A 57671-nucleotide genomic window follows, 5' to 3' on the forward strand; every position below is an offset into this window, starting at 1 on the left:
CATCTATGTTAGTTACAGCTGATTGTTGTTCTGGATTTAGCAGTGAGAGATAATCGTTCATCGTAGCCCTATAGATTATAACTTCGTAAAGTTAAACCTATGATTGAAATATTGTAAAGGTTTTATTGAATAGAACAGTTAAAGAATGCTTCACTCAAGTACTACATATTTAAACGTAGGTTTTACATCTATTTTGTTTTAGTAGTTTCAGGTGTATGTCGAGTAACAACAACTTGATTTGAGGTATTGGCACCAGAACTTCTGCTTGTTGGGTGGATAAGTGGAGTTTGGAATGGCTTATATGTACGGTTTAGTTCCTTCATTTCTATTTCTTCAACTTCAACAAGGGGTTTTTCTTTTGGGGTATAGCGATTATGCGTTGCAGGTCGTTCAGTGAGATTTTCATATGTTTCTTTCAACCAAGTTCCGATATCATACATAAATCCATACGCTTTTTCTTTAAATTCTCTCAATGATCTACTGAAACTTGCTAGTGTGTTATTAAAGTAAATTGTCATATAGTCTCTTGTGGTGTATTGATAACTTTCTCCATCTAGTCTGCTACTTTGTGCGTTATACCAATTCTCATTACTAGTGAATCAAATAAGCGGCATTGCAGAGTTTTTTAATTGTGGAGTGAGAAAGAGAGGTAATAAATTTGCACAAAGCGCTCTCAAGCAAAGCAATTGTGTCGTAGATTTTGTTACGCAAAATGTTCTGTTTTATATATAACCAAAACCTCTCAACAGGATTGAGGTCAGGTGAGTATGGTGGTAGGTATATAATGTCGATATTTTTAGGTGCTTTTAAATTTTTTGACTTATGCCAACTAGCACAATCCATGATAAGAAATGCCTCCCTTGTTCCTAAATATTGTGACATCTGCTCAAGGAATATATTCATACAATCAGTATTGACGTTTGAGCTAGAACTTTCTCCATTTCTGGGATTAACTGCACTATAGAGATAAAAATTTTGCCTACCTAGTTTTACCTTAACCTGTGTCCTAATGCCTTTTTTAAACCACCCGTGTCCAATCTTTGAATGTGTGCCAAACCGCGATTCATCCAAGAAAAATAGCTCTTTTTCAGGATACATGACAATAGTTTCATTAAGATTTTTTTTTAAATTCCTCTTGTTTACTTTTATCTTGTCCGTTATGCACTGGTCTTGGTGTGATATATGAGAATTTCATTCTTTGCATATTACGGTGTACTGTAGATTTGCTGATATTCAAACCAAACTTTTCTTGAATTCTTATTTTCATTTCTTTTATAGTAATATTGGGGTTTTCCTCTATCCACACCTCAACTTGTTCACGTTGACTTTGATTCAATATAGTTTTTCTACGGCGTTGAGGCGGAGCAAATAATTTTTCTTCTCTGCCAAATTTTAGGTGCTTTATCCATGCAGTAAGTGCCTTTCTTGAAATGCAGCATATCTTTGCTACGGCTGTTATACTGTGCTTTTTTGCTGCAATTACAGCATTTAGTTTTTTTGCAACATATGCGTTATTTCTTACTTTCTTCAGCATTTCTTTTGCTGATCCCACCACTTTTTCATCCAATAATTTTGATCTTAATGCCATTTAAACCTCGCTACTTTACTTACTTCAGTATGGCTTTTTTTCTATTATTGTCTATCCGTTACTTGTGTAGCGGGAATTGGTATAAGCAGTCGTAACTTTTGGAAGGGATTTTGGCCATTGAGACGTGATGTCAAAAATATCGACAACATTCTTTTCACGAACCTTTCCCCACATTCTGACCAGGTGAAAAAGCTGTTTTTACGATAGCCGTCTAATTTGCCGTTCTGCAAGGTTGTTGGTTGACTTCAGGCTTTCGTAAAAAATTCCACATCATATCCTCAGCCTTAACATCTTAGTGGCCATTCTCGTCATTTCATGAAAAAACCCTTCTTTCGCATTAGTTGTGTAGCATTTTTTAATATCTATAATAGTGCAGCACTGCCTTACGTATTGCCAATCCGAATTCTACTTGCTGTAAAATAACACAATCTGCTACATCACTGCTAATCTCAATCCCTCTGTTTATTGGCCCTGGGTGCATAACAATCGCATCTGGTTTTGCGTATGATAGCTTTTGTGAATCAAGTCCATACAAATAAAAATATTCTTTCTCTGAAGAACTATTATTCATGCGCTCTTTCTGCAATCTCAAAAGCATAATTACGTCAGCATCCTTTATACCTTCAATTAATGAATAATGGACTGAATCTACTTCAGGAAAATGCTTACAAATCAAAGTTGGTGGTGCGACCAAGTTTATCTCTGCTCCAAACATTTTTAGCAATCTTATATTTGATCTTGCAACTCTACTGTGCAGAATATCTCCACATATCACAACTTTGAGGTCCTTTATTTGCTTTTTGTGATTGCTGATTACAAGATAGTCTGCAAGAGCTTGAGTTGGATGTTCACTACTTCCATCGCCTGCATTGATTAGCGAGCAGTTAACATACTTTGCCAGTGTATTAATGATACCACTACTTTTATGCCTGATTATTATGTAATCAGGATTCATTGCATTTAATGTTTTGATCATGTCTTTTAGATCTTCTCCCTTGTTAATAGAAGAAGATCTTATTGGCAAAGTTACAACATTTGCTCCAAGGCTTTTTGCTGCTATTTCAAAAGACGCAAGTGTACGCGTTGAATCTTCAAAGAATAAATTTATTACTGTCTTATTTTCCAAGATATGACTATTTGCAACTTCTTTTTTAAGGTACTGGTTGGCCAACTTAGTTATATTTTCTACATCATCGACTGTAAGGTCTGAGATGTTTAACAAATTTCTTCTCTTGTTCATAGTTTCCTTTTCAACTACTTGAACCTATTCTACTTTCTTATTACCTTTTTTCAATAGACTTCTTGTGCAGCAATTGTTTTGGTGAAAGAACGGAAAAAGATAGTAAAGTCAAAATTAAGTTAGAAGGAAGAAAAAGTTCAGCGAGTCAAGAGTAAGGTATATTAGCATAAATCTTTCATCCCAATGTTTAGTGGCGCTGGGGATTACTTCCACTTACACTCATCCGCTATCATAACAGCCTCAAAAAGATGCTTCTCAAGTTCACTTAGAGGCAAATCACTTTGTGAATAATTTCCCCAAGATTTTAGTATATCGGAAGTTTCAACGCCTTCAATAATAGGATATTCTTGGTTTTTTTTAGCGTATAACTCTTGAGCCTGCTTGCTTACTAAAAATTCCAATAAGACTATAGCATTTTCCCTGTTTTTTGCGTTTTTTGTTACTGCTGCACCACTGATGTTTACCATTACACCGTGATCGTTGCGATTAGGAAAAAAAGCCCCTAGCTTGTCTGCAACATTCTTTTTATTTTCTGATGAAAGAATTCTCGCAAAGTAGTAGCTGTTTACTATTGCAACATCTCCCTCACCGGCTGCTACGGCGTAAATTTGATCAGTATCACCACCACTTGGTTTTCTTGCCATATTGCTCACAATTCCGCTTACCCATTCTTTCGTCTTTTCAAAACCATTATTTGCAATCATAAAAGCAATTAACGATCTGTTATATGGACTTGTAGAAGAACGCACTAATATTTTTCCTTTCCATTTTTCATTTGCTAAATCTTCATAAGTACTTAAGTCCTTAGGGTCTACTGACTCTTTATTGTAAACCAATATCCTAGCTCTTTTTGTAAGACCAAACCAATAATCTTCACTGTCTCTAAATCTTGCAGGTATAACACTTTTTAAAACCTCTGAATCTACTTGAGATAAAAGGCCTCTTTTTTTTGCTAGAATTAAGTTGATTGCATCAGCAGTCAAAAATAAGTCAGCTTCACCACCGTTTTCTATTCGTGAAAGTAGCTGAGAATAATCATCAATGATGTAACGTACTTTAATGCCTGTATTTTTCGTGAATTCATCAAACAAAGTACGTACTAATTCTTCTTTGCGCGATGAATAAACATTTACCACTTGTGAGTCATTAGTTCCGTCGTTTCTGTATAAATAAGTAATAACTATCAATATAATTGCTATTAAGGATGTGAATATAAAGGCTTTTTTCATATTGGATAAAAAATAACTTCTTTCAGTTAAAGTTACCAAGATGGTACAACTTTAGCAAGTGTAAAGTTCGTTAGATAAATCATAAAAACTTCCTTGACAAGCTTCGCCAGCCCCCTTATTATAACACTGAAGCTATTTATTTATTTTCGCAATCTCTGCAGTGGATTAATGACAAAAAACTTAATGTATTTGGCGTAAATCATGCTTAATTTTTTGCACTATGTGCACCTTATGTCTTTATAAAATTTCTAGGTTTTTACCTAATATAAGCTGAAATGCGCTATTTAAAACATTAAAAAACGCCAACTTAAAAAATGGATAGTGAATAACTAGCTACCCTAGGGTTTCTTTTGCCTTTTTTTCTGTTTAGTAAATTGTATCCGTTCAGCGGAGTGGTAGAATAAGGTAGACAAAGTGATCTAAAAAGATAATCATAGAGCAAAAGTGAGGTAATGTGGTAAACCTTTTAGAACTTTGCAAAAATTTACAGCAAAAAATAGAAAAACTGAAAGCAGAGATAGAAAACTTAAAAGCAGAAAATAAAGCTTTAAAGATAGAGAACGCTGAATTAAAGGAAAGGCTCGGTTTAAATTCAAAAAACTCATCCCTGCCCAGCTCAAAAGAGCTATACAAAATAAAAAAGGACAAGCCAAAAAGCGAAAGGAATGTTGGCGATCAGGTTGGGCATAAAGGAAATTTTCATGCTACAATGGAAGCGGATAAAGTAGTAAAAATAGAGTTGCCTAATATTTGCGAATGCGGAGGAGAGCTTATAATATGCGAAAAACCTTATGTTCACCAAAAAGTTGATCTTCCGGAAATTAGGCCTTATGTAGTAATTGGAACATGGTCGTTGTCGGAGATGCAGAAAAAGAAAAAGTAGCAAGTTACCAGAAGGTGTTACGCCAGATACATTTGGTCCAAGGGTTAAGTCTATAATTGCAGCACTCAGCGGATTTTACAAAAACTCAAAGCGTGAAGTGGCTAGTATCATAAATGACATTTTTAATTTGAACATAAGTGTTGGCAGCATATCAAATCTTACTATTACCCACAAATATGAGGTTCGTGAGCAAGTCGCCATCCTTCTGCTAAATCAAAGAGACGTTTATATCCTTTCCAAAGAGTAATTGGTCCTGGTTTTGGGTCATTTTTTCTTGCTAAATGGCCTCCAAGTTCATGAAACAGCTTCTTTTATGTTGGGAACTACACTTGGACATGGTTTTCTGTGTATTTTAACGTATAAAACTTTCCATTCCTCTTCAGCTAATAAGGTAGTACATGGTAATGTTGGGTTAGCTCTTGCAATTGATGTAATAAAGAAGATCCTCCAAGCAATAATACTCACAACTGTTAGATATCTCATTAGTCTTTCTGCTATTCCAAGCCTACATTCTTCAACTTTGAGACCGGATTTAAAATTTTATGTAATATCTCTATTTTCCATCTAAGGCAATACCAACTAATTTTTTCAACAGCTTCATCGAAAGTATTAACTGAAAGATTCGTTAATAGCATCCATTCTAGCGGTTTTTTTTTAAGGGAAGGGAAGTTTTCTCAACAACATAAACTGCATAAAGTGGTAATTTAGGTAGTTCTTCCGTCTTATGCCTAATATTATTCTTAGATGGATTCATCATAAACTTTCCAAATCTAACTTCCAAACGTGCTGTTCTTTTTGGCTTATTATCTTTTACAGGAACTTCAACTTCTACCGTACCTGCACAATGAGAGGATTTAATAAATGCCCATAACTTCTGCTCACCTTTTTCAGGATATCGAGATTTTCTATTTACTTCTCTATCTCTGCATGCTCTAACTAGCACTGCCGAATTAAGATTATGTGCAAGCTCAAAAAAGTCATATATATCTGCTTCTCTATCGCATACAGTTATAGTCTCAGTTTGAGTTGGATCAATAATATTATTTGTTTTTCTTAAAGTTTCCAACCACTTTACGCTTTCTTTATCTTCAATGCGATCGCTCTTTTTTTTAAGGTTCTCAGTTTCTTCAGGTCTTGAATAAACTTTTTGATCTAGTATCCCTAGTACCAAACCTTCTATACTAACGGCAAGAGCTGTATGCATTATAATACCTTTTGCAGTATCATAACTGGACAAATTTGCTAATCCGCTTGTTTTTTTATGGTTATTATATACAATGTAACTGGTATCTTGAATGACAAGAACCCTCTTGTGAGCTTTTGTTCTCTCAACCGTCTTATTAATATGTGTAGCTAAAATATCACTTTCTTTTACATTCTCATTTTGAAAAAAACGGTATGCTGCTTTTGCTTCTGACCAACTTCCGCATGCCTCATTAATTGAGCTTTCAGGTAAACTTATCAAACTATCAGCAATCTTTACTAATCGGTCAGTTAATCTTTTATCTCCAAGTACAGCATCTCCAAATTCATTTTTAGCCCATTCATTACTCTCGTTTGCCATTTTTATACCCTCAGTATTTGCAAACTTTAATATTGTAATATTTTACTTTTTAGTCCATTTATATTTGTGGGTAATAGTAAGATAAATAATAGTGCAAATTTTTCTATGATATGCGGTAGTGGTGTATATGTAAGATCAATTGCTCGTGATCTTGGAATTGCATTAAATTGTTTTGGACACATTACAAAATTAAGAAGAACTATGGTAGGTGACTTTAGAGAAAATGAATCAGTGACAATTGAGCAACTTACTAAAAAAAACACAACAACTTACTCTCCGATGTCATCCCAGTGCTTGACACTGGGATCCAGATATACAAATACTTACAAATCATGTAATGGACAAAAGATTCTAGGAGCATATGTCAAAAACAATGTTCGTGATGAAATAGGCTGGATCCCAGTGTCAGCTACTTGGATGACAGAGGGGGGTGGGATGACAGAAGATGATGGAGTGACAGGGAGTAATACAAAAAGTTTCGTCATCCCCATTGAATCGGCTTTAAAATCGATGTTCAAAGTTGAAATTTCCCTAGAAGATGCGGGGAAAATCAGAAAAGGTCAGGAAGTTGTATTAAATAACTTGCGTAATTTAAAGAATCATGATATTTGTTGTACGGTGGTGGGTAGTGTACCTATTGCAATCTGCAGTTTTATTTATGGTTGTGTGAAACCTATTCGTGTTTTTAATATTTAAAATGAGGTTTAGATGTCGATAACATCCGAAAAGAAAAAGAGTTTGATAAATATATATGCAATTAAAGAAGATGATACAGGCTCATCTTTTGTACAATGTGCAATTTTGACCGAGAGGATCAGTAACTTAACTGAGCATTTTAAAGTGCACAAGCATGACCATCACTCTAAGCGTGGTTTACTTATATTGATAGGTAGAAGACGCAAGCACTTAAATTATATAAAGCGTAAATTTGGTAATGAAGCCTATCAGGAATTAATAGAGAAGTTAGGCATTAGAAAATAATCGAGGAATTTAATATGTTTAAAATTATAAAAAAATCTATAGAGTGGGGTGGTCGTGCCTTATCTTTAGAAACAGGAAAAATAGCACGCCAAGCTCATGGTTCAGTAGTTGTAAATTACGGTGATACTTCTGTTTTAGTAACTGTTGTACGTAAAAAGAAGGAAGAAAGCGTTGATTTCCTACCTTTAAATGTGCAGTTTATCGCAAAAAGCTATGCCATGGGTAAGATCCCTGGCGGGTTTTTTAAAAGAGAAGGCAAGCCATCTGATAGAGAAACTTTAATCTCAAGAGTAATAGATAGAAGTATAAGACCACTATTCCCAGAAGGATTTCATGATGAAATTAGTGTGGTGTGCAATCTATTAACTTATGATACAGTCAATCCTCCTGAAGTGCCAGCATTGATTGGTGCTGTTGCAGCTCTTGCAATTTCTGGTGTTCCCTTTCACTTTACTATAGCTGGAGTGATGGTTGGTTGTGATGAAAATAATAACTATATACTCAACCCTTCTGTTCAAGAGATGAAAGCAAGCAGCTTGGATCTGTTTTTGTCTGGTGATGAAAATTCAATTTTAATGGTTGAATCAGAAGTGAAAGAGCTCTCTGAAGAAAATGTTTTTAATGCAATAAAATTTGGCCATGAACACCTTAAGCCTGTCATTAAGCTCATAAAAGAGTTTGCTGATACAATTGGCAATAAACCTGAGAGCTTTGCCCCTATTGATGCATCAGATATAACACAAGAGCTCGAAAAATACGGTAAAGATTTTGAAAAAGCATATTCGCAAACAGTAAAACAAGAGCGAGTTCAAGCTCTAGAAGCGATCAGAGAGAATATATTGAATACTCTTAAAGAAACTGGAAAAGACGAAAAGTTAATTACGTGTGCAGTAAAAAACTTTGAAAGATCTTTAGTACGTGAAATAATTAGGAAGAAAAGTGTAAGGATAGACGGTCGTAAGCATGATGAGATACGTCAGATAGAAGTTGAAGTTGATATTCTGTCCAAAACTCACGGTTCTGCACTATTTACAAGAGGCAATACTCAGGCACTGGTTGTTACTGCTCTTGGCACCACTCAAGATGAGCAAATTGTGGATGATATTGAAGGGGATAGACGTGAGCATTTCATGTTGCATTATAACTTTCCCTCATTTGCTGTTGGAGAAACTTCTGCTGCGCGTGCACCAGGAAGAAGAGAAATCGGTCATGGCAAACTTGCTTGGAAAGCAATTCATCCTGTTTTACCCGATAAGTCTGAATTTCCTTATACAATAAGAGTAGTGTCCGAAATTTTGGAGTCTGATGGTTCTTCTTCTATGGCAACAGTTTGTGGGACTTCTCTTGCTTTAATGGATACGGGTGTGCCAATAAAGGCCCCTGTTGCTGGAATTGCTATGGGTCTCATCAAAGATAAAGACGAGTATGTAATACTTTCCGATATACTTGGTGATGAGGATTATCTTGGTGATATGGACTTTAAAGTAGCAGGAACTAGTGAAGGGGTTACGGCGCTACAAATGGACATGAAAATTTCTGGTATAAGCTTTGAAATTGTTGAAAAATCTTTAGAACAGGCAAAAGCTGGAAGATTACATATTTTAGAAAAAATGAATGCAGTGATTTCAGAACACAGTGATGATGTTAAAGACCATGCACCAAGGATGTTATCATTTTACATAGATAAAGACAAAATTTCTGCTGCTATAGGTTCTAAGGGGAAAAATATACGCAGTGTGTGTGAAAGAAGTAATGCAAAAATTGAAATAGGAGATGATGGTAAAGTTTCTGTTTTTGCTACGAGTGGCACTGAAGCTGAAATTGCAAAGAGTATGATGATTGATTCAATAACAGAACTAGAACAAGGTTCTATAGTTGATGTCAAGGTTGTAAGAATAGAGAAGTCTATTGTAGAGCTTGAATTTCTTAATGGCAGAAAAGGAAAAATGCACATAAGTGAAGTAGCTAATGAACATATAGATTCTATAGAGAGCGTACTTAAACAAGATGATACTTTCAAAGCACTAGTAATTGACTTCGAAAAAGGTGGGTGTCCAAAGTTGTCAAGACGTCGGGTTGATCAAGAGACGGGAGAGTTTTTTGAAGGTGAGCTTTACAACGAGGAAAGGAAAGATGGTCCAAATGACAGGGATAATTATTACAATAATTCATTTAGTAGAAAACCTGGAGGAAGTCACCATAAGAGGCCTCCTCGTCCTCGTTCTGGTTTCAGCAACAGAAATAGGCCGAAATTTGGTAATAATGATTCATCATCAGGTTTTTATTAAGAGTAAACTTCTTGCGTTACCTCTCGTCATTCCAGTGCTTGACACTGGAATGACACCCTTTCTGGTGAAGGTTGTTCTCAAATCACAATGTTAGTACAATTGTGGTGTTAGCTATAGCTAACCCAAGGTATCCGTTCAGGGGAGCGGCAAAATAAGGTAGACAAAGCAAGATAATAAAGATAATCATAGAGCAAAAGTGAGGTAATGTGGTAAACCTTTTAGAACTCTGCAAAAATTTACAGCAAAAAATAGAAAAGTTGGAAGGGAGGATAGAAGAGTTAGAGGCAGAAAATAAGGCCTTGAGGATTGAGAACGCTGAGTTGAAAGAGAGGCTTGGTTTAAACTCGAAAAATTCATCTCTACCGAGCTCTAAAGAATTGTACAAAACAAAAAAGGACAAGCCAAAAAGCGAAAGGAATGTTGGCGATCAGGTTGGGCATAAAGGAAATTTTCATGCCACAATGGAAGCGGATAAAGTAGTAAAAATAGAGTTGCCTAATATTTGCGAATGCGGAGGAGAGCTTGTAATATGCGAAAAACCTTATGTTCACCAAAAAGTTGATCTTCCGGAAATTAGGCCTTATGTAGTAATTGGAACATGGTCGTTGTTGGAGATGCAGAAAAAGAAAAAGTAGCAAGTTACCAGAAGGTGTTACGCCAGATACATTTGGTCCAAGGGTTAAGTCTATAATTGCAGCACTCAGCGGATTTTACAAAAACTCAAAGCGTGAAGTGGCTAGTATCATAAATGACATTTTTAATTTGAACATAAGTGTTGGCAGCATATCAAATAGTGAACACAGAGTTGCATTAAAATGCGAAAAAACATATGAGCAAATCGAACAAGAAATAAGCAGAAGTGAGGTTTTGCATATCGATGAAACCAGTCACTATAACAAAGGAAAACTTGGCTGGTGTTGGATGTTTGCAAGCAATACGGCAAGTTTTGTAAAATTGACAGAATCAAGAGGAATGAAGGTTTTGCAAGACAGCACATTTTGCAATCGCAATAGTTTGATAGTAATACCAATTCCCGCTACACAAGTAACGGATAGACAATAATAGAAAAAAAGCCATACTGAAGTAAGTATAGCATTTCTCATAATAGTCCGAACAGGTCATAGGAAGGCAGAATCAACAGCACGACGAAAGGATTCGAATAGAGGAATGTTTTTCCTGGCTCTGTTTTTTATAGCAAACCAATGATGCTCAATTTTGTTGAAATCTGGAGAATAAGGCGGCAGATACAAAATTTCTGCACCAACCCCTTTAGCAAGCTCGATAATCTTATCAGACTTATGAAAAGTAGCATTGTCAAGAATGACAGTCTGTCCAGGTTCCAAGATCGGTGTCAAAAATTGCTCAAACCATCCATTAAAAACATCCATATTACAGTGGCCTTCAAAGGTTAACGGAACAACTATCTTTCTTCCACTTAAGGCTGCAACCATACTGATTCGTTGAGTTTTCTTTCCAGATTTTAAGGCATAAAACCGCTGTCCTTTCTGGCAATATCCGTAGGGGTAGTCTTCGGTGTTATCAATGCCAGACTCATCTATATACACTAAGTTTTTAGGTTCTTTTGTCGCTATAATTTTCAAAAATTCAGCACGTTTTTCTTCGTTTCTTTCCTTGTATCCATATGTCTTTTTTTGCGCGTAAATCCAATTTTTTTAAGGGCTCGATAGATCGTTTGGATACTAACGTTGTTCCAAAGTTTAGCCATTTCCGATAGAGTCTTTCCTCCGTGTTCTCTGGCAAATTTGGCAAAGGTATCCCAGTCGGTAATTTTGTGATTGTAACCCCCATTTCCAAGTTTTTTTGATTGAAAGTCTCCTGTTTCTTTTCTTCTTTGCTGCCACTCCCATAAAGTAGTTCGTCCAATCTTAAATCTTGCTGCCACTGTTTCTCTGCTTTCTCCTTCGTCTAGCGCTTCCATTCCTTTTTTTCTTAAATCATAACTATATGCTGCTGGCATTCAACCTCCTTATCATCATCTATCCTTATCCTATCACATCCGGACTTTTATGGAAAGAGCTATACTTATATAAAAACCAAAGAAGGATGGCTATATTTGGCAACAATAATCGATCTATATTCACGCATGGTAGTTGGCTGGTCAATGAGCAGTTCAATAAATAAACAATTGGTTATGGACTCTTTATTAATGGCCGTTAACAAGCGTAAACCTGCCAAAAATCTACTATTACATAGTGATCAAGGTTCACAATATACTTCGCAAGGTTATCAATATCTCTTATCCATAAAAAACATAGATGAGTCATAAAGGTTGTTGTTACGACAATTCTGTTGTGGAAAGCTTCTTCAGTTCTCTAAAAAGGGAGTTACCAATAGACACCTCTCGGCACTCTAAACAGCATATCAAAACTGCTATATTTGAATATATAGAAATTTTTTATAACAAACAACGTAGACACTCCACTATTAACTATTGCATTCCTGAGCATTTTGATTCATCATTCTCTTTGTGAAAAACATTCCAAACTTTCTCTCCACTTTTTCTGGGTAAGGTCAAAAAAAACGCCGATATTTTAGTACATAGTAAATAGCCAACTACCACGGGGCTTCTTTTGCCTTTTTTTTTATTTGGTAGATTTCTTAATGTTTATGGCTAAACGACAATCGTCATCCCGCTACGTGTTAGCGGGATCTAGAGATACCGCGAATGAATCGCGGTATGACGGTCTGCGGCGGTATGACGTAGGGCTGCACTAGCTATATCATGCATTTTATTAACCGACACTATAAACAACATCCTTACAATTATGAGATTGAACCACAACTTGCTCAAGCGTTAAGCTGCTGCGTTTAGCGTCTTTACCGTGGTTTTCCCCAAGAACATTTGTTCTTTCGTGTTTTATTTCTTCAATGAATTTCTTGTTAACGCTTTCAGGGTCAATCTTTTCCTGCGAATATATAAGATTAGTGCAATTTGTTTTTCTATAATAATGTATGCCAAAACCCACAATGAGTAATGCAAGTATACCAGAACCTATAAGTAATGATAATCCTATGTTATTAGTCAAAGGGTTTTGGTAAAATTTTTGTACACCATTAACACCATGTGTTGCAAGTAGCCCTATAGGAAACGCTATATTTGCAGCAACTACACCAGTAAATAATGCAGTAAATATTGGTCTGTCGTTAATTACTGATTTTATTTTATTAGTTCTAGTAATTACTGTTTCGTCAATGTTAGTGAAGCCTTGTTTAGCTTCCCAAGCATTAAGTACAAAATTTGAATGAGTGCCATTGCTATATTCCAGTCTTACAGATTTTATAGCTTTATCTTTTGGCTGGTGCTCCAACACCTCAGCTAAAATTTTATCCGCATCTTTTTTTTGAATGGAATGTTCTTCAGTATCTATAAATTGCCTTGTTGCAAAAAATATTGGACCAATTGCAAGCAATGCAGCAAGTGCGATAACTGGTATAGTGATATATTTTGGGCTGTTTGTAAAAAATGCAATAAATTTTGCTTTATCTTGTAAATATAATAAAGCTGCAGATATACTGAGTATAATAGCACTTGCACCAAAAATTATAAAACCCTTCTGCTGCATGGCATACTTTGCTCTTGGCAAGAATCTGTTTGTTTTTTTATTTGTTGTGCTACCTATATCAGAATTTAGTGACAAAGACTCTTCAGAGTCATCTTTGCTTTTATACGATGGTAAAGTATTTGAAGACGCACCTAAATCATCTTTTGAGTTTTGACCACCTATTCCACTGTCTAAACTCTTTTTCGAAGATTTTGTATTTGGTTCTATAGCTGCATAAATATGTTCTTCTGATCCATTACCAGATAATCCTCCTAAACCTAAACTTGCTGTTTGTGATACCCAATCATGAGTCTCACCTTTTGTTTCTTCTAGGGAAGGAGGTAGTACTTCAGTACTAAGACCAAACAAATTTTTGTCTTCTTTGTCTTGTAAACCTGGAGCTTTTGGCAAAATCGGTGGTGCTCCATCACCATCTTTTTGTCGATTTACAGATGCATAAGTAGGATCCACTTCCTCATCATCTGATTCTTCATGTGACATTCCCTGCACACGTGGTACTACATTCAGTACACTTGAGATAGCATTTCCTGCTTCTTCAGGCGATGGTGGATCTTTTAGTGTTATCTTGCTATTGTCACCTGTTTGTTCGTAAGAAGTTAATTTTACTGTTGATTTTTCGACTGACCCATGCATATTCACTCCAAAGTTAATTACTATGCTGCATTGATTACGCTATAGTTATTAAGATGTAGTAAATACCAATTTACAGATAATGTATCTGTTTAGCAGAGTGGCAAAATAAGGTAGACGAGAAAAGACAACTATAGGAACAAATGGGTGTCATCCCAGTGCCCAGACACTGGGATCCAGAAAATTTGATTGTGTACTATACAACATTTTCGATCAAAAGCTGGATTCCAGTGTCAAGCACTGGAATGACATCACAGGGGCACTGGAATTTTTGTTTCAATATTTGTACATTAGCCATGTATCTGAACAGATACATTATTAGTATAGAAATTGTCTATCAAAGATCCTTTCATTCAGAGGGTAATCTTTGTCAAAAAGCAAAGTTATTGTGTTTTCGTGGTCTTTTTGTATTTTTATCTGTGATATATTATGAAACTCCTTGTAATCTGATACTACAAGTGCTGGACGGTTTTTTGTGTCGTTAATGTCAATTTGTACGATTGTATCGTTTGATATTAACGCTCCATTCCAATGCCTTGGGTAATAGCTATTGATAGAAGTGAGTGCAAGTAAATTTGAATTTAGCGGCAAGATTGGGCCACCGGCAGAGAAGTTGTATGCAGTGCTGCCTGTGGGGGTAGATAATATTACTCCGTCCCCTCTAAATTTTTCTACTTTTAGCTTATCATTAATAGTAATATTCATCTCTACTATTTGGTTCGCTTTTCTAAAAACGTATACTTCGTTTACTGCTATGTAATGATATCTCTTGCCACTTGTGTCTGTTGCTTCCATTTTTAGCAAAGTTAACTGAGTTGAAGTTGCATGCTCTATATGATCAATTAAATCTTCACTGCAGCTAAAGCATTTATTCATCAAAAACCCAACATTGCCAGTGTTTATCCCATACACATGCATGTTTTTATTTTCTATGACGTAATTGTGCAAAGTGCGTAGCATAAAGCCATCACCGCCAACAACTATCAATAGATCGATTTCGGACTTATTTTCTTCTGTTATATTGATAAAATTAAGTTTCTTTAATAGTTTAGATACTTCCTGCGATTTTGGTGATGGAGAAGCAACATAGCCTATATTTTTGTATTTATGCATGCTTCAGTAAACTCTCTAAAACTTAAAGAGGAGGAAAATTAGAAAATGCTTCCATATTTATCGTTAAACTTAGCTAATTTGCTAGTTTTACTTGCTAACCCGCTTGTCAAACTTCCAGTCCATGCAGGGTGAGTAAGAGGATCTCTATCAAGTTTTACCCTATCTCCCTCCTTTCCATAAGTGGAACGAGTTTCAAACTCTTGACCGTCTGTCATAACTATAATAATTTTATGATAATTCATTGTTGTTTATAAACTTTTAGTCAGTTAACATTCTAGTGAACTTAATTCACTAAGTCAATCATTATTCTAAAATATTGACAAAAAATAAATAAAATGTTATCCTTAATAAGGAATAAGTAATAATTATCATGATTTTCGTTTTCCCTGGTCAGGGCTCTCAGTTTGTAGGAATGGGAAAGAGCTTATATAGTGAGTTTTCCGTTGCAAGACAAGTATTTAATGAAGTAGATAGCATATTGGATAGAAAGCTGTCTCATTTAATCTTCAACGGTCCTATTGAAGAATTAACCATTACAGAAAACGCTCAGCCAGCTATAATGGCAGTATCAATTGCAATGCTACGTGTTATGGAGCATGTGTTTGGCAAATCTCTTTTCACTGATCACAATGTTAAATATGTTTGTGGGCATTCAGTTGGCGAATATACAGCGCTGTGTGCTGCAGGAGCGTTAACGCTTGAGTCTGCAATCAAGCTGCTGAAAGTTCGCAGCGAAGCAATGCATGAAGCTTCACTGAAATGTAAAGGCGGAATGGTTGCGTTGCTTGGAGCAGAGATAAATGAAGTGGAAGATATATTGAAATCAGTTCAAATTGACGGAATTTGTGAAATTGCAAACGATAACGGTGGCGGACAAGTGGTTATAAGTGGCACTAGAGAAGCTCTTGAAATGTTACCCGATTTATTCAAAAACTCGAGTGTGAGGAAACTAATTAAATTACAGGTTAGTGGGCCTTTTCATTCATCTCTTATGAAACCTGCTGATGAAAAAGTTTTGGAGTTTTTGAAGGGTATTAAAATAACCCGTCCTATAGTTCCTTTGATATCAAATGTTACAGCTAAAGAGGAGAGTGATCCCAAAGTTATAAAAACTTTACTCGCCAAGCAAGTTGTAAGCAGAGTGAAATGGAGAGAAATGGTTTTGTATATGTCAAGCTGTGGCATTAACAAATTTGTTGAAATTGGCTCTAATAAAGTTTTATCTAATTTGGTCAAAAGAATTGACCAATCTATCAGTACAAAAAATATAGATAGTATTGGTGATATTGACAGCTTCTTTAATGAATCATTAGTACTAACAGCGAAAAATTTAAAAGTTGGATTAAGTTAAAACACATCTATTTGATGTCATTCCGGTGCATAACGCTGCCTAGCTGGAATGACAGAGGGTAATGCAAGAAATCAACGAACTGCCTGTCATTTCATCCGGTTTCTTAATTCCAAGTAGCTGTAAAATAGTAGGGGCAATGTCAGATAACCTTCCGTCTCTTAGTTTTAGATTATTGCAAGACACAATAAATGGCACTTTATTTAGAGTGTGTGCTGTATGAGGTGTATTATTTTCTTCATCGAACATACATTCCACATTACCATGGTCTGCAGTGACAATTAACGCGGTGTTGCTTGACTTTTTAACAGCACTCAGCACTTTTGCAAGACAATCATCTACAGCTAGCACAGCTTTCTCGGCTGCTTTTATATTACCTGTATGCCCTACCATATCAGGATTAGCGTAATTTACAACTATCAGTGCGAATTCTTGGGAGTGAATTTTTTCTACAAGCTTTTCTGTGAGCTCGAAGGCTGACATTTCGGGCTGCAAATCGTAAGTTTGAACTTTTGGTGAGGGAATGAGTATTCTTTCTTCACCAGAGAAAGGTTCTTCTTTTCCACAATTGAAAAAGAAAGTCACATGAGCGTATTTCTCGGTTTCGGCGATACGTAATTGTCGTAATTTATTGTCTTCTATTGTTTGTCCTAGAGTATCAGCGAAAGAAGTAGGAGGAAAAATATAAGGAATTTTGAGATCTTCTTTATACTTCATCATACTTAAAATTGAAGAGAATTTTGCTACCTTAGCGTAATCTGTTTTGCCAAGCAAAATACTTGCTAATTGTATCATTCGATCAGCACGAAAGTTAGCCAACAGCACTCCATCTTCTGGTTTTATACCTTGATAGTCACCTATTACTGCGGGCCTAATAAACTCATCAGTTATGTTATTTTGATAATTTTCATCAATCAACGATACTGCATTATCATGACAAGGTGCCTTTGCAAATGCGATAGCCTCATAAGCTTCGATTGTTCTCTTCCACCTGTTGTCACGGTCCATAGCATAGTAACGCCCAGAAACAGTAGCAATTCTTGTGTCATTTCCCTTTATACTCTTTGTAAATTCTTGAATGCATTTTTTTCCTGAATTTGGCAATGTGTCTCTGCCATCTAAAAATGCATGTATCACCACTTTTATTCCATGCTGTGATATTTTATTTGCTAAAGTTGAAATATGCTTTTGATGCGAATGAACACCACCATCGGACACCAATCCCATTATATGGCATACTCCGTTCTTACTTTTTAGATCATTAATAAAACTTTGTAGATTTACATTGTTTTCTATTGTTCCAATCTCTTGATTAATGCGCTGAAGGCTTTGTATTACCACTCTACCACTGCCAATATTCATATGGCCAACTTCTGAGTTACCTATTTGACCACCAGGTAACCCCACATCAGTTCCACAGGCGGATAAACTGCATTTTGGATAATTAGAGCTAATATATTGCCAACAGGGTGGATTTGCGTTGCTAATAGCATTGTATTTACTGTTTTCTACTCCATTTCCCCAGCCATCTAGTATACATAAAACGACTGATTTAATGCCCATATAAAATCAACACTAAAATTCAACAGAGAAGAGCTCCCCGGGCCGGATTCGAACCAGCGACCAATTGGTTAACAGCCAACTGCTCTACCACTGAGCTACCGAGGAATAAACTGGTTTCAATTTATCATATTGAGCGCTGATTGTAAACGGTTTTTGTATACAATTATGATCAAAGCAATGTTAAATGCGCGAAAAAGTGTACATTGACATGAGATACAAGCCTAATGAAAAAAGCTACGAATGCCGGTGAAAAACATGGCAATTTTATTTTCATTTGCAGCTTTTATCACATCTTGATCTTTCAGCGAGCCGCCGGGCTGAATTATAGCTGTAATTCCATATTTTGCACTTTCTACTATGCTATCTGGGAATGGAAAAAATGCATCTGAAGCAAGCACTGCACCTTTACATTTTTCACCTGCTTTTTTCACTGCAATGTTCACACTATCTATTCTGCTTGTTTGCCCTGCGCCGATGCCAATAGCACAACCATCTTTTGCTATAACTATTGCGTTGGATTTCACATGCTTACATATTTTCCAGGCAAAAATAAGATCTTTTTTTTCTCTTTCTGTTGTAGTGCATTCTGTTACTTGTTCTGCTTTTATCTTGTGATCATTATTTTCTTGCACCAAAAACCCGCCAACAACGTTTTTAATTTGGTATTTTACATTTTGTTGGAAAGATTTATGAATAATCACTCTTAAATTTTTCTTTCTTTGTAAAATTTTTAGCGCCTCATTGTTTACTGATGGTGCTATCACAACTTCCAAAAATATCTCGTTTAATTTTTCTGCTAGCTTTAAATCTATCTCCCGATTTAAGGCAACTATACCACCAAAACTGCTTACTTCATCACATGATAGAGCCTTTTCATATGCCTCCAAAGCATTATTACTAACAGCAGCGCCACATGGGTTATTGTGCTTTATTATCACTGCTGCAGGCTCTTCGAATTCAGAAGTTATGTTAAGTGCGGACTCTATATCTACTATATTATTATAACTCAACTCTTTTCCATGTATTTTTTCCAGCGGATATTTGGTGAATTGATTGCTATAAAATGCAGCTTTTTGATGAGGATTTTCACCATACCTGAGTTCTTGTACTTTATGCCCGTACAGAGCAAAAAACTCTGGCAACTCATTATTTTTACTCTGTGATAAAAACCAACTGTGAATATTAGAATCATAGTGTGCAGTGAGAGCAAATGCTTTTGTTGCTAAATGTTTTCTATATTCCAATGTTGTTTCATTGTTATTTTTTATCATCTCAGCTTTTAGTGCTTCATAGTCTTGAATGCTAGAAATGACTGGAGTAAAATGAAAATTTTTTGCTGCAGCTCTAATTAACGCCACTCCGCCGATATCAATTTGTTCTATAATTTGCTCTTCATTTGAGCCGCTACTTACTGTCTCCCAAAATGGGTATAGGTTAGTTATAAGCAGCTCTATTGGCTCAATACCTAGATTTTGTATTTCCGTTTTGTGTTTTTCTCTATTGCAAAGTATTCCTCCATGAATTTTAGGGTGTAAAGTTTTTACTCTACCACCCAGTATCTCTGGAAATTGTGTGTAATCTGAGACCTCTTGTGTTTTTATTCCTGCACTAGATAGCGTTTTATAAGTATTTCCCGTTGAAAGAATTTCTATTTGTTGCTGCATTAAAAACGATGCAAGATCAATTATATTCGTTTTATCGTATACTGATATTAAAGCTCTTTTTATTTTCATTTTTATATGGAAAGTTTTTTAAAATTATATCTAAGAAAAAGGAATTTGTCTATATATAGCTACTACGTCATACCGCTACGGTATCCACAACTGTACGAACATTGTGATACAAGAGACCAAGAAAGATGTCATCCCAGTGCCCAGACACTGGGATCCAGAAAACTTCACTTTAAATGAGCACACCAGGTGGCTGTACAATAGAAACTGGATTCCAGTGTCAAGCACTGGAATGACACCATCTACTACTCAAATTACCTGCAAATTGCAATGTTCGTACACCAAAACGCGGTATCTTGTTGTAGATTCCGCTAACAAGCAGCGGAATACCAAATTGTAGAAGTTGCTTTAGCCCTCCTAACCTTTCCTTCAAAGCAGTCTATTCTATAAATTTTTTTACCATGCTTGATTTCAAACCACGAATAAAATCTTCAATACTACAAGGATTTCTTCCTTCCATTTGTACAACTTTAGGAATTAAAATGCCACCTTTTAAACTTATGTGCATATTATCGTTAACAATCTCACCTTGTTCTGAAGCGAAAGCTTCAAAGTCAGCATCAAGTATCCTGATACGTTTATTCTCTATCTTGATAAACGTTTTTGGGTAAAACGCTTTAACCTTTCTATAAGCAACTTCACAGGCATCACTTGCATAAATTTTATAGTCTTCCACTTTGTCAGCGTAACATGCATCGTTATCGTTCTGTTTTAAGGGAAGCTGTTTTTCAATTTCGTTTAGCACTTTCAGCAGTAAATCACTGCCTAGCTTAGATAATTTATCATGCAATGTCTTGTAATTATCGTTCTTTTCGATAAGAAATTTTTCCTGTTTTAAAATAGGGCCGGAATCTAATCCTTCATCCAATTGCATAATGCTAACCCCGGTTTCTTGATCTCCTGCTAAAATTGTGTGCTGTATCGGGGCTGCACCACGCCACCTTGGTAGTAATGAAGGATGAATATTAATACAACCATATTTTGGAATATTCAAAATTTCTCTTGGAAGTATCAATCCATACGCGGCAACAACCGCAACGTCTGGCTTGAAATTTCTAAATTTTTCTTGCTCTGCCGAGAACTTTAGAGAGATAGAAGTACATACCTCTATGTTACTTTCTTCAGCGATAACATGTACTGGAGATTTCATTGGCTTCTGTCCACGCCCCGAAGGTTTTGGAGCCTTGGTGTATACTGCCACCACTTCGCTCTTTGATTTCAGTAACAAGCTCAGAGAATTAACAGCAAATCCTGGTGATCCCATGAAAATAATTCTCATGGTGTTTTTGCTTTAAGAATTCTCCGCTAATTTACCACTTACAGTTTCTACTAATTTGGCAAAATCATCCTTATAACTAACTGCCATCTCAGCAAGAATTTTTCTATTTAAATCAATGCCGGCAAGTGTAAGACCATGCATAAACCTACCATAAGTAAGCCCATACTCTCTTGCTGCTGCATTAATACGTATTATCCATAAGCTACGGAAATCGCGTTTACGGGTTCTTCTGTCTCTGTAAGCATATTGCAGTGCTTTTTCAACTCTCTGTAATGCAATTCTATAACAGCTTTTTGCACGTCCTCTATAACCCTTTGCTAGTTTCAATATTTTTTTATGACGAGCGTGAGTAGTGACTCCACGTTTTACCCGAGCCATTTTATTTTACCTCCATTTTGTTAAATACCGTAAGGCATATGAAGCTTAACTATACGCGAGTCAGATTTACCAAGAATCGTTGTACCGCGCTGATTACGAATATTAGATTTACTTCTCTTTACCATGCCATGCCTTTTGCCTGACTGAGTAGAAATAACTTTACCCTTAGCTGTAAGGTGAAAGCGCTTTTTCACAGAAGATTTGGTTTTTAATTTTATTTTCTTCATATTCCAAATAAATTTACAAGCACTACTATTGAGTTCTTTAATAGTAATTAAGCATTAGTATAAATAATTTTATTAAAGAATCAAATTAAAATTGTATATTAAAGGAGTTTAAAAGTAATTACGCCCAATATGTGTGTTATACCTTCTTTATTCCCAAGTGGCAACAATACTTGCCTCATTTTAACACTTTCACTTTCTTCCTCTTCATTGATCGGGCATTTACTCTCTATTACAGTATCAAGTTTATCAATAACTGCATCTATTTTATATAGTCGCAAAAATGGTGCATCAATTGCATACTTATTATCAATGCACGTCTTTTTCTCAAAACCATAGAATTCAACAGCCTTTTCTCCTGCATTTTCACAAATATAACCTTGATCCTTGACTTCAATGACAAAACAATGCTGCCATGATTCCATTATTTCTGCAGTGTCTATTTCATGCCTTTCTGGCCAATCTCTGTCTGATCCTTTTATGTCATTCCAGTGTTGAGTCACCACATTTGCTATTCTTTTTTCTTTGCCTACATAAATTTCCATTCCAATTTCCACATATAAAACACAGATATGAGGTAAATTTATCGTGAATATATTGATTTTTTCTTACCACAAGGTGCATGTCACTAGAAGTTCTGAGATCTAGAGAGTGGTATTGATTTTATTTCCATTACAACTTATTATTTATAGATAACCTCAATAAAAACGATGAAGCTAAACGAAATCAGAGAAAGATTTATAAAATTTTTTGTAAATAATGACCACGAGCAGGTTTCTTCTTCTCCTTTGATTCCAGAACATGACCCAACGCTCATGTTCACAAATGCTGGTATGGTGCAGTTTAAAAATATTTTTACTGGTGCTCAAAAAACTGAAATGAAACGTGCTGTCTCAAGTCAAAAGTGCCTAAGAGCAGGCGGTAAACACAATGATCTGGAAAATGTTGGCTATACAACTCGGCATCACACATTTTTTGAAATGCTCGGAAATTTTAGCTTCGGTGATTACTTTAAGGAAACTGCGATAGAATTTGCGTGGGAATTTATCACTAAAGAGTTATCTCTTGATAAAAACAGACTATCCATAACCGTCTACCATACTGATGATGAGGCGTACGAGATTTGGCGTAAGATAAGTGGCTTTTCAAGTGATAAAATCATAAGAATTACAACGGATGATAACTTTTGGAGTATGGGAAGCACTGGTCCATGCGGTCCATGTTCTGAAATTTTTTATGACCATGGGAGTCCTAATTTACAAGAGGGCGATAGAATTGTTGAAATCTGGAATCTGGTATTCATGGAGTTTAACAAAGATGAAGAAGGTAATTTACACAAATTGCCAAAAAAATGCATCGATACTGGAATGGGCCTTGAAAGAATAGCGGCTGTTATGCAAAACGTCCATGATAACTATGATATTGATCTATTTTCTGCTCTGATAAGTAAATCACAAGAGTACTGTGGAAGAACGGAAAATAAAATAGCGCATAAGATCATAGCAGATCATCTTCGCGCGGCTGCATTTCTCATCGCAGAAGGAGTGCTTCCTGGAAATGAGGGCAGGAATTACGTATTACGCAGATTAATTAGGAGAGCCACACGTTATATTCACCTGCTTGGATATAATGATTCCCTACTCCATCGTATTTTTCCAGTGTTGATAGATAGCACGAGTTCGGCTTATATGGGAGCTGAATTAGTCAGAGCTAAAAGCTTAATAGAAACGACGTTAAAATCAGAGGAAGAAAACTTTAAAGACACTTTGATGAAAGGTATCAATCTCCTGGAGAAATTCACTACAGATTTAAAATCGGGCGATACTTTGCCTGGAGAATCAGCGTTTAAGCTATATGACACCTACGGATTTCCTTTGGATATTACACTTGATATTTTAAAAGAGAAAAAAATAAATTTTGACCAGAAGGGTTTTGATGATGCAATGGGAGAACAAAAAGAGAGAGCACGTGCTAAATGGGCTGGATCTGGTGAAAAATCTGTTGAGCAAGTATGGTTTGATTTGATCAATAAATTTGGCAAAACAAAATTTGTTGGTTATGAGTTCAATGAAGTAAGTGATGCGAAAATACTAGCTATAGTTTCCTCTAAAAATGAAGTAATTGATTCTGCAAAGGAGGGAGAAAAGATAACCATTATACTTGATAAAACACCTTTTTATGGCGAGTCAGGTGGACAAGTGGGAGATACTGGCAGTCTGATCAAACCTGGTAGAAGTATTATTATAGTCGAGAATCCCAATAAGGTTAATGACCTATATTTGCACAGATGCATAGTTAAATCTGGCTCAATGTGTAAAGGTGACACAGTTACAGCAAGCATAGATAAGGAAAGAAGGCAAGCCTTAAGAAGAAATCATTCAGCTATACACCTTTTGCACTTTGTATTGAGAAAAATCTTGGGTGATCATGTCACTCAAAAAGGTTCCCTAGTTGCACCGGATAAGTTACGATTTGACTTTAGTCATAACACTCAAGTTACTCAGGATCAGCTATTCTTAGTAGAAGATATGGTAAACTCTCTAATCAGAGAAAACCTTTCTACGTCTACAAAAATTCAGAGCATGAATCAGGCAATAGACGAAGGAGCTATGGCGTTATTCGGTGAAAAATATGGCAACCAAGTAAGAGTAGTGAAGATTGGAGATTCAAGGGAACTGTGTGGTGGCACACACGTTGAACATACTGGAGAAATTGGTTTGTTTAAGATAGTAACAGAGAGTTCTGTTGCTTTTGGAGTGAGGAGAATTGAAGCTTTAACTGGTCAGGAAGCAATCAATTATGTACGTGATAATGAAATTAACTTAAAAAAAGTTGCAGAATTCGTAAAAGCGCCAGTGAGTGAAATAACAAGCAGATTAAGTATTTTAAGTCAAGAACATAAAAAATCCGAAACCAAAATAAAAAACCTATATAAAAAGCTTGTGAGTGCAGAGAATATAAAGAGCACCGAAATAAATGGAATAAATTTTATAAGCCACACTTTCACTGATATTCCAGCAAATGTAATAAGAGAGTTTGTTTTGCAGCAACAAAAACCAAAAACGGTAATAGCTTTTACGGCAACAGAAAAAGATAAAACAGTCTTGATTATTAAAGTAAGTAAAGACTTAATCAATAAGATTAGCGCAAAAGAACTAATATCCATAGCAGTTAAAAAGAACTGTGGTGGGAATGCTGAACTTGCACAAACAGGCTGTGATAGCAATAAAATAGATGATGCCATTACAGCCATTTATAGCAAAATAACAGCTTCTAAGCACTCTACGTCATACCACCACGAACCGTCATACCGCCGCGGCGCTAACAAGCAGCGGGATACTTAACCATCGTCTACACCGTCATACCGCGATTCATTCGCGGTATCTCTTAGCCGCTAACAAGAGATCCCGCTAACAAGCAGCGGGATGACGAATTACTATGCCGCCGCGAACCGTCATACCGTTGCAAACCGTCATACCGCGATTCATTCGCGGTATCTCAGCCGCTAACAAGAGATCCCGCTAACAAGCAGCGGGATGACGATTGTCGTTTAGCTACAAACATTAAGAAATTTACCAAACGAAAAAAAAGGCAAAAGAAGCCCCATGGTTAACTAGTTATTTATATGTACTTCAAAATATTGGCGTTTTTTATTCTAAACGCTACGATTCAGCCGCTTTTAAATGCGACTAACCTAAATTATAAACGTTAAGAAATTTACTGAGTGGAAAAAAAGGCAAAGAAACCCTAGGGTAGCTAGCATTCAAATTCTCCCTTGTTCTATTTGACGTCTTTTGATGTCTTGAACGCTTTATAAGCGCGTTTCTGCTTGTATAGGTAGAAACCTAAAAGTTTTATAAAGACATGAGGTGCACATAGTGCAAAAAATTAAGCATGATTTACGCCAGATACAAAGTTCCCTTTGTCGTTTTAATCTGCAGATTGCGAAGATAAATAAATAGCTTCATCTTTATGATAAGAGGGCTGGCGGAGGGTGTCAAGGAATTCTTATTAAAACTAAAGAGCTCAAATGAAAGAAGGTAAACTTTAAAGTATACATTTAATAGCGCTTTCTATGAGAGAAAGCGTATTATCTATTCCATAAAGCTTTATGAAAGATCCCATTCTTGGACCGGTTTTTTGGCCAAGTAATGCTTCATATAATAGCTGAAACCAATCACGTAAGTTGGTGTAATCATATTTTTTTCCAATAAAAAATACCTGAGATTGAATTTCTTCAGCAGTAGCAGTTATAGATAGAGAATGTAAAGTGTCCTTCAAATCTAGTAACGCTTCTTTCTCTTTTTCATTTGGAGTTTTATACGATTTTGTTGGCTTGATAAAATCGTGGTAATACTTTACTGCAAAGTCTGAAAGTCTATCAAGCATTTTATTATTTTCTGGTGTAACGTTCGGTGCATAAGAGGATATAAAACCCCATAGGATCTCTTTGTTCTCGGCGTTGCAAGCCGCTGCTAGGTTTAAAAGTAGTGAGAAATTTATGCCTGAAGTTTCTATATTGGGAACATTGCCCTGGTGAATGTGCCAAGCAGGATTATTTATATCCTTTTCTTTGTTCTCATTATAACGCTTAACAAACTCTAGATACTCATCAGTTGATTTTGGTATCACATCAAAATATAAACGTTTAGCTTTTTTAGGACTCTGAAAAATGTACAATGCTAAGCTCTCTGTTGGTGCGTAAGTTAACCACTCTTCAATTGAAATGCCATTTCCTTTTGATTTTGATATTTTCTTTCCTTCTTTATCAAGGAAAAGCTCGTAGCAAAACAGAAGTGGTGGCTTTTCTCCAAGTATTTCACATATTTGACTTGAAAGCACAGCAGATGGAGTTAAATCTTTTCCGTGAGCTTCGTAATTTACTCCAAATGCGGCCCACCTCATTCCCCAATCAGGTTTCCATTGCAGTTTACATTTTCCTTTTGTCACTGGAACTTCTATTTTTTCCCCGTTTGGGTCTTCATATGTGATTGTTCCTTTCTCTGTATTTGTTTCAATTACTGGAACTTGTAAAACTTGAGAAGTTTTTGGGCATATTGGCAAGAATGGACTATAAGTCTGCTGTCTTTCTTCCCGAAATGATGGAAGCATTACGTCCATCACTTTATCATAATTTTTCAGTAAGAGTAAAAGTTTTTCATCGTAAACGCCAGATTTATAACACTCTGTTGCACTCCTGAACTCGTATTCAAATTCAAACATATCAAGAAATTTACACAACAATGAATTCATATGATGACCATAACTCTGATGAGTGCCAAATGGATCAGGTATCATAGTCAATGGTTTATTTAAGTGCTCTCTTAGCATCTCTTGATTTGGCACATTATCTGGTATTTTTCGCAAACCATCCATATCATCTGAAACTGCAATGATTTTGGTTTTTATACCAGGAGCTATTTTTTTTAATGCATTTACAATAACTGTAGTGCGGAAAACCTCTCCAAAGGTTCCTATGTGGGGTAAACCAGAGGGTCCATAACCAGTTTCAAATATTATTTCTTTTTTATTAGGAAACTCTTGCAATATTTTTTCTGCTTCTTGAAATGGCCAACTTGTCATTATCGAGATTAAATAATGTATCTTAACTTAAAGTGCTACTAGTTTCAATGGATTTTTAATATAATGATATAGTATTAGTGTAGAGCTATTATTAGAAGGTTAAAGATATGTCCACAGGTAGTATACAAACAGATCAATTATTCAAAGGTCTTACAAGACCTGCAATGCTCTTTGGTGTGAGTTATATGTTTGCAATATTAAACGTCCTGATTTGCATGCTAATTTTCATTAATTCAAATGATTTGAGAGTGATTCTCTTAATGTTACCAGGTATACATGGACTTGGTTATATAGCTTCTGCAAAAGAACCGTTGTTTATTGAATTATTTATGGTAAAATTAGGAAAGTGCTCGAAATGTTTAAATCGTTTTTATCATGGAGCCAATTCTTATGATATTGCTTAACGTTGTGTGATGCTGAGGTTTAGGGCTGTTCAATCAAAGAATAAATCTACTCTGAGCAGGGAAGTTCACGCTGCTGAATTTATTCCCTATTCTTGCTATTGGAATAGCACAACCTTGATGACAAAAGAAAATTGGTTGGTTAAAGTTATAAAATTAAGAGGTTTTGCATTTGAAACCGCCGATGACGAGGATTTAGTCATACAGAACAACATCAGGAATCAGATGCTAAGAAGCATTTCATCTCCGGCATTTAGTTTGTATTTTCATACTATCAGACGTAAGAAAAATATTTTTTCTGATGAATTTGCAAGTCAAGGTTTGCCGAATTTTTTCGCTAATCACGTAAATCTAAAATGGAGAGAAAAACATGCAACAAGGCAATCATTTATTAATGACCTATACATTACGATTATCCGTAGAGCGGACACAAAAGGAGTAGAATTTTTGTCACATCTACTAAAAAAATTCGGACATGTAACTTCAAAACATGCTTGGGAAAGTGATATACGTGCCACGTATGAAGATTTAGAGGAAACGACAAATCGTGTAGTGACAAGCCTTAGAAATTATTCGCCTAAAATTCTTGGAGTAAAAGAAACTCCAGGTGGTTTGTTCTGTGAAATAATGGAGTTTCTATCTAGAATTGTAAATTGTGGCTTCGTTACAAATACGCTTTTTCCGCTAAGAACTGAAATATCAAGATACTTACCAATACATAGGTTATTCTTTGGCCGTAAAATGATACAGGTTGTGACTCATAATGAGAGTAAATATGCTGGAATAGTTAGTATAAAAGAGTATGGAAATAATACTTCTGCAGGAATGCTTGATTCATTTTTACAACTTCCTTACGAGTTTATAATTACGCAATCTTTTCAATTTACAAATAGGCAAATGGCGATTGGAAAAATGCAGATACAGCAAAATCGAATGATACAGTCTGCAGATAAAGCTATTTCTCAAATAGCAGAAATTTCTCAAGCACTTGATGACGCAATGAGTGGTAAGATTGCGTTTGGTCACCATCACCTGACTATTTTATGTATAGCAAAAAGTCCTAAATCATTGGATAACGCTCTGTCATTGGTAGAATCTGAGCTTTCTAATTGCGGTGTTTACCCTATTCGCGAAAGAGTTAACCTTGAACCAGCATTTTGGGCGCAAATTCCTGGTAATTTCGATTATATAGTGAGAAAAGCTACAATAAGTAGTCTTAATTTGGCTGGATTTGCATCTCAACATAATTATCCTACTGGCAGTAAATTCAATAACCACTGGGGAGATGCCGTTACAGTTTTTGACACGACATCTGGTACTCCATTTTTTTTCAACTTTCATATAAGGGATGTTGGACACACTATGATAATTGGCCCAACTGGTGCTGGTAAAACTGTTTTAATGAATTTCCTGTGTGCCCAAGCAATGAAGTTTTCTCCAAGGATATTCTTTTTTGATAAAGATCACGGTGCAGAGATTTTTTTGAGAGCACTTAGTGGTATTTATACTGTAATAGAACCAAGAACTAAAACAAATTTTAATCCTTTGCAACTTGATGACACCTCTGATAATAGAACGTTTTTAATGGAGTGGATAAAGTCTTTAATTTCGGTATATAATGATAAATTTACTTCAGAAGATATTGCACGGATTAATGATGCAATTGAAGGAAATTTTAAATTAAGAAAAGAAGACAGGTTCTTGAGAAACCTCGTACCGTTTTTAGGGCTTGCAGGTCCTGATACTCTAGCTGGGGCAATATCTATGTGGCATGATAATGGTTCTCATGCTGCAATATTTGACAATAAAGAAGATTTGCTAGATTTTTCACGAGCAAGAGTATTTGGTTTTGAGATGGCTAGCTTGCTAAAAGATCCCGTTGCTCTTGGACCGGTCTTGATTTATTTATTTCATAGGATTAGTATATCTCTTGATGGTACTCCATCTATTATCGTTCTTGATGAGGCATGGGCGTTAATAGATAATCCAGTTTTTGCACCCAAGATAAAAGACTGGTTGAAGGTACTGAGAAAACTAAATGCTTTTGTGATTTTTGCTACTCAGAGTGTTGAGGATGCAAGTAAAAGTGCTATTAGCGATACGCTTGTACAACAAACAGCGACACAGATTTTTTTACCAAATCTGAAAGCTACTAGTGTCTATCGGGATGTTTTTATGTTAACTGAACGTGAGTATATATTAATTAAGCACACAGATCCAAGTACTAGATTCTTTTTGGTGAAACAAGGAGTTAATGCTGTAGTAGCTAGAATAGACTTAAAAGGCCTGGATGATATAATCAACGTATTATCCGGACGTGCAGAAAGTGTTCTATTGTTACACGATATATTAAATGAAGTTGGGGACAACCCAAAAGTATGGTTGCCTATATTTTATCAGAAGGTAAAAAATGTTTAAGACTAAGCTGTCATTGCTATTAATTGCGATATTTTTACTAAATATAGACTTTTTACTCTCATATCCAGTGCTTGCAGATGGAGTAAGTGGTACTGACAAGACAGAATTTGTTAGCAGATTTAATTCCACTGGCAGTTTTAGTCGTGCCTCTAATCCTGATTGTGGAGCGTTTAAAACAGCTGCAGCACTTGCTGGAATAGCGATTGCTGTTGGCGCAATATTTACTGGCATTGTTTTGATCGTTTCTTCTGCTGGTTTGTTTACCGCTCTTGTTATTGTTGGAATGATAGCTGCAATTGTTGGAGTCTGGAAAGCGATAGGAGGGCTTGTTGTTTGTGAACATAGTTTTGTTAAACACCCAGTTGCACGTGATCATGATGGAAAATACAAAAATTTTAAATTAGAAGACACAGGTTATAGTGGCTGCACCAATGAAAATTACCAAACAGAAGAGGAATATTTTTCTTGTTTGCAAAATAAAGCTCGGGAAGACGTGAACAAAAAAGATTATGACGGGAAAAGAGCAGAAAAAGAAGCCTTAAATTCTAACGTTCAGGAGAGTACAGAGAGTTATTACTGGCCAAAAAATGGTGTGCAATACAGTGAATATATAGAAGTATGTCATCGAAACCCTTTAACTTTTGGTAATCTTTTTAATAAGGTAGACTTTAATTCCAGAGGAAAACCTGGATACATAGACTTTGATGTCAGGGAGAAAGACACTGGATACGTAGATGGGTCATGGTCCTCGAAGGTTGATGGTGGTCTGGAATGTAGAGTTCTCAAAGCAGGACAGAGCGAACCCATACATGGAGCTACATTCAAAGCAGTGAGAAAAACGGGCAGATTATGTGTGGAGTTAGCCAGTGTTAGCATGCTTGGTATCGAAATGACTCCTTGGCCGCAAGGGGTTGATATGGGGTGCACGGAATTGCCACCTGACCCACTTGCTCCTATGTGTGAAAAATCTGTGATGATATTCAAAAATAAAGATGGTACAGGAGAGGAAAAAGTTCCTATTGGTAATAATGATGACTATAAAACTATTATCAGATCTAAAGAAAAAAGACTCAACGGACAAGGGGGGAAAATTTTTGTAGGTTATGATAATGCTGGCTGTTTTAGCTCGTATGTTTCTGAAGCTTGTTATAACCAGGCAGGGAGTAAATCATTAGCTCCTATTCCCGTAACTTCTATGATAGTGCAATGCATTAAGGAATCGTTAGATAATTTAGTTGCAGGTAAAGGTGCACCAAATGGTGAGAGTTTTATATCTGTAGCACAGAAAAGGCTGAAAAACACTGTAACTGCTGTTTTAGTTTTAGCTTTAATACTGTTCTCTATAAAAGCCATGTCTGGTGGAGTTCAGAGGCCTCAAGAAATGTATATGTTGATCATAAAATTCGCTTTAGTGATTTACTTCACAACAGGCAGTACCATGTCTCATTATTATGGAGAATTAACTCGTCTCTCAAATGGTTTGTCAGAGATAGTGCTAAAAGCATCATCTGAAAGTAAAGGCATATGTAATTATAAAGCAGGTACAGATTATGAATATACTCGTGCAGGAAAGAGGGTATCTTACAGTTATCTTGCACCTTGGGATAGGCTTGATTGTAGAATTTTATTTTATTTAGGTGCCCCTTTAGATGGAATTGGTGGCAAAATTGGTACTGGAGGTGTTGCAACGTTAGCAGTCTTGCTTGGTGCTGCTCCTGTCTTATTAGTTGCAGGTTCGGTAATCGGTATTATTTTTGCTGGTGGACAAATGTTAGTAGCTCTTGTCTGTATATTTATGGCCGTTCTGATGATGATGGTTATTTTGTGGCTGTGCTATGTATTTATTTTATCTCTAGTTGCTTTAAGTGTAATCATCATTTTATCACCTTTGTTCATTCCTATGGTTTTATTCCAACACACCAAAGGATATTTTGAAGGCTGGGTGAAAGAGTTGATTACCTATAGCTTATACCCGGTTATCCTTTTTGCGTTTTTGTCCTTTATGTTCATAGCATGTGATAAAATCTATTTTAAAAATTTAAATTTTGAACTGGACGAGTCATATAAAAATGAACAACCGGACAAGTCATATGAAAAGAAACAAGCAGAAATCTCATATAGTAAGAAAAAACAGTGGTTTAAATTGAAAGATGGGGAATGTGATAAAAATGAAACTACTCTTGCATGTATGATGCAAAATTATAGCTTTAAAAAGAGCAGCATACTTGGTCTATTCGACTTTACATACATGGAGTTTGGCAGCTCTCTCATCGGAGAATTATTAAAATTGTGTTTAGTATTATTCCTCTTTTACCACTTTTTAAACATTCTTCCTGGCATGGCTGCTGAACTTGCTGGTAACCATAGAGCAGCACTTGGCTCAGCTCAGACACCTGGACAAATGGTGGGCAAAGCTTTATCTGCTGCCAAAGCTGCTGCTGGGGGTGTTGCTGGAGTTGCTGGTGCTGCTGCTAAGAAGTTGAGTGGTGGAGACAAGAGTAAATCTCGAGGTTCTGGTTCTAGTAGCTCCGAGAGTGTTAATAAAAGCACTGAATGAGTTGGATTTATGCTAAAATTTTTGCTGATAATACCGTTTTTTTTTCTGTCAGGCTGCGGGGAACATCACTGTATTAAGCCAGAAAATTTATCAGGTTTGCGTGAAAAACTAGATATAGTGTCAACAGAGCAGAAATGGGTTGATTCTGGTGTTAATATCTCAGATAGAATAAGAGTAACAGAGATTGATATAGTGCCTAGTAAGGTTAATTTTTGTCCTAAGCAGTATGCAGATTTTGCAATTGGGCCTGGGAGAAATGACGTTGCATTACCATTTGCACTTAAAAAAGGCGATACGATAAGCTTTAGTGTGATTGGAAGTAAAGTGTGTAAAGATAAAGAGAGTGAGACAAAAATCAGGTATTTGAAAATCGACGAAAAGTGTAGCGAGCAAGAAACGGAACATTTTGCACATGTTTTAAATCAAGAGAAATGCCAAGGTGGCAAGGATGGGATATGTCCTAATAAATATATAATAGGCGATGCGCAATGGTTGAGTGGAAGAGAGTACTGGTTTTCGAAGTTAGATCAAGATGAAAGAAAAAAGGAAATTGAAAATATTATTAACTCTATAAAACAAGGAGAGAATATAGATTGCAGCAAGCTTTCAGAGAGCAGTGCAAGTAAGATAGATACGCACATTTTAAATTCACTCTGTAGACGTATATGTAAATTTTCTTCTGGTCGTAGAGGCGAGGATTGCGTGTATATTGAATATAATAATATAGAAATTGAGCTATTCAATGCTTTAAATTCTAGTGGTGAATCTGTTGTTGCTGAAATTATTAGTAACGTATTAAAGGGAAAACAGGTAAAAACTGACATTACACTATTACGTGCTTACATGGATAATGAGAATTTTGAACACATTCCAGGAGGTGGTTTATGCACTAATTGTGATCACAAGATAAGAGATAACTATCGAACACCAAGATTAATTTTTAGTTTATGTAGTAGAAATGACAAGTACTGCTACGATCAAAATGACAAAGGTGGTTTCAATATAAGAGTAACAAAGAACCACAGTCTAGAAAATAGCTTGTATATAAGCGTCTCTGACAAACTTCCTGAGCATAAGCCTGGTGAAAACCAAGCGGATATATCTGTAGATATCAGCAAAGTTCATGATACTGAGTACATGGAAGGCTTAAAGGAAAAGTTAAAAGAAAAAAAAGGCACCATATATTATGGAATAAGAGACCATGGCTGCGATTACAAAAATGAAGGTCAGTTTAGTATTAACCTAACAACTAAAGAGCCACCTACAAAAACTTTTAGTGCAATATATAATTTCTTTGATGAAAAAGTGAAAACTGCATTTTTCGGCTCTAATTATAAAGACCCTAACGCAATTCACTCTGATACTAGTCCTGTAAAGTCTCTTTACGAAAGTTTTATAAAATCAAGCAGAACAAATACCATTAGATCTACTATAATATCACTATTAGTACTATATATAATCTTATATACTCTTTATTACTTTTTTGGATTAACTCATATTTCTATATATGAGTTTTTAATTATATGCGTAAAGATAGGAATCATCGCCAAGCTATTGCAGGATAATAGCTGGGACTTTTTTTATAACAACGCATTCTCTATATTTATTAACACTCCAAAACAACTAATAGAAATAGCAAATTTTAGAGGCACTACTTCAAATGTTTTTGAGTTTCTTGATTTGCCGCTCAATAGGTTCTTGTCATCGCATTCAGTATTGTTAATAGTATCTCTTATATTTTCTGGCCCTTTGGGCCTTGTATCTTTTTGCTTGGTGATTTGGGGTTTAATCACAGTGAGCTTATCTATTTTTAATGCCTTATTTTCTTTTATTACATCTATAGCAATAGTTGCGTTATTACTTTCTTTAGCACCTATTTTTATTATTTGTCTTTTATTTGCGTATACTAGGCAGATGTTTCAAAACTGGGTTAAAAATTTAGCAAGATTTGCAATTCATCCAGTGGTCCTTTTAATTTTTATATCACTGATAAGTCAGGTTATGGATTATATTGTGTATTCAGTATTTGATTTTGAGGTCTGCTCTACATGTATACTTAATATTAACCTAAAGATTTTTAACCCTTGTATTTTTTATGGTTATGCTTCCAAATATACACCTAATATTACCGCTATGATGGCTTTTGTTATTTTGGGACACGCTATGAAAGCTTTAGTTGAAGCTTCTTCGGCAATATCTGACTCGTTGTTTGGTGCTTATGTAGCAAGCGAACCTGGAAGACAGTATCAAAAAAGCTTAATGGGAACAGTAGGGTTAGATGAACAAAGCGTTCAAAGAAGAGAAAGAGGAGATGCCTCTCAACAGTCAGGTACGTCAAAACCTCAAATACCACAAGGGACTCAAAGGTCAACGCCTCAGATACCACAACCAGGAAGACAGCAATGATAAGTAAAAGATCACTATTATTGATACTGTGTCTTGCAATCACTGGTTGTAATATGGATTGTGTCGAGCCTGGGTTGCAGAGCAAAAACACCAGCGTTAATGTGGATGTTCCAGTTCGTAAAGCCGATAAAATTCATTGGGTTGATTCTGGTCAGGTAATTAGTCAGGGTGAGAAAATCAAATTCACCCTCGATGGATCAGTAAATTTTTGCCCTTTTAAAGAAGACAAAAATCCAAGGAAAGTACTTGTGCCAGCTAGCTTTTGTGCTGATGGCTCAGAACCAAATTATAGTAAGGCTGCGGATATTAATAGTGTACCTAACAATTATGGTGTTAATGAAAGTAAAAACGAACTATGTGGTGGCAAAGGATTTGGCAGCAATAGACGTTATGTGGACACTGGAATTAAAGTAAATCCTGGTGACAAGTTAAGCTTCAGCTTAGTTCCCAGAAAAATAACAATTGATTACGACAATCCAGAAGGGAAAGGCATCAATTTTGATGACAATTGTTATAAAGCTGTAGAAAATGACCGTAAGGAAACTGTATATAAGAAAGCTACAGTGAGTGAAGTACATCAGGGGGGAGAGTTTTTTTGTGATGGTAAAGATGGTACAAAAAATAAAATACAATTTTTACCTCTTGATAAAACAAAAGCAAAGGAAAGCAAAGTGCTAGTTGGCAATGGGTATACCCCATATGATAATAAGGTGCATTTTAATAAAGGTTATATTCAAGACAACGAACCATGGGTATATGGTTCACTACTTGATTTACGCCGCGCTAAAATAGGATTGAACGAGTTATGTGATGGAAAAAACTGTAGTCTTGATGAGAGAAAAAAGTACTCCTCCTATGAGCTTAACTGTTACCATCAAAATATATGCTATACTGAGAAGGGTATATGGAACTATGGTTTAGGTCAAGCAGGAGAACGGAACTGTGTCTCCTCTATAAGGTATAAGAAGTACGATAAAGGAAATAAATGTGATATGTATTCTTATCTAGAAAAAATGGAAGGGAATGTTAAAGCAGGTAGTTTTACTGAAGATGATAAATCTTGGGCTGAGGCTCTTGTTGCAAAAATAAGCGATCCAGGTGATGCAAGTATTTCTGAAGGCAAGCGTAATGATATGAAGGGCGATGCTAAAGGTATTCAATGTCTTCCAAAAAGAGGAGGAGCAGGAAAGGAGAAAAATGATAAACTAGTATGCTCAAAAATCAGTGATAATTTTGAAGATTTTTCCTTAAAATTAAATCATGACTATCCAATAGGAAGTGTAACACCTGGTAGCAGTGTGATGCTTGCCATTGCAGATTATGGTCACTATGGAGCTAATAGAGGTGGGTACCATGTTAAAGTGACTAGATCGTGTGAATATATCAATGGCAAAAAACTGTATGTGTATTTGGGTGATAACCCGCCAGGGGATCCATCTGCTCCAAAGACTAATGATTTCAAAAAAGTAGAGAACTTAGATAAAACAAAGGATAAGGTATATTATATAATAGATGGAGGTCTTTTAACAGATGAATGCAAAGACAAAAAACCTATAACAGATGAATGCAAACCTAAGAAGATATATTTCGGCATCAATGTAAGCAACGTAGAGAAAGATGACATTACGGACAAAAATGGCAAATATTACGAAAACAATAAGTATAGTGTAACTTTATTTGTCAAAAGAAAAATTAATGATTTTATTTCATCGAATGTAAACGGGGTATTTAAATTTATAAAAGAAGAAGTAATTGGGGACAGCGTTAAAGATTCATACAAAGGATATGCAAGAGGTCTTCTTCAGGGGGTAAGAGCTTTACTTACTCTATACGTTATATTTACTGTCATTGGCTATATGCTTGGAACAATACAGCTAAGTAAATTTGATTTCATTGTAAGGATGTTCAAGATAGCATTTATAGCTTTTGCCTTTAGCGATAGAAGCTGGGAACTCTTTGGTACAACTTTATCCAGACTTTTTGTAGATGGTAGCACTTATTTAGTTGATAGCTTTTCTGGCTATATAGGGGAAGGGGGGAGAAAATTTGCATTCTTAGACTTGACAGCAGGAGTATTATTCACAACAGAAACTTGGCTAAAGTTTTTATCGTTGATGCTCTCTGGTCCTTTTGGCTTTATTGCATTTTTGGCAATACTCTATGCTACTTTTATGTTCTTAAAATGCATTATTAGCACTACGTTTAAATATGTAATATCTACTGTTCTAGTGGCGTTTTTACTGTCATTAACACCTTTATTTATCGTATTTATTCTATTTCAAAAGACTAAACCCTTGTTTGATAATTGGATAAAAACGTTGGCTCATGTTTCATTAGAACCAGTCATTTTATTTTCATTTTTATCTCTTTTAAATCAGTTGATGTATTCAGTTTTATATAACCTCACAAATTTTTCTGCATGCTATCAATGTTTAATTAGCGTAAATTTCTTATCGTATGATCTGTGCTTGATGAAATCAATACTGCCTCTTGGATACAGTCCTGGCACTAGCGTTGATGTTGCACTCAGTACCGGAGAAAGGGCTGGTGGACACTTTGCAGCATTACCTATAGACCTAATCCAGGCGTTTATATACCTCATTATTGCCGGTGCAATGGAAGCTTTTGTTTCTATATCGGAAACTATGGTACAAACACTATTTAGCTCTGGTTATGGAGTTACTGGCGGTGTTGGTACAGTTGCTAAGAGCGCATCGCAAGCTATGCTGTCAACCGTTGGCCTTGATGATAAGACCCAAGGTATTATACAGAACATTAGGCAACAAGTGGGTAAAGATCGGACGGAAGTTGACGTGAAGGATAATTCCATGAGCCCTAAATCTGAAATACCAGAACAATCAGGTAAGCAAGAAGGTCCTGATAAAAAGGAGAGGGGGAGCTCTAAACCTGAAGCACCAAAACAATCAGGTCAGCAAAAAAATCCTGATGAAACAATAAGAAGTGATCCTAGTGATAAAGTTAAAAACAAGGAAGGAAATGGAGAGAAGTAAGATATGAATGATGTTATGGAGTAACTAATTAAAAAGATATTTTAAGTAAAGTTTTAGAAATTTATTCTGTATTTGGAAAAAGTTTAGATATGCAATCACGCTTAGGCAAATGTTGGTTTAGGGTATTACTTCTTGCAGCTTATGTGCTGATCACAGGTTGTAGTAAGAACGATATGCCTTTTCCAAGGTGCATATCTGCTGACTATTTTGGTCCTGAACCTATTGCAGTAAGCGCTCATTTTTCAAGCGATCATGATGCTTTTATTCCAGAAGGTGAAGATGAAAGCGTTATTGATCCTGACACTGGTGAAATTAATTCTGGTTTTCACCATAACCAAGTGGTGAAGTGGAAAGATACTGGATTAGAAACCAATGGAGATAGCTTAATAGTGCGAGTAAATGGTGCATGGACATCTTGGAGTAATAATAACAAGAAGGAATCTAAAAAAGGCAGTTATACCTTACAAAGCTTGGAGCAGTTAAAATATGCAACTAAATTTGAAGGTAAACAAAGTGATAATAGTTTACCTAATTTTCACTTAGTTTGTAATGATTATAAACCTAGCATACAAAAATTTTCAAGTAAGTCTGATACAAGTTGCACTGTAAATTGCAAGTGCATTAATGAAGATGATAGCGCAAATACAGTATCACGTGGTGCTCCATGTTGGTTTACCAATGGTCATGGTGCTTATCTTTTGTTTCAAACGGGGAAAGATGATCCTAACGAAAATCTAAAGTTAATGCGCGATCCTCAATATCCTACTGTACATCTAGGTTACAACTCCGTGGCAGAAAATGGGAGCGGTCTTTTTACTTTAGACAGAGATAGCACTAAATTAAAAGACAGAAATTGTAACCCGGTGAAATTAAAAAAGGGATGGAAAATATATGTAAAAATATTAGATAGATATTACTTAGATAATGTAGGTGGCTACTCTTTTGAGTTCTTAAGTGGAGTGCAGCAGCCAAGTAGTTTTGGGTTTTTTGATTACATTTATAACTATCTAAAATGTGTATTATTGATTAACGAAAATTGCAAAGAACATTTTAATAGCAATGATCCTGCAGTTGCACAAGCTATGTTCGAAAATATAGCTGAAAAAAGTACGAGCTTTCACAATTTTGTTCTTTCCTTGCTTGTTCTATTTGTAATGATTTCATCGCTTCTTTATCTTTTTGGCATGATACGAGAAACTAAGCATGATATGCTCATCAGAATGATGAAAATCACTCTAGTAATAGTGCTTATATCTCCTGGAAGTTTTAGATTTTTCTATGATCATTTTCTTGTTTTATTCGTTAAAGGTCTTGAACAATTGATAAGTGTAATTACTAACTTTGCTCCCAACATGAACACCGGAATTATTGCTCAAGGAGATGAAGCTAAGTTGTTTAGCTTCATGGAGGACATGTTCAATAAATTTTTTGCTTATTCTGTTTGGAAAAAGTTTGCAGCGTTTTTACATTACCAAATGTGGGCAAGCCTTCTTATGATACCGGCAATTTTCATAGGGATTGTGCTATACTTCTTGTTGTGCTTGTATGCTTACATAATATTTCTCTCTGGCTTTATGGGTATAGCTTTTCTTATAGCTATCATGCCACTGTTCCTGATCTCTATTTTATTTTCACCGCTGAAAAGTCTATTTGAAGGTTGGATAAAATTCTGTATAAGCTTTTGTTTACAGTCGATTATGATATTTACCCTGCTGTCATTGCTGGCTGCTATTATAATGAACACCTTTTATAGACAACTAGGTTTTACTGTATGCTACAATAAATGGTTCGAGGTAAAGTTATGTGCTCCAAAATGGGTGTTTGGCGGTTTTTGTATCGTTGATAAGCAGTACTTTGGTTGGACCCCAGGGCAAATTTTTGTACCTTACACTCTTGGAGAAGCTTCTTCTCTTAACATAGATAAAAGTATAGAAGGTATAGAAAAGATAAGCAGAGAAGGTGGTACAATAAAATTTACTGGAGGCGCTGGATATATCCCGCTTCCACCGGATTACCCTAAAGATAAAAATGGTGAACATATAAAAGGGTTTCGTTATATAGATTATCCTTTCTTTAATCCAATGCCTGGAACTAAAGATAATCCAGCAGACCACTATATTGCAGAAAGTGATATGGTAGTTAGTAATGGCTGCAGTGCAAAAGATCTAGTACGCTTAACAAATAGTTTATCCCATGCATCAGAGAGGGCTGACATTATATTACTGATCAACAATATAGAGAAAAGGATAGGTGATGTTAGTGAAATAATAAAACGCTACTGTCAAGATATAAATAAATGCAATAGTTATAGGGAAATAATTAATGAAATAAGATCTTTAGTGCGGAGTGCGGTAGAAAAACAAGGTTGTAGAATACTGAAACTTCATGATTTATATAAGGATCCCAACAGTGAATACTGTCAGAAATGTAAAGATTGTGAGGATTGCAAAAATTATCAAGAAAATAGCGATTACCAAAGGGTGCAAGACATACAGAGAGGTTATTTAATCAATGCAGGGGAAATCTTTATACTATTCTTGCTTTCATTTTTAATGTTCTCCTTACGCACGTTCGTACAACAAATGGGCTCAAGTATCGCTGGTGGTGGATTCAGCGTTTACAATATATCTAGTATGTATCAGGCATCACCTTTGACTGGCATAATCGAAGGATTCAAACAGCAGTGGCAAAATTTTGCTGGTAGAGGACTTGAGTCTTTAGGCAGTTGGGCTACTCATTTACCGGATAGATTAGCCGGAGGTGCAGCTAATCTGCTGGGGAGAGTACCAAGAGTTGGAGGAGTGCTGAAATACGCTATTGATGTGCCACGTAAATTTGTAGGTGCTACTATTGAAGCAACAAAATTTGCAACATCACCTAAAAATGACGTTGATAAACTTGAGGAAAAAATCTACAGGGCATTTGGAGTTGATAAGGAAGATATTACGCATAGAAGGATCGGTAAATATTTAGAATATTACAAAGGATATGTAGGATCACATTTGGGCTATACAATAGAAGATGCTATGAAATTTACTTGGGAGCATGGTCTTGACTCTATAGGAAAGCATGGCTATGATCATAACCTACTCTATAGAGCAAAAGAATATAGGCGAGATTTCTTAGAGAAGCTTCATGATTACACTATCGGCCGTAAGAGAGAACCAGAAAAAGACAATCCTGATCAATCAAATAAGGTAGAACGAGAGTTAGGCACGGAACTAGTAAGAGATAACCATGATCAGCCACTAGAAGAAGGCGACCCTCTTCGACTACGAGGGGGAGGTCAGCCAGATAAGGTAGTACGAGAACTAAGCACAGAACAAGAAGACAAGCCTAATCAACTACAGCATGATCAGCCAACAGAAGAAGATAAGCCTGATCAATCAAATGAAGTGACACGAAATTTAGGCACGGAACCAAAAGGCCCAGATGAAATTGATGATTTTGGATCTGCTTTTGAAGGTATGGAAAAACGTGCTGAAAGAGAAGGCAGAAGAAGTCAAAATAAAGTTTACAACCTCTCACCACTTTTTGAAATGAACACTCCAGAAGCTGTAGAAAAACGTGCTGAAAGAGCTAGAAGAAAAGAAGAAAGAGATCGAAAAGACGAAGTTTATAATCTTAAGCCTTTATTTAAAGAACCAAAAAATCCAGAAGAGTACGTTAAGGCACTTTTTGAAATGAATACCCAGGAAGCTATAAAAAAACGTGCTGAAAGAGAGGAAAAAAGAAATCGAGAAGACAGTAAAAGGAAATTACCGGAACCAATGAGGAAACCAGATGCAAAAGGAGATGAGAAGAGGATTGAAGATGAAGACTAATAAAAATTTCAAAGGCCTTGATTATTATAAATTGCAGCAAGATGATGATGGCAATATAAAATTAAATAATTATGATGACGTTTTAAATGTGCGTAGGGCGAGAGTAGATCTACTATTAGACAACACACCAGACAACAATATCGACCTCACTAAATTAAATAAAGCTTTGAGTGAGAAATTTGTAGATAATCATAGTTTATTGTCTGAGTTTGATAAGGAAGACAAAGAGATTGTACAAGAAAGGATTAAGGTGTTTAGTATTTTAGAAAGTCTTGAAGACCTTAAAAGCGTGAAAAGTGAAGATCTGTTAGAGGTTAGCTTACTGCTGTCAGATCTTAGCTTCATAGAGAGAAATGTTGTACTAAATACCGATCAGAATTCTGATCTAGCAGGATTTAAAAACCTATTTATTGAAAAAAAAGCATCTGGTGAAGAGTATAGTGAAGAAGAATGTAGAGGCTTTCTTGATAATATAGATAAAATCAATACTATAATTAAGTTAGAGTTAGAAAGCAGAATTGAAGGGCTAAATCATGATGAAAAAAATGATCATGATGATTTACAAGATGAGATTGGTCAAGCAATTAATGCAGCAGGCAAATCAGAAAAAGATAACTGATGAGTCTTGTGTTTGTGTTTTTCTTACAAGCGACTCGATAGCTTCTCTCTATTAAACTGCTAAAGCCATATTGACATTAATCATATAGTATAAATAATTAATTATTTTGGAGCTTATTTAATATGCTACGCATCATTGCAGGCAAATATCGCGGAAGAAAAATAACTACAGGTAAGCATTTAGCTGCACGGCCAACTATGAGTATTGTCCGAGAAGCAATATTTAATATGCTTTCCTCAAGGAAACCTATTTATAACTTGAATGTACTTGATTTATTTTGCGGAAGTGGCTCTTTTTCATTTGAAGCGCTTTCTCGCGGCGCTAAACATGCATTCATGGTGGATTCAGATTATTACAATTTGCAACTGCCTAAAAAAACAGCAGAAGATTTTGGAATTACGAACAATGTCACGCTAATTTGTTGTAGTGCTAACAAATTGCCACAACCTATTTCAAAGTGCGATGTAGTTTTTATAGACCCACCTTACAATAGCAATCTAGTTGAATCAACGTTGAATGGACTAGCTCACTCAGGCTGGTTAAGTGATGATGCATTGATAATTCTAGAGATTAGGAAAAACGAAGATTTTGAGTGCAATAAAAACTTCAGTATAATCTTGGAACGCACCTACGGTATAGCGAGAATAATTTTTCTTTCTCTATTAACTTGAACTTGCATATACTTTTCATTGATGAGTTCCAGTTCTATTTTCGTCAAGTTTCCGGAGAAATTACTTATTCTGTACTGCCCTAGATCAAAATTTTTATTAAATTCAGAGTCTATTAAATATTCATGTGCTTCTTCAATAAATTTATTTTCTTTTTCTTCGTAACTGGTGTATTTTGTTGTACCATTATTATCCTCACGATAAACTAAATGTTCTTTATGATCAGCATGAATATTTTTATTTTCACAAACCTTTTCAGGATCGTGCTCAAGTACTTTTCTACCAACAATCAATAGCTTATAAGAAATTTCCTATGATTCCTTTTAAGCGAGTTTTGAATTTTTGAAATGTCATGACATTGTTGATACGGTTATCAAGAAACGATAAAGTATCCACAAAATCTTCTGAATAATCATTGATAAAAAAAAGTATCGTACTTAAGTACACTCCAGCTAATATTGCTCTTTTTGTATAGTAGTTAAAATCTGTTGATTGGTCATAAATGCCATACCAAATCGCACTAACAGTTCTGTATAAAAGTTTACTAGAAAAATATGTATTTTTTGATGATACAGGGAATAATAAAACATTTTTTAAAAGTTCTCTATAATTTGGTAGCTTAGCGTAATTTGAAAGGCGTATTTGAATGGCTAACTTTACTCGCTCTCGCACTTTCATATCTTCTAAATTAGAATTCCTTAGTTCAGTTTCCATTGAGCTATTTAAGTCCTCTGCTATGTGCTCCAAAGCGCTATATATTCCATTCTGAAATTTGCAAAAGCTATTAGCTAGATTAAGGTCAGTGCACACCTTTAATAGGGTTTCATCGCTTATCCCTTCAAATGGAATAACCCTAATTAGCTTATCTATTATTAACTTTTGTTCCACGCAACATTATACTAAACAGCATGTGTGATTGTACCTGAGATTTTCAAACATTCTACAAAATGCTTCACCACGTTCCTCGAAATTTTTCCATTGATCAAAAGAAGCACACGCGGGAGAAAGTAATATTGTTACTTCTTCTGTGCTATTTAAGGCCTCTTCAAAAGCCAATCTGAATGCATCTTCTAGATTGCAACATTTAACATAATCTACTTTATTCTCCATAACATTTGCAAAAGCTTCGGTTGATTCTCCAATAAGAAAAGCTTTTCTAACCCTTGTAAAATGCTTGCTTAATGATTCTATTCCACCTTTTTTGCTTCTTCCACCAACGATCCAATTTATGTTTTCATAAGATAAGATCGCCTTTTCGCTCGATTTTGCATTAGTTGCTTTGCTATCGTTCACGAAAAACACATTTCTTATTTTGCCAAGCAGTTCATTCCTATGCCTCAGTCCTGAAAAGGACTTGATTCCATTGATAATAGTGTTGCTATCTACTCCAAGTACCTTACATACGGCATATGTGGCTGCTATGTTTTCTGCGTTGGATATTAGGTTTATTTTCACGTCGCTTACTGATAAGCTATGATTCTCTAGTTTTAACGAGATCTTCTGGATCCCAGTGCCCCTTTTGTCATCCAAGTAGCTGACACTGGGATCCAGATAATTTCGATCTATACCAGTAATCTGTTCACTATAATCAAGCAAATTGTTACCTGCCAATGATATTAGATCTCTTGCACCACCCTCTGTCATCTGAGTAGTTGGCAATGGTTTTTCTTTTCTGGATTCCAGCGTCACGCGCTGGAATGACATCGGGGAATATGTTACTGAGATTGGAATTTTGTCTCCAGTGAATTTGTTGAATATATCAGCAGTAATCTCATTGTCACATCCTATTACGGCAACCTCACTACCGTTTATCAGTTTTAATTTAGTTGCTATGTAGTTCTCCATACTTCCATGCCTATCTATGTGATCTGGTGTAATATTGAGCAGTGCTGAGATGTCCACGTTAATTTCATTCATCAACTCCAATTGAAAAGAGGAGAGTTCGATTACATAAATTTCTGCATCTCTTTCTAGATCCAAAACAGGAACGCCTAAATTTCCACCAATAGCTACTTTTTTCCCTGCAGATTTTAATATGTGCCCTATTAGTGATGTAGTGGTTGATTTACCATTTGTTCCTGTGACGCCTATTACCTTCTGGTTCGTAGTTTTAGCTTCAAGAAATAGCTCAATGTCTGATTTTATTTTGCAATCAAATCTCCTTGCAAGTTTTACTATCCAATGTGGCTCTGTTGGCACTCCAGGGCTTAAAACCAATGCACTGATCTCATGCCAATTGTATTCCTTGGGATGAATAAAATTACATTTTTTATACATCATTTTTGCATTTGCTATTTGCTCTTCATGATCATCCCATGCATACATTCTTGCACCACTCTTTGTTAGAGCGTTAATGGCGGATAAACCAGTTTTACCAAGACCAAAAACCGCGACGTTTTGATTTTTGTATTTGTTTAGTTGCACTGCTAGATAACTTATGCGAACCATTTTATAAAGATATCGTACAAATTACAACAGACTTCTTTTGTAGGTTACAACTGTCATTCAATAGAAACAAAAAACTTCCTTGACAAACTCCGCCAGTCCCCTTATCATGAAACTGAAGCTATTTATTTATCTTCGCAATCTGTGCAGGTTAATGACAAAAAACTTAGGGTACTTGGCGTCTCATGTTTAATTTTTCGCACTACGTGCATCGCATGTCTTTAAAAATTTTTAGGTTTTTACCTATATAAGCCGAAACGCGCTTACAAAGCGTTTAAGACTTAAAAAACGCCAATACTGAAAATAGACAATGACTAGGGTTTCTTTTGCCTTTTTTTTCATTTGGTAAATTTCTTAATGTTTGTAGCTAAAGCAACTTAAGAGACCGAAAATGGTCAGTGCTCCTTTTTTTGTCATCCCAGTGCTCCTATGATGTCATTCCAGTGCTTGACACTGGAATCCAGTTTTCCATATAATCTCATTGAAAATGTTGTAACCACTTTCTGTGCTAGTTTGCTTGCTTACAAGCAAACTTTCCTGGATCCCAGTGTCAAGCACTGGAATGACATCATAGGAGCACTGGAATGACATCATAGGGGCGCTGCCATCATAAAGGAACCAGTGTCAGCTACTTGGATGACAGGAGAAGGCACTAGCCTGACAACCGTCATCCCGCTGCTTGTTAGCGGGATCTATGCTAAAGGAGATACTTGGATAACAAGAAATATAGGCACTGGAATTGCAAAGAGTTTGCAAATATTAGTTATTACCTGTAGGATATAGAGAAATTAGTAAGGATTTTAATAGGGATAATATGCCATCTGTTACTTTTATTTTACCTGATGGGAGTAAGAAAAGCTATGAAGCTGCAGAGGGAGAAACTCTGCTCAATTTAGCCCACAGAAGTGATCCAGATCTGCTTGAAGGTGCATGTGAAGGTTCTCTTGCTTGCTCTACATGCCACGTGATTGTTGATCCAGAATTTTATGATGCTGTAGAAACACATAACCCCATATCTGATGAGGAAAATGATATGTTAGACCTAGCTTTCGGCTTAACAGAGACGTCGAGGCTTGGATGCCAAATAAAAATCACAAAAGATATCGACGGCTTATGTGTAACCATACCAAGGGGTACAAGAAATATATCATTGGATAAACAGGGGAATCATGCGTAAGATTTTTATCTATATTATCATCTCTTTACTTTTATTTATTCCTGTAGCGTATAGTGGTTTTTGGTATTTTTCTGCATGTAAGGTAAAAAATCTTTTAGCTGAAACAATACTATACATTAACGACGAAAAGTTTGATATTTCACATGATTTTAGTGGATTTCCTTCTAACCTAATTTTCTGTGTGACAAACCCAAAATTTTCCAATGAGCAATTAACCATCTCATCTGATGCTTTATTGATAAAAAATAGATTGTTTGATAAATCAGTATATATCTACATACCAAGCAATGAAGTCAACATTGCTGTTCATGGTGATGAGAAAAAGAATATAAAATGCCACACAAACGATAGCAGCCACTTTGTTGTTAGACTAAACGATTTACCATCTTCATTGCGATTCAACAGCGTGATAGACTATATAGATACACTTCGTTACGAAGATTATGGATTAAAATGTGATGTTTCAGAAAATCAGCAAAGTGTTATAACTGAAGTGAATGATAAAAGCAATTACATTCAATTTCACCTCGATAAAGAACCAAGTGGAAATACTAAACTAGGATTTGATTTTTATACTTATCGGTATAAAAATACTGCAAGTCCTGAAAGTTACCTTAGTATCGACACTAAATTTGATTACGAATTTGTAAACCACATCTCAGCTTCCAGAATTAATTTCAACATAGAGAAATTTTTAATTCAAAGTAATAATTTTTCTCTTGCTGCAGATGGTGGAGTGCAAAATTATAATTTGGTTACGTCTTCATTTAAAGACAAAATCAACGTGGCTATATCAAATTATAAAGAATTAATCTCGTTTATGATTGGTGACTCAAAAACTTCAGATGCGTTTGAAAAATTAATGTCTTCCTTATCAGAAAAAACAACTGATGACAGCGTTCAATTTTCAATAAAGTACGATGATGATGTAGGGTCAAGCTTTATTGGAAAGTTATCCACCACTGATTTTATGAACCAGCTCAGTAAAATAATCCAATTAACCAAGGATGAGAGCAGTAGTTAGTTTACTTTTCATATTGATATTCCACTCAGGCGTAAACGCTTTTACTCTGGATAATAAACTCAGAGATAAAAGCATGGAAAAACGAGCAACAAGTTTATTTGAAATAATAAGGTGTCCAATATGTTCTGGCGAATCATTGTCTGAATCTGGATCTCAGATCGCGTATGATATGCGAGGAGCAATTCGTAAAAAAATCAATGATGGATACACTGATGAAGAGATAATCTCAGAGTTAAAAAATTCTTACGGCAATTCAATTATAATCGTACCACCTAGCACTTACATTTTGTGGTTTATTCCACTTACAACTCTGCTTATTGGGTGTTTTTTAATACAAAGATACATCAATACAACCACTTAAACCTTTTATATATAGCTAAAGTGACTTGGGTTCTCTAATTGCACATAAGTCAACAATAATTTTCACACAAATCAAAACAGCATATCTTCTCCATAATCCTTGGTAATTTTACATAAGTTAAAAGTAGCATGTGGTTCTCTCCGCGGTCTGAGATGACAATAAATTTGTCAAGCCGCATTATACCTGTTAGGCGGAAGTGGACGGCAACATATTTACCACGAAGTCTAACTAAGTTCTTGCTTGTCCCTTCCATCGGCATTGCTATCTTTATTTTCAATAAAATTATTGTCCTATGCTCTTTTGATGTTTATTGATAATAAAATTCTGTTTTATCAACCAACATCCTATGCATAATTACAGCTAATTTTCTTGCTACTGCTACAATTGCTTTTTTCATTCCTTTTTTCTTCGCAACCCCAGTTTTTTAATTTAAATGTCCTCTTGGTAACTGTAAGCATTGTTTGTGCAGCTTCATATAACATACTTCTACATTCCGCTGGTCCCATCTTTGATATGCTGCCATGCCGATCAACTTCTCCAGAAGAATATTGCCTTGGTGTCAACCCTATATACCCCAGTTGCGGATTAGCCAACGAAGTAAAGCTTAGAAATGCAGGGCTTTTTCGGCTGCATGGAATATGAAACAAGCGTAGAAAAAATGTGTACCAAAAAATTTATCGGTGATCTATGGCGAGTATGCTCAATCTCAAATTTGTTTTTCAGAGAGCCAAAAACTGTCTCAATAATCGATCTTTTTCTTAACAAAATCTTCTCATTTAGCGCCATTAATGAGTTTTTCATACCCTTTTTTTATACTGGTTACAAGCTTTAACCCTCTATCGAATAATTCGTGAAAAAGATCTTTTTTGATATATCCTTTATCTCCAAACAATAATCCAGTCAATTTCTTAGTTAAATTTGGCACAGGTATCAACGTTGCCTTTTATCACCGTAACCCCTTGAATTTCGCCAGTTTCATTGATTACTAGATGTACCGAAAAACCACCCATAAGTAGTCTTTCCAATCTTTGCCAACCCTTTGAAAACTTTGTTTCTCGAGGTCCTTTTTGGATGGCAAACAGCGATAGATGTTGCATCTATGTACGAAATCCCTGTCACTTTTGACTGTTCGCAAAACCATTGCATTAAGAGCGCTAAATACCATAAAACCCGCGATTTTAGCCTGATAAACCTACTATAGGATGGCAATTTTGGAAACGCTGATTCGTATAATAATTTCAAATAATGCACATAGAAAATTTTAAAATTGTCGCACTTGGATTGGTGATATAGCAATATTATGGTAAAAATCTCTGAATGCGTAATCTCTGGCGTCCTGGTTGGTTTTTTGCCACTTGGTAGAAGTTTTTCTGCAAAATTTTCATCGACTGTATTGCAAAAATCATCGACTATACAAAAGATTTCTGTTACTTTCTCTTTCATTGGTAACCTCCTATTTTAGGAATGAATATCAAATACCTCGGAGTTTACCCTATTTCCTTACCTTTTCTATTTTTTCTAATTTACAACTGGGGTTAGCAGTGCTGTGAGAATGGTTGAAAGCGCAAAAGAAAACCTCTCGGAAGTTAAAAATATACTGGTCGATGCAGGTTATACAGGAGAAAATTTTGCAACTCAAATAAAAACGATTATTGGAGCAACTGTAGAAGTAATAAAACGAAGTGAATTACATTCCTTTGCTGTATTGCCACAAAGATGGGTTGTAGAGCGATCTTTCGCTTGGTTAGAAAAATGCAGACGATTGTGGAAAAATTGCGAGCGAAAACTTAACACTAGCCTACAAATGGTCGTTCTTTCCTTCATTTCTCTTCTATTGAGAAGATTTTAAACAGGTTCTAAATCTTTATTTTAAAAATGTCATATTGACCACCGGTACCTAAAAATACTATTCCAATTGATCAGAGCTATCCATTTCCTTAATTTTTGTAACGTTGTCATAGGAGTACTATAACTTTAGTATCAACTATGTTTTATTGTTTTTGCATCTAAAAAAATTTAGCTTATTCAAGCAGCATTTTGCCTTTTTTTGGATGTAGGGATTTTTTAGGAATTGTCTTCTTGAATTCTATGGTATTTTGTTTAACATTGAAACAAGATTCCAGTGTCAGCTACTTGCATGACATTGTTGGTTAATGTTTTATGGCTTTACGATAGCTATACAACTTATCTTAAAAGCAATATAGTGTTTACTATACAATGAATCAAAGATAGTAAGTAAAGTCTATGGAATTTCAAATCGCTACACATTTTCAACCGGCTGGGGATCAACCACAGGCAATCGATAGCTTAATTGCAGGGCTAAATAGCAATAAAAGAGATCAGGTTTTGCTTGGAGTTACTGGTTCTGGGAAAACTTTTACTATGGCAAATGTTATTGCAAGGACAAACAGGCCTGCATTAATTATGGCACACAATAAAACTTTAGCAGCACAGCTTTATGAGGAAATGAAAGGATTGTTTCCCCATAATGCTGTTGAATACTTCATTTCTTATTATGATTATTATCAACCTGAAGCCTATTTACCACAAACTGATACTTATATCGAAAAAGATTCTGCAATTAACGAAAGAATTGAGATGCTGCGTTATTCCACCGTCTGCTCCCTTTTGGAGCGCAGGGATACGATCGTAGTTGCCAGTGTTTCCTGCATATACGGTCTTGGTTCGCCTGAGAGCTACTGCAGCATGATCATACCGCTTAGTGTTGGAAATAAAATTCGTATTAATGATTTCCTGAGCAACTTAACTGATCTTCAATACAAGCGCTCTGATGCCAGGTTTGAGAGAGGATATTTCAGAGTGCGCGGCGATATTATTGATATATTTCCTTCCCATTATGAAAATAAAGCTTGGCGTTTATCGTTATTTGGCGATGAAATAGAAGAAATTTCTGAAGTTGATGCTATAACGGGCAATGTTACCAAAGGCGTAAATAAAATCACCATTTTTCCAAATAGCTATTACATAACCCCGCGTGAGGCTTTGTTGCAGGCAATTGAACTAGTCAAAAAAGAGCTGCATGAACGCTTGGATTATTACTACTCGCAAAACAAGATTGTTGAAGCAAAGCGCCTCGAGCAACGCACTAATTTTGATATCGAAATGATGAGAACAACAGGAATATGTAAAGGTATTGAAAATTATTCGCGTTATCTCTATGGAATGGAAGCTGGGGATCCACCACCTACTTTGTTTGAATATTTACCTAAAGACGTAATTTTATTTGTTGATGAGAGTCATGTCACCGTTCCTCAGGTTGGTGCGATGTACAGTGGTAATGAGGCGCGTAAAAAGAAATTGATTGACTATGGCTTCAGGCTCCCTTCCGCTTTTGATAATCGTCCATTAAAATTTGAAGAGTGGGAGGGAGTTAGGCCGCAGACTATTTACATTTCAGCCACTCCCGGAAAGTATGAGTTGGCAAAGACCAATAATGTATTTATAGAGCAAGTTATCCGTCCAACAGGGCTTACAGACCCAATCTGCATTGTAAAACCAATAGAGAGTCAAATTGATGATGTAATTCATGAGGCACAAGTGACAATAGGGAAGGGATTTTGTGTTTTAATCACTACATTGACGAAAAAAATGGCTGAAAATTTAGCTGAATATATGAGTGAATTGAATATGAAAGTGAGTTATTTGCATTCTGATATTGGTGCGCTGGAGAGAATAGAAATTATATACAAATTAAGATCTAAAGAAATCGATGTTTTAGTAGGTGTTAACTTGCTGAGGGAAGGTCTTGATATTCCAGAGTGTGGGTTGGTTGCAATTTTGGATGCTGATAAAGAAGGATTTTTGCGATCGGAAACTTCATTAATTCAAACGATTGGTCGTGCTGCGCGTAATGCTGAAGGTAGAGTAATTTTGTATGCAGATAAAATCACTGGTTCTCTGGACCGTGCATTAAGAGAGACCGAAAGAAGAAGAAAAAAACAAGAAGAACATAATATATTGCACAATATTGTCCCAAAGACTATAATAAAACCTATATCAAACACCTTATCAAACACCTTACAGGAGAAGGCAATAGCAGAACCGAAAGTAAATACTAATAAGGATGATTTGAGAAAGCAAATGATAGAGCATGCTGAAAATTTAGAATTTGAAGAAGCAGTAAAAATAAAAAATATTATTGAAAGGTTAAATAGCACATGATATAATATATATATAGTGTAAAAATGTAAATAATTTTATTGACATCTTTACATTAATAGTTCTTAAATATTTAGTACTGTAGAATTAAATTATTAAGTTTTATGAAGGAAGTAAAAATGGTGGAAAGCTTTTCAGGTAACAACAAAGGCAGTAATTTTATTGAGGAGGGAAAAATAATGGAAAATTTTTCAGATAATAACGGAAACGGTAGCTCAATCTTCCAAGGAAAAATCAGGGAGCAAGATTTCTCTGCAGAGCAGAAGTTAAATGAACTAAAAGCAGCCATAGAGGAGCTCACCAGACAAGATTTGCTCAGGAGGCTCGAGTGTGAGCGTCAGGCTTCTAGTTGTGTCGATGAAATATCATCTCAAGCAGAGCTACATATCGGAGAAGGTGATGATGAGGATTACTTCAATTGTGAAAGAACACTGTGGAGTTTCTTTGAACCTCTCTTCAACCTTTTTGAAGTAAATGTAGATGATCCGAAAATCTACCAAATGCTCAAGGAGAAGAAAGAAAAAAATTGGCTTCTTTCGATAATTAAATTTATGCGTGACAAACTTAAGGAGTTAATCAAGAAGATTTTTGCACGCGATTTAAGTTTCAATCAGAGGTTGGACAAAGAGATAAAAGAATTGCAGGAGAAATTAGGCAGTGGTGAGTTATCAGAAGAAGAGTTTGCAAGGGCGTTAGAAAGATTAACTGCATTGCAAGATCTGAAACTCAGGTTACAAATGGCTGTTGTCGGATGGATTATTACAATGTTCGCAGAGATGTTTGGAGTTGAGTTGGCGGCTGCGGTAGAGGCATCTACAGAAAAAGAAGATAAAAAAGCAGAAAAAACATCATTAAAGGAAGAAGCAATTAAAGAAGTTCATAAAGATATAGAAATCAAGGTAGATGAAAGAGAAAAGCCTAAAGTGCCAGTTTTCCTTTTTGACGTTTCACCCGGATTTGTAAGGCCAATTCCTCTGAGCAAACCAGAGCTTGATCTTTTACCAAAACCTATAATGCCTCCTATATTTAAAGAGGTTATAAACAATGAGAACCGCGAGGTAAAAGAAACAAAACTAAAAGTGGAAGAAGAGAAAAAAGCGAAGCCGGAGGAACCGAAGAAAGAGGTGTGTCTACCGAAACCTACAGCGCAGCCTGCAACGGGTGGGATAATATTTAATTCTGAAAGTATGGGAGCATCTACTCTTTATGGCAGGAATCCAAGTAAAAGTGCTAATGGAAGAGGAACCACCTCTGCTGATAAGTCTAGCAGTATTAGTGGAAAAGAATCCAAGTCTACTGATGAGCATAAAACAGATGACCCTTTTGCTAAACTTAGAGAAAAAGTTGCTCAAAGGAATGCCCAAGCTGATGTTAAGCACGATTATCCAATTGGTCATTTTCAAGTTTCATCAGGAACTACTGATAATGGAAAATCTAGTGCTGATCAGCGTAGTTCTGCAAGTGATGCTAAAGAAAATCCTAAGTCAAAATTTACTGATGTACTTGAGGAACCTGCAGCAAGAGGAAATGGTAATACACCATTGAGATAGCTAGTGTTAGCTACTTGTGTGATAAAGAACACTGGATCCCAGTATCTGGGCACTGGGATGACACCCTTCTTAGTTGGGATGACATTCTATGTTAGAATGGCTACTAAGGCGACAAGAAAAGGTCTCTTTTTGGTACCTCTTTCTTGTCATCCCAGCGCGTGACGCTGGAATCTAGAAACTAGAGTTTTATGAAAAAAGAGTGAATAAAAATTTTTAAAAAAAAATATAAAAAAGTGCTTGCACTTAATTTTATTTTTAGTATACTAGTTACATAATATTTTTACTAGAGGATAATATGCATGGTAATAATGATAATGGTGGTGGCAATATATGGCCTTCACATGACAAGGTTGAGTGGGTTGGTCCTAACAAGGAGAAAAACAGAGCAGAGTGGGAACGTGCAAATAGCAAGCCTAATACACAACTGAGTAGTGGCAGTGCTACTAGTGCCGGTAGTAGTAAAGATAAAGGAAAAAGCAAGTAGTGTTGTTTCTTAACAATTTTTAATAGAGGTAGTTATGGATATAAAAGAGTTGGTTAATGTTTTTAACTTAAATAATTATTTTTCTGAAAGGATTAATACTAATTTTACTGTGGAAGGTAGGAAGATTGTTGGGTTATTTGCTGATGACACTGACGTAGCAGAATATCTACATAGAATAGGAGAGGAAATAATAAAACAGCAATATTCCAGTAGAGAGGTAGCAGGTAGGTATTATAACTTAAATTACTTTCCATTTGTTTTAGGTGCTAATCCTAAAAAGAAAAAAAGTAACATAAAAGGTGTAATGGAAGTAAAGCTTGCAGATTCTGCAAATCGTGAAGTAATCCATAACTTGAAGATTCATTTAGTTAATGAGTTTAGGAGGGCTGTAATATTGAAACTGATTGCACGTTTACAAAAAGCAGTAGGGATAACGGAGGAAAAAGCGCATGAATGGATAGGAGAAACTTTTAGAATAGGAGCAATAGGTAAGTCTTCTTCTTATCTATGCTGTATTGCTTTTAGCGATGAATACCTTAAGAGGAGATATGATTCAGAGACTTTTGAATTGCTTAAAGGGGAGTATATTAAAGAGTTTAACTCAAGATTAAGGGAGTGTGGACTTAAGAGTTCAGACTTTTATGACAATAAAGGTGATATATTATACATTAAAAATGTGAGTGATAAAGTAGTTAAGAGTATAGCAGAATATGTTAAAGGACGGATAGCACTTGATTTTGACACTCCAGGCGAGGAATGTTCTAAAGTTGAAAATTTTAAAGACGTTTTTAGCAGCCTAATTTTTAAGCATACGGAGAAATTCGTTGATGCTTATGGGAATGATATTTTTGTAGATGAAGGAGAAATAGGGAGTGGCAATAGTTTTGTTCTTATACCTTTAACAAAAACATATGATGGTCAGCTCGAATCTTTAAAGCATAAGGATGCATACAAAATTAATGCAGTATATAATAAGAAACTTGTAAGTGATATCAGAGGCAAAACTGCAAAACCACATGTTACTAATTGCCAAAACCCAGTTTATGCTATCTCTAATAAAGGAATTGCTCAGTTACTTCCTAAAATTATGGAGTCTGCAATTACATATAATAAAGAAAACAAACGTTTTGAATTTGCAGTTGATCCTGGAAATTTTAGGAGACGTGACTCGATAAGAGGTAGTCAATCCTCCTCAACAGTAAATTCTCCACTCAATTCTCCTATGCATGCAGGACCGAGTGGAATAAGAACACCGCCCAACCAAAGGAAAAAAGATACAGATAGTGGTTATGATAGTAATTCACCTCCGAAACCTAAGGATTCTGGTGCACAGTCTTCAAGTGGTGGTCCAAGATCATTGTTTGAGCAACCACAGACACAGAAGTGTCCCACGCGGAGTCCCGATGGAGCATTAGATGGGCCTCCCAGGGAATGGTCGGAAAGAGAGGAAGAAACAGGGAGGATGTTTCAGTTGGTGCCGGGGGAAATAGATCCAAGTCAACCCACTTGTGGTCAATCACAGCTATCTTTAGGTGCTGATAAAGGTATGCTAACAGAGGCTAATATTCGGGATCAGAAAATGACCTGTAGACCATCATCGATTCCTTCTCCTAGAGCATGGGATAATTCAATATCCTCAAATCTTGGGGTTTCTGAAGATTCTCCAAAAGATACGAAGAACATTTGTAATGAGGAACCTGAAAAACAGCAAGTTACTGATAAAAGTGATCGAAAAAGTAGTGATGAGTATTCTGAAGCAAAGTCACAAGAAAGTGAATCTCCGGAGAAGCAACATGGGGGTGGTTGGTTCTGTAAAGAAAGAAAAAAGGTATCACCTCTTAAGCGACATGATGAAGGGCGTGGTTCGGTGTGTTCGATATCTTCAAGTGTAAGTGCTCCTGAAACTCCTGTAACTAAAAAATCACCTTTGCCTGAACGATCTGCCTCAGAAAGAAGAGCAAAAAGCTCAGGAGTGACTTCTCCTGTAAGTTCTCTAGATGGTGATCCAGGCCCGTCACAAGGTACTATTTCGGGGAAAAGGGAGCCACACTTACCTGTAGAGCATAGAGCACAATTACCTGATAACTCTAGTTCTAAAAAAGCTGATAGAGATAGTGGTTTTTGTTCTATGGGTTCTCCTGCTGTGCAACATAAGGGAAGTGTCTCTTCAGAGGTTAAAGAGTGTCGTACTGTAGAGCATACGCGAGAAACTTGGGGGAAACGAATTTAGGTTTTTAGATATATCTTAACCACCTAAATGGTTTATTAGGGTTAGGGCCAAAGTCTCTGACCCTGAAAGCACTGGTGTTAGTTTTTCTCATCCATTGCAGATATTGCGCGGTACTATCCACTTGATCATCATGGCGAGCTTCTGGGAACATTAAAATTTCGTACTCGAAATCGCTGAGCCATACTGCTTGCTGTGGCAAAAAAACCCTACCAGACTCTATCACCGGAACAATTTGATAAAATCGAGTGAGTTTGTCATTGTGTGGAATTATTTCGATAATCGGTAGATCACTGTTTGCTTTTAGCTCTTGTGTTAATTGTTGACCACTCGTTTTTGCTTCGATCAAAATTGCGTGTGGCGTCCATCTTGCAGCTAGTGACAGAACTTGCTCTTTAAGCTTTGGGTACTCAAGCTTTGCTCGATATACATCAAGTAAATAGAATTTATTATCTATTTTTGCCCAGGTGGTGCAGATGCTAAAGTCGCTGGAATCGTTTGTTGAAACTGCAGTGTCCCAGCTTTGAGTTACATGTGAGAGATTATCAGGGAAATTTTTATAGCGCTTTAGCCACTCTTGTTTTATTATACCACTTGAAAGCGGCAGGGGGTTTTGTTGATATTGAGCAGCAAAAGCGTAACTCCCGAGTTCAACTTTTATCATCTCAACTTCTTCTCTTCCTCCCTCCAGGGGATATAATAACTCATTCTCTTCTCTTGAGTATAATACTCTTGCAGGTAGTGTCATTCCAGCACTTGATGCTGGAATCCAGTCTTTTGCGGTTGAATTTTCTGGATCCCAGTGTCTGGGCACTGGGATGACAGGAGGGGGGGTTGGAATGACACCAGTATGGTTATTATAGCATTTCTCATAATAGTCCGAACAGGTCATAGGAAGGCAGAATCAACAGCACGACGAAAGGATTCGAATAGAGGAATGTTTTTCCTGGCTCTGTTTTTTATAGCAAACCAATGATGCTCAATTTTGTTGAAATCTGGAGAATAAGGCGGCAGATACAAAATTTCTGCACCAACCCCTTTAGCAAGCTCGATAATCTTATCAGACTTATGAAAAGTAGCATTGTCAAGAATGACAGTCTGTCCAGGTTCCAAGA

General features: G+C 35.9%; 45 protein-coding genes, 1 tRNA gene and 8 pseudogenes (2 of these 54 only partly in view). 28 read left to right on the forward strand and 26 right to left on the reverse strand.

Annotated elements, in window-relative coordinates:
- The 5 genes from AAGD93_RS05315 to AAGD93_RS05335 all read right to left on the reverse strand — a co-directional run.
- On the reverse strand, positions 1-61 hold the beginning of the coding sequence (locus AAGD93_RS05315) for an ATP-dependent helicase (RefSeq protein WP_341819243.1). The gene continues 1856 nt to the left of window position 1, outside the view; 61 of the gene's 1917 nt are visible here — the first part of the coding sequence; the start codon lies at positions 59-61; its stop codon lies off the left edge, out of view.
- Positions 62-188: 127 nt separating this feature from the next.
- Positions 189-518: a hypothetical protein gene (locus tag AAGD93_RS05320; protein WP_246165590.1), complete on the reverse strand. Its 330-nt coding sequence runs from the start codon at positions 516-518 to the stop codon at positions 189-191.
- Positions 519-591: 73 nt separating this feature from the next.
- A protein-coding gene (locus AAGD93_RS05325) for an IS630 family transposase (RefSeq protein WP_341819230.1) occupies positions 592-1588 on the reverse strand; the annotation gives its coding sequence in 2 pieces (ribosomal slippage) (positions 592-1125 and positions 1127-1588; 996 coding nt in all).
- Between the two features lie 355 nt (positions 1589-1943).
- Positions 1944-2828, reverse strand: a complete 885-nt coding sequence (locus AAGD93_RS05330) for an aspartate carbamoyltransferase catalytic subunit (protein ID WP_065106858.1) — start codon at positions 2826-2828, stop codon at positions 1944-1946.
- A 203-nt stretch (positions 2829-3031) separates the two neighbouring features.
- Complete coding sequence (locus AAGD93_RS05335) at positions 3032-4057, reverse strand: extracellular solute-binding protein (RefSeq protein WP_265027540.1); 1026 nt, start codon at positions 4055-4057, stop codon at positions 3032-3034.
- A 454-nt stretch (positions 4058-4511) separates the two neighbouring features.
- Here AAGD93_RS05335 and AAGD93_RS05340 point away from each other — a divergent pair.
- Positions 4512-5097: pseudogene (locus tag AAGD93_RS05340) on the forward strand (DUF6444 domain-containing protein); the annotation flags it as partial.
- A gap of 7 nt (positions 5098-5104) precedes the next feature.
- Here the strand turns inward: AAGD93_RS05340 and AAGD93_RS05345 are convergent.
- Positions 5105-6504, reverse strand: a pseudogene (locus tag AAGD93_RS05345) (IS4 family transposase).
- An 81-nt stretch (positions 6505-6585) separates the two neighbouring features.
- On the opposite strand from AAGD93_RS05345, the pseudogene AAGD93_RS05350 reads away from it, so the two are divergent.
- The 4 genes and pseudogenes from AAGD93_RS05350 to AAGD93_RS05365 all read left to right on the forward strand — a co-directional run.
- A pseudogene (locus AAGD93_RS05350) lies at positions 6586-7200 on the forward strand (tRNA pseudouridine(55) synthase TruB); the annotation flags it as partial.
- 12 nt (positions 7201-7212) lie between these two features.
- Entirely contained in the window at positions 7213-7485 is a 273-nt protein-coding gene (rpsO, locus tag AAGD93_RS05355) for a 30S ribosomal protein S15 (RefSeq protein ID WP_006279944.1), read from the forward strand.
- Positions 7486-7499: 14 nt separating this feature from the next.
- Positions 7500-9773, forward strand: coding sequence for a polyribonucleotide nucleotidyltransferase (gene pnp / locus AAGD93_RS05360; protein WP_065095169.1), 2274 nt, complete (start codon positions 7500-7502; stop codon positions 9771-9773).
- A gap of 206 nt (positions 9774-9979) precedes the next feature.
- Positions 9980-10796: pseudogene (locus AAGD93_RS05365) on the forward strand (IS66 family transposase); the annotation flags it as partial.
- 95 nt (positions 10797-10891) lie between these two features.
- On the opposite strand, the gene AAGD93_RS05370 reads toward AAGD93_RS05365, so the two are convergent.
- Positions 10892-11751, reverse strand: a protein-coding gene (locus AAGD93_RS05370; protein ID WP_341819182.1) for an IS630 family transposase whose coding sequence is annotated in 2 segments (ribosomal slippage) — positions 10892-11427 and positions 11427-11751 — 861 coding nt in all. Because the reading frame shifts where the segments join, the coding sequence is not laid out codon by codon here.
- Between the two features lie 96 nt (positions 11752-11847).
- Between AAGD93_RS05370 and AAGD93_RS05375 the strand changes: the two genes are divergently transcribed.
- Positions 11848-12060, forward strand: coding sequence for a DDE-type integrase/transposase/recombinase (locus AAGD93_RS05375; protein ID WP_167347179.1), 213 nt, complete (start codon positions 11848-11850; stop codon positions 12058-12060).
- The gene (locus AAGD93_RS07700) at positions 12050-12265 is read left to right on the forward strand and encodes an IS3 family transposase (protein WP_353277370.1); all 216 of its coding nucleotides are present in this window, start codon (positions 12050-12052) and stop codon (positions 12263-12265) included. Before AAGD93_RS05375 ends, AAGD93_RS07700 begins: the two co-directional genes overlap by 11 nt.
- Before the next feature lie 261 nt (positions 12266-12526).
- Here the strand turns inward: AAGD93_RS07700 and AAGD93_RS05380 are convergent, their stop codons facing one another.
- The 3 genes from AAGD93_RS05380 to rpmE form a co-directional block, all read right to left on the reverse strand.
- On the reverse strand, positions 12527-13990 hold the full coding sequence (locus tag AAGD93_RS05380; protein ID WP_341819244.1) for a hypothetical protein: 1464 nt from the start codon (positions 13988-13990) through the stop codon (positions 12527-12529).
- A 315-nt stretch (positions 13991-14305) separates the two neighbouring features.
- Positions 14306-15100, reverse strand: coding sequence for an NAD kinase (locus tag AAGD93_RS05390; RefSeq protein ID WP_070356930.1), 795 nt, complete (start codon positions 15098-15100; stop codon positions 14306-14308).
- A 38-nt stretch (positions 15101-15138) separates the two neighbouring features.
- Positions 15139-15342: a 50S ribosomal protein L31 gene (gene rpmE, locus AAGD93_RS05395; RefSeq protein WP_007548602.1), complete on the reverse strand. Its 204-nt coding sequence runs from the start codon at positions 15340-15342 to the stop codon at positions 15139-15141.
- Between the two features lie 128 nt (positions 15343-15470).
- Between rpmE and fabD the strand changes: the two genes are divergently transcribed.
- Positions 15471-16451: an ACP S-malonyltransferase gene (gene fabD, locus AAGD93_RS05400; RefSeq protein WP_341819245.1), complete on the forward strand. Its 981-nt coding sequence runs from the start codon at positions 15471-15473 to the stop codon at positions 16449-16451.
- A gap of 39 nt (positions 16452-16490) precedes the next feature.
- Here the strand turns inward: fabD and gpmI are convergent, their stop codons facing one another.
- From gpmI to purH, 3 genes are all read right to left on the reverse strand, one after another.
- Positions 16491-18011, reverse strand: coding sequence for a 2,3-bisphosphoglycerate-independent phosphoglycerate mutase (gene gpmI / locus AAGD93_RS05405; RefSeq protein ID WP_341819246.1), 1521 nt, complete (start codon positions 18009-18011; stop codon positions 16491-16493).
- Positions 18012-18044: 33 nt separating this feature from the next.
- Positions 18045-18116 (reverse strand) — tRNA-Asn (locus tag AAGD93_RS05410).
- A 116-nt stretch (positions 18117-18232) separates the two neighbouring features.
- On the reverse strand, positions 18233-19744 hold the full coding sequence (gene purH / locus AAGD93_RS05415; RefSeq protein WP_341819247.1) for a bifunctional phosphoribosylaminoimidazolecarboxamide formyltransferase/IMP cyclohydrolase: 1512 nt from the start codon (positions 19742-19744) through the stop codon (positions 18233-18235).
- A gap of 82 nt (positions 19745-19826) precedes the next feature.
- Between purH and AAGD93_RS05420 the strand changes: the two are divergent.
- Positions 19827-19979, forward strand: a pseudogene (locus tag AAGD93_RS05420) (WPE palindromic element domain-containing protein); the annotation flags it as partial.
- A gap of 141 nt (positions 19980-20120) precedes the next feature.
- Here AAGD93_RS05420 and fmt read toward each other — a convergent pair.
- The 4 genes from fmt to AAGD93_RS05440 form a co-directional block, all read right to left on the reverse strand.
- Complete coding sequence (fmt, locus tag AAGD93_RS05425; RefSeq protein WP_341819248.1) at positions 20121-21020, reverse strand: methionyl-tRNA formyltransferase; 900 nt, start codon at positions 21018-21020, stop codon at positions 20121-20123.
- A 12-nt stretch (positions 21021-21032) separates the two neighbouring features.
- Positions 21033-21398 (reverse strand): 50S ribosomal protein L20, encoded by a 366-nt coding sequence (rplT, locus tag AAGD93_RS05430; RefSeq protein ID WP_341819249.1) that lies wholly within the window; start codon positions 21396-21398, stop codon positions 21033-21035.
- Between the two features lie 20 nt (positions 21399-21418).
- On the reverse strand, positions 21419-21625 hold the full coding sequence (rpmI, locus tag AAGD93_RS05435; RefSeq protein ID WP_007548610.1) for a 50S ribosomal protein L35: 207 nt from the start codon (positions 21623-21625) through the stop codon (positions 21419-21421).
- Positions 21626-21723: 98 nt separating this feature from the next.
- Entirely contained in the window at positions 21724-22167 is a 444-nt protein-coding gene (locus AAGD93_RS05440) for a PAS domain-containing protein (protein ID WP_182367205.1), read from the reverse strand.
- A gap of 165 nt (positions 22168-22332) precedes the next feature.
- On the opposite strand from AAGD93_RS05440, the gene alaS reads away from it, so the two are divergent.
- Positions 22333-24966 carry an alanine--tRNA ligase gene (alaS, locus tag AAGD93_RS05445; RefSeq protein WP_341819250.1) on the forward strand — a complete coding sequence of 878 codons (2634 nt, stop codon included), beginning with the start codon at positions 22333-22335 and terminating at the stop codon, positions 24964-24966.
- 703 nt (positions 24967-25669) lie between these two features.
- Here alaS and AAGD93_RS05450 read toward each other — a convergent pair.
- Complete coding sequence (locus AAGD93_RS05450) at positions 25670-27205, reverse strand: lysine--tRNA ligase (RefSeq protein WP_341819251.1); 1536 nt, start codon at positions 27203-27205, stop codon at positions 25670-25672.
- Positions 27206-27312: 107 nt separating this feature from the next.
- Between AAGD93_RS05450 and AAGD93_RS05455 the strand changes: the two genes are divergently transcribed.
- The 8 genes from AAGD93_RS05455 to rsmD all read left to right on the forward strand — a co-directional run bounded on the left by AAGD93_RS05455 (position 27313) and on the right by rsmD (position 43112).
- Positions 27313-27609, forward strand: coding sequence for a type IV secretion system protein VirB3 (locus tag AAGD93_RS05455; RefSeq protein WP_007548615.1), 297 nt, complete (start codon positions 27313-27315; stop codon positions 27607-27609).
- A 9-nt stretch (positions 27610-27618) separates the two neighbouring features.
- Positions 27619-30024 carry a VirB4 family type IV secretion/conjugal transfer ATPase gene (locus tag AAGD93_RS05460; protein ID WP_341819918.1) on the forward strand — a complete coding sequence of 802 codons (2406 nt, stop codon included), beginning with the start codon at positions 27619-27621 and terminating at the stop codon, positions 30022-30024.
- A complete protein-coding gene (locus tag AAGD93_RS05465; RefSeq protein WP_341819252.1) occupies positions 30017-32581 on the forward strand; it encodes a type IV secretion system protein in 2565 nt (854 codons plus the stop codon). Before AAGD93_RS05460 ends, AAGD93_RS05465 begins: the two co-directional genes overlap by 8 nt.
- Positions 32582-32590: 9 nt before the next feature.
- Positions 32591-34987 (forward strand): type IV secretion system protein, encoded by a 2397-nt coding sequence (locus AAGD93_RS05470; RefSeq protein WP_341819253.1) that lies wholly within the window; start codon positions 32591-32593, stop codon positions 34985-34987.
- Positions 34984-37998 (forward strand): type IV secretion system protein, encoded by a 3015-nt coding sequence (locus AAGD93_RS05475; RefSeq protein ID WP_341819254.1) that lies wholly within the window; start codon positions 34984-34986, stop codon positions 37996-37998. The genes AAGD93_RS05470 and AAGD93_RS05475 overlap by 4 nt, the downstream gene beginning before the upstream one ends.
- An 89-nt stretch (positions 37999-38087) precedes the next feature.
- On the forward strand, positions 38088-41822 hold the full coding sequence (locus AAGD93_RS05480) for a type IV secretion system protein (RefSeq protein WP_341819255.1): 3735 nt from the start codon (positions 38088-38090) through the stop codon (positions 41820-41822).
- Positions 41812-42441, forward strand: a complete 630-nt coding sequence (locus tag AAGD93_RS05485) for a hypothetical protein (RefSeq protein ID WP_065094405.1) — start codon at positions 41812-41814, stop codon at positions 42439-42441. The genes AAGD93_RS05480 and AAGD93_RS05485 overlap by 11 nt, the downstream gene beginning before the upstream one ends.
- A gap of 122 nt (positions 42442-42563) precedes the next feature.
- Complete coding sequence (gene rsmD / locus AAGD93_RS05490) at positions 42564-43112, forward strand: 16S rRNA (guanine(966)-N(2))-methyltransferase RsmD (protein WP_182319544.1); 549 nt, start codon at positions 42564-42566, stop codon at positions 43110-43112.
- Here the strand turns inward: rsmD and AAGD93_RS05495 are convergent.
- The 4 genes from AAGD93_RS05495 to AAGD93_RS05510 form a co-directional block, all read right to left on the reverse strand.
- Complete coding sequence (locus AAGD93_RS05495; protein WP_006279274.1) at positions 43070-43402, reverse strand: hypothetical protein; 333 nt, start codon at positions 43400-43402, stop codon at positions 43070-43072. The two genes, rsmD and AAGD93_RS05495, sit on opposite strands and share 43 nt — an antisense overlap.
- Positions 43403-43406: 4 nt before the next feature.
- Complete coding sequence (locus AAGD93_RS05500) at positions 43407-43997, reverse strand: COQ9 family protein (RefSeq protein ID WP_341819256.1); 591 nt, start codon at positions 43995-43997, stop codon at positions 43407-43409.
- Between the two features lie 6 nt (positions 43998-44003).
- A complete protein-coding gene (locus tag AAGD93_RS05505) occupies positions 44004-45557 on the reverse strand; it encodes a UDP-N-acetylmuramoyl-L-alanine--D-glutamate ligase (RefSeq protein ID WP_341819257.1) in 1554 nt (517 codons plus the stop codon).
- Positions 45558-45989: 432 nt separating this feature from the next.
- Positions 45990-46148 carry a hypothetical protein gene (locus tag AAGD93_RS05510; protein WP_341819258.1) on the reverse strand — a complete coding sequence of 53 codons (159 nt, stop codon included), beginning with the start codon at positions 46146-46148 and terminating at the stop codon, positions 45990-45992.
- Positions 46149-46175: 27 nt separating this feature from the next.
- On the opposite strand from AAGD93_RS05510, the gene AAGD93_RS05515 reads away from it, so the two are divergent.
- The 4 genes from AAGD93_RS05515 to AAGD93_RS05530 are packed head-to-tail and all read left to right on the forward strand — an operon-like array spanning position 46176 to position 48116.
- Positions 46176-46337 carry a hypothetical protein gene (locus tag AAGD93_RS05515; protein ID WP_156517976.1) on the forward strand — a complete coding sequence of 54 codons (162 nt, stop codon included), beginning with the start codon at positions 46176-46178 and terminating at the stop codon, positions 46335-46337.
- 31 nt (positions 46338-46368) lie between these two features.
- Complete coding sequence (locus AAGD93_RS05520; RefSeq protein WP_182365771.1) at positions 46369-46731, forward strand: ferredoxin family 2Fe-2S iron-sulfur cluster binding protein; 363 nt, start codon at positions 46369-46371, stop codon at positions 46729-46731.
- Complete coding sequence (locus AAGD93_RS05525; RefSeq protein ID WP_341819259.1) at positions 46724-47755, forward strand: hypothetical protein; 1032 nt, start codon at positions 46724-46726, stop codon at positions 47753-47755. The genes AAGD93_RS05520 and AAGD93_RS05525 overlap by 8 nt, the downstream gene beginning before the upstream one ends.
- A complete protein-coding gene (locus AAGD93_RS05530) occupies positions 47739-48116 on the forward strand; it encodes a cytochrome c-type biogenesis protein CcmH (RefSeq protein WP_065094399.1) in 378 nt (125 codons plus the stop codon). Before AAGD93_RS05525 ends, AAGD93_RS05530 begins: the two co-directional genes overlap by 17 nt.
- A 344-nt stretch (positions 48117-48460) precedes the next feature.
- On the opposite strand, the gene AAGD93_RS05535 is transcribed toward AAGD93_RS05530, so the two are convergent.
- A complete protein-coding gene (locus tag AAGD93_RS05535) occupies positions 48461-48709 on the reverse strand; it encodes a transposase (protein WP_182309100.1) in 249 nt (82 codons plus the stop codon).
- Positions 48702-49559: pseudogene (locus AAGD93_RS05540) on the reverse strand (IS982 family transposase). Before AAGD93_RS05540 ends, AAGD93_RS05535 begins: the two are co-directional and overlap by 8 nt.
- 133 nt (positions 49560-49692) lie before the next feature.
- Here AAGD93_RS05540 and AAGD93_RS05545 point away from each other — a divergent pair.
- The 6 genes and pseudogenes from AAGD93_RS05545 to AAGD93_RS05570 form a co-directional block, all read left to right on the forward strand.
- A pseudogene (locus tag AAGD93_RS05545) lies at positions 49693-49965 on the forward strand (transposase); the annotation flags it as partial.
- 395 nt (positions 49966-50360) lie between these two features.
- Positions 50361-52298, forward strand: coding sequence for an excinuclease ABC subunit UvrB (gene uvrB, locus AAGD93_RS05550; RefSeq protein WP_341819260.1), 1938 nt, complete (start codon positions 50361-50363; stop codon positions 52296-52298).
- 116 nt (positions 52299-52414) lie between these two features.
- Positions 52415-53845: a hypothetical protein gene (locus tag AAGD93_RS05555; RefSeq protein ID WP_341819261.1), complete on the forward strand. Its 1431-nt coding sequence runs from the start codon at positions 52415-52417 to the stop codon at positions 53843-53845.
- Positions 53846-53848: 3 nt separating this feature from the next.
- A complete protein-coding gene (locus AAGD93_RS05560; RefSeq protein WP_341819262.1) occupies positions 53849-54007 on the forward strand; it encodes a hypothetical protein in 159 nt (52 codons plus the stop codon).
- 133 nt (positions 54008-54140) lie between these two features.
- A complete protein-coding gene (locus AAGD93_RS05565) occupies positions 54141-54329 on the forward strand; it encodes a hypothetical protein (RefSeq protein WP_182367154.1) in 189 nt (62 codons plus the stop codon).
- A 34-nt stretch (positions 54330-54363) separates the two neighbouring features.
- Positions 54364-56559: a hypothetical protein gene (locus AAGD93_RS05570; RefSeq protein WP_341819263.1), complete on the forward strand. Its 2196-nt coding sequence runs from the start codon at positions 54364-54366 to the stop codon at positions 56557-56559.
- A gap of 4 nt (positions 56560-56563) precedes the next feature.
- On the opposite strand, the pseudogene terL reads toward AAGD93_RS05570, so the two are convergent.
- Positions 56564-57457, reverse strand: a pseudogene (gene terL / locus AAGD93_RS05575) (phage terminase large subunit); the annotation flags it as partial.
- Positions 57445-57671 (reverse strand): IS630 family transposase gene (locus AAGD93_RS05585; RefSeq protein WP_341819116.1); it runs 633 nt beyond the window's last position. Within the gene, positions 57445-57671 belong to an annotated coding region that runs on past the window's edge; the region does not span the whole gene. The gene AAGD93_RS05585 and the pseudogene terL, both read right to left, overlap by 13 nt.

This window comes from Wolbachia endosymbiont (group A) of Brachyopa scutellaris (assembly GCF_964026995.1).
GTDB classification, from domain to species: Bacteria; Pseudomonadota; Alphaproteobacteria; order Rickettsiales; family Anaplasmataceae; genus Wolbachia; species Wolbachia pipientis.

Excerpts from the sequence above, each read along its gene's own strand:
- AAGD93_RS05320 (WP_246165590.1), bottom strand. The coding sequence starts at position 518 with ATGACAATTTACTTTAATAACACACTAGCAAGTTTCAGTAGATCATTG.
- AAGD93_RS05330 (WP_065106858.1), bottom strand. The coding sequence starts at position 2,828 with ATGAACAAGAGAAGAAATTTGTTAAACATCTCAGACCTTACAGTCGAT.
- AAGD93_RS05335 (WP_265027540.1), bottom strand. The coding sequence starts at position 4,057 with ATGAAAAAAGCCTTTATATTCACATCCTTAATAGCAATTATATTGATA.
- rpsO (WP_006279944.1), top strand. The coding sequence starts at position 7,213 with ATGTCGATAACATCCGAAAAGAAAAAGAGTTTGATAAATATATATGCA.
- pnp (WP_065095169.1), top strand. The coding sequence starts at position 7,500 with ATGTTTAAAATTATAAAAAAATCTATAGAGTGGGGTGGTCGTGCCTTA.
- AAGD93_RS07700 (WP_353277370.1), top strand. The coding sequence starts at position 12,050 with ATGAGTCATAAAGGTTGTTGTTACGACAATTCTGTTGTGGAAAGCTTC.
- AAGD93_RS05380 (WP_341819244.1), bottom strand. The coding sequence starts at position 13,990 with ATGCATGGGTCAGTCGAAAAATCAACAGTAAAATTAACTTCTTACGAA.
- AAGD93_RS05390 (WP_070356930.1), bottom strand. The coding sequence starts at position 15,100 with ATGCATAAATACAAAAATATAGGCTATGTTGCTTCTCCATCACCAAAA.
- rpmE (WP_007548602.1), bottom strand. The coding sequence starts at position 15,342 with ATGAATTATCATAAAATTATTATAGTTATGACAGACGGTCAAGAGTTT.
- fabD (WP_341819245.1), top strand. The coding sequence starts at position 15,471 with ATGATTTTCGTTTTCCCTGGTCAGGGCTCTCAGTTTGTAGGAATGGGA.
- gpmI (WP_341819246.1), bottom strand. The coding sequence starts at position 18,011 with ATGGGCATTAAATCAGTCGTTTTATGTATACTAGATGGCTGGGGAAAT.
- purH (WP_341819247.1), bottom strand. The coding sequence starts at position 19,744 with ATGAAAATAAAAAGAGCTTTAATATCAGTATACGATAAAACGAATATA.
- fmt (WP_341819248.1), bottom strand. The coding sequence starts at position 21,020 with ATGAGAATTATTTTCATGGGATCACCAGGATTTGCTGTTAATTCTCTG.
- rplT (WP_341819249.1), bottom strand. The coding sequence starts at position 21,398 with ATGGCTCGGGTAAAACGTGGAGTCACTACTCACGCTCGTCATAAAAAA.
- rpmI (WP_007548610.1), bottom strand. The coding sequence starts at position 21,625 with ATGAAGAAAATAAAATTAAAAACCAAATCTTCTGTGAAAAAGCGCTTT.
- AAGD93_RS05440 (WP_182367205.1), bottom strand. The coding sequence starts at position 22,167 with ATGGAAATTTATGTAGGCAAAGAAAAAAGAATAGCAAATGTGGTGACT.
- alaS (WP_341819250.1), top strand. The coding sequence starts at position 22,333 with ATGAAGCTAAACGAAATCAGAGAAAGATTTATAAAATTTTTTGTAAAT.
- AAGD93_RS05450 (WP_341819251.1), bottom strand. The coding sequence starts at position 27,205 with ATGACAAGTTGGCCATTTCAAGAAGCAGAAAAAATATTGCAAGAGTTT.
- AAGD93_RS05455 (WP_007548615.1), top strand. The coding sequence starts at position 27,313 with ATGTCCACAGGTAGTATACAAACAGATCAATTATTCAAAGGTCTTACA.
- AAGD93_RS05460 (WP_341819918.1), top strand. The coding sequence starts at position 27,619 with ATGCTGAGGTTTAGGGCTGTTCAATCAAAGAATAAATCTACTCTGAGC.
- AAGD93_RS05465 (WP_341819252.1), top strand. The coding sequence starts at position 30,017 with ATGTTTAAGACTAAGCTGTCATTGCTATTAATTGCGATATTTTTACTA.
- AAGD93_RS05470 (WP_341819253.1), top strand. The coding sequence starts at position 32,591 with ATGCTAAAATTTTTGCTGATAATACCGTTTTTTTTTCTGTCAGGCTGC.
- AAGD93_RS05475 (WP_341819254.1), top strand. The coding sequence starts at position 34,984 with ATGATAAGTAAAAGATCACTATTATTGATACTGTGTCTTGCAATCACT.
- AAGD93_RS05480 (WP_341819255.1), top strand. The coding sequence starts at position 38,088 with ATGCAATCACGCTTAGGCAAATGTTGGTTTAGGGTATTACTTCTTGCA.
- AAGD93_RS05485 (WP_065094405.1), top strand. The coding sequence starts at position 41,812 with ATGAAGACTAATAAAAATTTCAAAGGCCTTGATTATTATAAATTGCAG.
- rsmD (WP_182319544.1), top strand. The coding sequence starts at position 42,564 with ATGCTACGCATCATTGCAGGCAAATATCGCGGAAGAAAAATAACTACA.
- AAGD93_RS05505 (WP_341819257.1), bottom strand. The coding sequence starts at position 45,557 with ATGGTTCGCATAAGTTATCTAGCAGTGCAACTAAACAAATACAAAAAT.
- AAGD93_RS05510 (WP_341819258.1), bottom strand. The coding sequence starts at position 46,148 with ATGATGTCATTCCAGTGCTCCTATGATGTCATTCCAGTGCTTGACACT.
- AAGD93_RS05520 (WP_182365771.1), top strand. The coding sequence starts at position 46,369 with ATGCCATCTGTTACTTTTATTTTACCTGATGGGAGTAAGAAAAGCTAT.
- AAGD93_RS05525 (WP_341819259.1), top strand. The coding sequence starts at position 46,724 with ATGCGTAAGATTTTTATCTATATTATCATCTCTTTACTTTTATTTATT.
- AAGD93_RS05530 (WP_065094399.1), top strand. The coding sequence starts at position 47,739 with ATGAGAGCAGTAGTTAGTTTACTTTTCATATTGATATTCCACTCAGGC.
- uvrB (WP_341819260.1), top strand. The coding sequence starts at position 50,361 with ATGGAATTTCAAATCGCTACACATTTTCAACCGGCTGGGGATCAACCA.
- AAGD93_RS05555 (WP_341819261.1), top strand. The coding sequence starts at position 52,415 with ATGGTGGAAAGCTTTTCAGGTAACAACAAAGGCAGTAATTTTATTGAG.
- AAGD93_RS05565 (WP_182367154.1), top strand. The coding sequence starts at position 54,141 with ATGCATGGTAATAATGATAATGGTGGTGGCAATATATGGCCTTCACAT.
- AAGD93_RS05570 (WP_341819263.1), top strand. The coding sequence starts at position 54,364 with ATGGATATAAAAGAGTTGGTTAATGTTTTTAACTTAAATAATTATTTT.